The 43400-nt window shown below is 65.4% G+C and carries 45 protein-coding genes; 33 read left to right on the forward strand and 12 right to left on the reverse strand.

Annotated features, from left to right (window positions below):
- The 6 genes from nadE to VMV82_09760 all read left to right on the forward strand — a co-directional run.
- On the forward strand, positions 1-588 hold a 588-nt coding region (nadE, locus tag VMV82_09735; protein ID HUY41833.1), incomplete at its 5' end, for an NAD(+) synthase.
- Positions 585-1181 (forward strand): NAD(P)-dependent oxidoreductase, encoded by a 597-nt coding sequence (locus VMV82_09740; protein ID HUY41834.1) that lies wholly within the window; start codon positions 585-587, stop codon positions 1179-1181. The genes nadE and VMV82_09740, both read left to right, overlap by 4 nt.
- A gap of 9 nt (positions 1182-1190) precedes the next feature.
- A complete protein-coding gene (locus VMV82_09745; GenBank protein HUY41835.1) occupies positions 1191-1577 on the forward strand; it encodes an antitoxin Xre/MbcA/ParS toxin-binding domain-containing protein in 387 nt (128 codons plus the stop codon).
- Positions 1574-2140 (forward strand): RES family NAD+ phosphorylase, encoded by a 567-nt coding sequence (locus VMV82_09750; GenBank protein ID HUY41836.1) that lies wholly within the window; start codon positions 1574-1576, stop codon positions 2138-2140. Before VMV82_09745 ends, VMV82_09750 begins: the two co-directional genes overlap by 4 nt.
- 14 nt (positions 2141-2154) lie before the next feature.
- Positions 2155-3423: a competence/damage-inducible protein A gene (locus tag VMV82_09755; GenBank protein ID HUY41837.1), complete on the forward strand. Its 1269-nt coding sequence runs from the start codon at positions 2155-2157 to the stop codon at positions 3421-3423.
- A 210-nt stretch (positions 3424-3633) separates the two neighbouring features.
- On the forward strand, positions 3634-5226 hold the full coding sequence (locus VMV82_09760; protein ID HUY41838.1) for a S8 family serine peptidase: 1593 nt from the start codon (positions 3634-3636) through the stop codon (positions 5224-5226).
- Here the strand turns inward: VMV82_09760 and VMV82_09765 are convergent.
- From VMV82_09765 to VMV82_09800, 8 genes are all read right to left on the reverse strand, one after another.
- On the reverse strand, positions 5204-6262 hold the full coding sequence (locus VMV82_09765) for a Gfo/Idh/MocA family oxidoreductase (GenBank protein ID HUY41839.1): 1059 nt from the start codon (positions 6260-6262) through the stop codon (positions 5204-5206). The genes VMV82_09760 and VMV82_09765 overlap by 23 nt on opposite strands.
- Positions 6263-6350: 88 nt before the next feature.
- Positions 6351-7619, reverse strand: a complete 1269-nt coding sequence (locus VMV82_09770; protein HUY41840.1) for an aspartate aminotransferase family protein — start codon at positions 7617-7619, stop codon at positions 6351-6353.
- Positions 7616-8776 (reverse strand): acyl-CoA reductase, encoded by a 1161-nt coding sequence (locus VMV82_09775; GenBank protein ID HUY41841.1) that lies wholly within the window; start codon positions 8774-8776, stop codon positions 7616-7618. Before VMV82_09775 ends, VMV82_09770 begins: the two co-directional genes overlap by 4 nt.
- Positions 8751-9857 (reverse strand): hypothetical protein, encoded by a 1107-nt coding sequence (locus tag VMV82_09780; GenBank protein ID HUY41842.1) that lies wholly within the window; start codon positions 9855-9857, stop codon positions 8751-8753. Before VMV82_09780 ends, VMV82_09775 begins: the two co-directional genes overlap by 26 nt.
- Entirely contained in the window at positions 9854-10342 is a 489-nt protein-coding gene (locus VMV82_09785) for a CoA-binding protein (GenBank protein ID HUY41843.1), read from the reverse strand. Before VMV82_09785 ends, VMV82_09780 begins: the two co-directional genes overlap by 4 nt.
- Entirely contained in the window at positions 10339-11586 is a 1248-nt protein-coding gene (locus VMV82_09790) for an O-acetylhomoserine aminocarboxypropyltransferase/cysteine synthase family protein (GenBank protein HUY41844.1), read from the reverse strand. The genes VMV82_09785 and VMV82_09790 overlap by 4 nt, the downstream gene beginning before the upstream one ends.
- Before the next feature lie 65 nt (positions 11587-11651).
- The gene (locus VMV82_09795) at positions 11652-12260 is read right to left on the reverse strand and encodes a hypothetical protein (GenBank protein ID HUY41845.1); all 609 of its coding nucleotides are present in this window, start codon (positions 12258-12260) and stop codon (positions 11652-11654) included.
- 63 nt (positions 12261-12323) lie between these two features.
- A complete protein-coding gene (locus tag VMV82_09800) occupies positions 12324-12857 on the reverse strand; it encodes a hypothetical protein (protein HUY41846.1) in 534 nt (177 codons plus the stop codon).
- Positions 12858-12965: 108 nt separating this feature from the next.
- On the opposite strand from VMV82_09800, the gene VMV82_09805 reads away from it, so the two are divergent.
- Both VMV82_09805 and VMV82_09810 read left to right on the forward strand, forming a co-directional pair.
- Positions 12966-14303 carry a hypothetical protein gene (locus tag VMV82_09805; GenBank protein HUY41847.1) on the forward strand — a complete coding sequence of 446 codons (1338 nt, stop codon included), beginning with the start codon at positions 12966-12968 and terminating at the stop codon, positions 14301-14303.
- On the forward strand, positions 14300-16387 hold the full coding sequence (locus tag VMV82_09810; protein ID HUY41848.1) for a protease pro-enzyme activation domain-containing protein: 2088 nt from the start codon (positions 14300-14302) through the stop codon (positions 16385-16387). The genes VMV82_09805 and VMV82_09810 overlap by 4 nt, the downstream gene beginning before the upstream one ends.
- Before the next feature lie 84 nt (positions 16388-16471).
- On the opposite strand, the gene VMV82_09815 is transcribed toward VMV82_09810, so the two are convergent.
- Positions 16472-17710: a stalk domain-containing protein gene (locus tag VMV82_09815; GenBank protein ID HUY41849.1), complete on the reverse strand. Its 1239-nt coding sequence runs from the start codon at positions 17708-17710 to the stop codon at positions 16472-16474.
- Between the two features lie 177 nt (positions 17711-17887).
- On the opposite strand from VMV82_09815, the gene rpmE reads away from it, so the two are divergent.
- The 24 genes from rpmE (at position 17888) to VMV82_09935 (ending at position 37107) form a co-directional block, all read left to right on the forward strand.
- Positions 17888-18160: a 50S ribosomal protein L31 gene (gene rpmE / locus VMV82_09820; protein HUY41850.1), complete on the forward strand. Its 273-nt coding sequence runs from the start codon at positions 17888-17890 to the stop codon at positions 18158-18160.
- A 9-nt stretch (positions 18161-18169) separates the two neighbouring features.
- Complete coding sequence (prfA, locus tag VMV82_09825) at positions 18170-19246, forward strand: peptide chain release factor 1 (GenBank protein HUY41851.1); 1077 nt, start codon at positions 18170-18172, stop codon at positions 19244-19246.
- A 46-nt stretch (positions 19247-19292) separates the two neighbouring features.
- The gene (prmC, locus tag VMV82_09830) at positions 19293-20204 is read left to right on the forward strand and encodes a peptide chain release factor N(5)-glutamine methyltransferase (protein ID HUY41852.1); all 912 of its coding nucleotides are present in this window, start codon (positions 19293-19295) and stop codon (positions 20202-20204) included.
- A 28-nt stretch (positions 20205-20232) separates the two neighbouring features.
- Positions 20233-21906, forward strand: a complete 1674-nt coding sequence (locus VMV82_09835; GenBank protein ID HUY41853.1) for a CTP synthase — start codon at positions 20233-20235, stop codon at positions 21904-21906.
- A 23-nt stretch (positions 21907-21929) separates the two neighbouring features.
- Positions 21930-22640: a glycosyltransferase family 2 protein gene (locus VMV82_09840; protein ID HUY41854.1), complete on the forward strand. Its 711-nt coding sequence runs from the start codon at positions 21930-21932 to the stop codon at positions 22638-22640.
- Complete coding sequence (locus VMV82_09845; GenBank protein HUY41855.1) at positions 22637-23653, forward strand: glycosyltransferase family 1 protein; 1017 nt, start codon at positions 22637-22639, stop codon at positions 23651-23653. Before VMV82_09840 ends, VMV82_09845 begins: the two co-directional genes overlap by 4 nt.
- Entirely contained in the window at positions 23650-25149 is a 1500-nt protein-coding gene (locus VMV82_09850) for a copper amine oxidase N-terminal domain-containing protein (GenBank protein HUY41856.1), read from the forward strand. Before VMV82_09845 ends, VMV82_09850 begins: the two co-directional genes overlap by 4 nt.
- Before the next feature lie 52 nt (positions 25150-25201).
- Positions 25202-25540 (forward strand): histidine triad nucleotide-binding protein, encoded by a 339-nt coding sequence (locus VMV82_09855; protein HUY41857.1) that lies wholly within the window; start codon positions 25202-25204, stop codon positions 25538-25540.
- A 69-nt stretch (positions 25541-25609) separates the two neighbouring features.
- On the forward strand, positions 25610-25783 hold the full coding sequence (gene rpsU / locus VMV82_09860; GenBank protein HUY41858.1) for a 30S ribosomal protein S21: 174 nt from the start codon (positions 25610-25612) through the stop codon (positions 25781-25783).
- 10 nt (positions 25784-25793) lie between these two features.
- Positions 25794-26252, forward strand: a complete 459-nt coding sequence (locus VMV82_09865) for a GatB/YqeY domain-containing protein (GenBank protein ID HUY41859.1) — start codon at positions 25794-25796, stop codon at positions 26250-26252.
- Between the two features lie 12 nt (positions 26253-26264).
- The gene (locus VMV82_09870; GenBank protein ID HUY41860.1) at positions 26265-27584 is read left to right on the forward strand and encodes an NfeD family protein; all 1320 of its coding nucleotides are present in this window, start codon (positions 26265-26267) and stop codon (positions 27582-27584) included.
- A gap of 12 nt (positions 27585-27596) precedes the next feature.
- The gene (gene floA, locus VMV82_09875; protein ID HUY41861.1) at positions 27597-28601 is read left to right on the forward strand and encodes a flotillin-like protein FloA; all 1005 of its coding nucleotides are present in this window, start codon (positions 27597-27599) and stop codon (positions 28599-28601) included.
- Position 28602: 1 nt separating this feature from the next.
- On the forward strand, positions 28603-29001 hold the full coding sequence (locus VMV82_09880) for a hypothetical protein (protein HUY41862.1): 399 nt from the start codon (positions 28603-28605) through the stop codon (positions 28999-29001).
- Positions 28998-29933: a PhoH family protein gene (locus tag VMV82_09885; GenBank protein ID HUY41863.1), complete on the forward strand. Its 936-nt coding sequence runs from the start codon at positions 28998-29000 to the stop codon at positions 29931-29933. Before VMV82_09880 ends, VMV82_09885 begins: the two co-directional genes overlap by 4 nt.
- A complete protein-coding gene (ybeY, locus tag VMV82_09890) occupies positions 29930-30403 on the forward strand; it encodes an rRNA maturation RNase YbeY (GenBank protein HUY41864.1) in 474 nt (157 codons plus the stop codon). Before VMV82_09885 ends, ybeY begins: the two co-directional genes overlap by 4 nt.
- A complete protein-coding gene (locus tag VMV82_09895) occupies positions 30400-31074 on the forward strand; it encodes a diacylglycerol kinase family protein (protein HUY41865.1) in 675 nt (224 codons plus the stop codon). The genes ybeY and VMV82_09895 overlap by 4 nt, the downstream gene beginning before the upstream one ends.
- A gap of 30 nt (positions 31075-31104) precedes the next feature.
- Positions 31105-32430, forward strand: coding sequence for a hemolysin family protein (locus VMV82_09900; GenBank protein ID HUY41866.1), 1326 nt, complete (start codon positions 31105-31107; stop codon positions 32428-32430).
- Complete coding sequence (locus VMV82_09905) at positions 32417-32815, forward strand: cytidine deaminase (GenBank protein ID HUY41867.1); 399 nt, start codon at positions 32417-32419, stop codon at positions 32813-32815. Before VMV82_09900 ends, VMV82_09905 begins: the two co-directional genes overlap by 14 nt.
- Positions 32816-32817: 2 nt before the next feature.
- A complete protein-coding gene (recO, locus tag VMV82_09910) occupies positions 32818-33558 on the forward strand; it encodes a DNA repair protein RecO (GenBank protein HUY41868.1) in 741 nt (246 codons plus the stop codon).
- Positions 33555-33977, forward strand: coding sequence for a Holliday junction resolvase RuvX (gene ruvX, locus VMV82_09915; protein ID HUY41869.1), 423 nt, complete (start codon positions 33555-33557; stop codon positions 33975-33977). Before recO ends, ruvX begins: the two co-directional genes overlap by 4 nt.
- Positions 33974-34960, forward strand: coding sequence for an endolytic transglycosylase MltG (mltG, locus tag VMV82_09920; protein ID HUY41870.1), 987 nt, complete (start codon positions 33974-33976; stop codon positions 34958-34960). The genes ruvX and mltG overlap by 4 nt, the downstream gene beginning before the upstream one ends.
- 8 nt (positions 34961-34968) lie before the next feature.
- A complete protein-coding gene (locus VMV82_09925) occupies positions 34969-35247 on the forward strand; it encodes a hypothetical protein (GenBank protein HUY41871.1) in 279 nt (92 codons plus the stop codon).
- Entirely contained in the window at positions 35244-36398 is a 1155-nt protein-coding gene (locus VMV82_09930; protein ID HUY41872.1) for a glycosyltransferase, read from the forward strand. The genes VMV82_09925 and VMV82_09930 overlap by 4 nt, the downstream gene beginning before the upstream one ends.
- A gap of 16 nt (positions 36399-36414) precedes the next feature.
- Positions 36415-37107: a TQO small subunit DoxD gene (locus tag VMV82_09935; GenBank protein ID HUY41873.1), complete on the forward strand. Its 693-nt coding sequence runs from the start codon at positions 36415-36417 to the stop codon at positions 37105-37107.
- Between the two features lie 4 nt (positions 37108-37111).
- Here the strand turns inward: VMV82_09935 and VMV82_09940 are convergent, their stop codons facing one another.
- Together VMV82_09940 and VMV82_09945 are read right to left on the reverse strand one after the other, a co-directional pair.
- Positions 37112-38290: an efflux RND transporter periplasmic adaptor subunit gene (locus VMV82_09940; protein HUY41874.1), complete on the reverse strand. Its 1179-nt coding sequence runs from the start codon at positions 38288-38290 to the stop codon at positions 37112-37114.
- Positions 38291-38397: 107 nt separating this feature from the next.
- Positions 38398-41577, reverse strand: coding sequence for an efflux RND transporter permease subunit (locus VMV82_09945; protein HUY41875.1), 3180 nt, complete (start codon positions 41575-41577; stop codon positions 38398-38400).
- Positions 41578-42160: 583 nt separating this feature from the next.
- Here VMV82_09945 and VMV82_09950 point away from each other — a divergent pair.
- Entirely contained in the window at positions 42161-42490 is a 330-nt protein-coding gene (locus tag VMV82_09950) for a hypothetical protein (protein HUY41876.1), read from the forward strand.
- 677 nt (positions 42491-43167) lie between these two features.
- Here VMV82_09950 and VMV82_09955 read toward each other — a convergent pair.
- The coding region (locus VMV82_09955; protein ID HUY41877.1) for a hypothetical protein at positions 43168-43400 on the reverse strand (233 nt) is incomplete at its 5' end.

Below are 43400 nucleotides of genomic sequence, written 5' to 3' on the forward strand. Positions count from 1 at the left end.
CAGCTCGTCATCGGCGATCTCGGCATCGAGTCGCGAACGATCGACATCAGCGACGCCGTCGACGGCTATTTGCGTCACGAGCCCGACGCGGACGCGCGCCGGCGCGGTAACGTGATGGCGCGGCTGCGCATGGTCGTGCTCTTCGATCAATCCGCGAAGCTCGACGCGCTGCCGGTCGGCACCGGGAACAAGACGGAGCGTCTCCTCGGGTATTTCACGTGGCACGCCGACGACGCGCCGCCGGTGAACCCCATCGGCGATCTGTTCAAGACGCAAGTGTGGGAGTTGGCAAAGTATCTCGGCGTCCCGAAGCGCCTGATCGAGAAAGCGCCGAGCGCGGATTTGGAGGCGAACCAGACGGACGAAGCCGATCTCGGCATCACGTATGTGCGCGCCGACGCAATCCTTTCGCGCTTGCTGCTCGGGTACTCCGACGAACAGCTTGTCGAGCGTGGCTTTTCTCCCCGGGAGGTTGCAATCGTGCGCAAGCGCGTCGACGGCACGCACTGGAAACGCCATCTGCCGACGACGGCCATGCTCTCGAACACGGCCATCAACGAATTCTACCTGCGCCCGGTGGACTATTGAGAATCTTCTTTCCCGTTAGCCTGAATCTCGTCAGCCGGCCGTGTCTCGTCATCGGTGCTGCGGACGATCGCGAAGCCATCGAGAAGTCCGCGGCGCTCGAAGAGGCGGGTGCGAACGTGCGCCGGATCTACGACGGCGCGGACGTGAAAGAAGAAGACGTCGCGCAGGCCTTCTTCGTCATCTCGACGCCGCAAGACGCGGCGCTCTCGCAGCGGCTTCGCGCGCTCGCGGACAAGCATCGCACGCTGCTCTGCTGCATCGATCAGCCGGCGTACGGCTTCGTCGCGATGGCAGCGATTGCGAAGGCCGGTCCGGTGCGCGTCGCAATCTCGACGGCGGGCCTCGCTCCGCGCGTAGGCAAGGTATTGAAACAGGCAGTGCAACGCGCGATGGACGCGACCTTTGAGCGCTTCATCGGGGTCTTGGCCGAGCGACGCGAGCAGATGCGTGCCGAGCATCCGCTTCCCGAGGAATCCGAGCTGCGCCGTAAGGCGGCAATCGACAACGCAGCGGGCTTCACTGCGGACGTTTGCTTTACGTACCCGAGCTGGCTGTCAACGGATGTGGTTGACAGAAATCGAGACCCGGAGTAGGCTGAGGGCATGGCGACCTGGGTGCCGACGATTCACCGGCTCGAGCCGGCCCGCGATGCTACGCCCCTGACCGACGTAATGCCCTTGCTCGAGCGAATGGTGGAGAGCTACGGACAAGTAACCGTGGCAGGGCTCTTGGGCGTCGATCGGTCGACCGTGAGCCTTTGGGTTCGCGGCAAGCGACGCATCGGCAACGACCTCGGCGCGCGCATCCTCGACGTTCACGCGGTTCTCAGTCGCGCGCATCGGGTCTACAATCCCGCACTTGCCGCGCGTTGGCTCATGGGGCACGATCCGCGCTTGGGCGGCGCACGGCCGATCGACGTCGTCGCGACTGGCGGCGCCAGCGCGGTGATCGATGCGCTCGATGAAATCGAAGCAGGCGCGTACGCGTGACGGTGTTTCGCGTTTTTCCGTTCGACCCGTCGGCCGCAGACCGCGCTCCGGGCGGGGCGCTCTTCGTGCCGCCGGGCGGTAGAGGGCGCATCGACTCGGTCGCCCCTCGGGCGTACACGGTGCTCTACGTTGGCAGTACGCCGGAGTGCGCGGTCGCGGAGTGCTTTGGCGCCTTCGACGTGTGGGACCGTATCGTCGTGGAGGCAAAGCCGGCAACGCCGCTGCTGCCGAAGAGCCGATTCGCGCTCGCGTCGTATGCGTTGCCAAGCGCGCTCGACGTTCGCAATCTCGACGACGCCGCGGCATTGCTCGCGGAAGGGTTGATCCCCTCGCGGGTCGTCACGCGAGACCGTTCGGTGACGCAGGCCTGGGCGAGCCGCATTCACGCGCGCGGATCGTATGCCGGCCTCGCTTGGTGGTCGTACTACGAACCATCGTGGCAGTCGGTCGGCATTTGGGGCCACGAGCGACTTCGACTGGCATCCTCTCCGCGCGTACTGCACGTCGCGGACGAGGCGGTGCGGTCCTCGGCAAAGATCATTCGGCGCAGGATCGCGGCTTAAGGCACGAGCACGGCATGCCCAGCGTGGAGATCGTCGCAGTGGGAACCGAACTGCTCTTGGGTCAGCTCGTCGACACGAACACGCCGTGGATCGCGCAGCGCTTGGCGGACGCAGGCATCGACGTCTACGCGACGCACGCGGTCGGCGACAATCGCGCGCGTATCGCCGCGACGATATCCGCCGCGCTCGCGCGCGCCGACGGTGTGGTGACGACCGGCGGCCTCGGCCCGACCGTCGACGATCTTACGAAGGAGGCCGTCTGCGATGCGCTCGGGATCGCGTGCGTGCCTCACGCGCCGACGATCGCTCGGATGGAGGCGTTCTTCGCTTCGATCTCCCGTCCGATGCGTGAAAACAATCGCAAGCAAGCCGATCTTCCCCGCGGCAGCACCGTGCTCGAGAACGCACGCGGAACGGCACCTGGCTTCATCGTCTGGACGAACGACGGAACGTTCATCGCATCGCTTCCGGGCGTACCGCACGAGATGAAGCCGATGCTCGCCGAACAGCTCGTACCGCGGTTGCGCGAGCGCTTCGGCGTGCTCGAACGCATCGTGACGCGCGTGCTGCACGTCGCCGGCCTTGGCGAATCGGAGATCGACCATCGCATCGACGATCTGTTTCGGGCCGGCGAGAACCCGAAGGTCGCGGTGCTCGCGCACGTGGGCGCGTGTGACGTGAAAATCATGGCCAAAGCGCGCACCGAGGAAGCTGCGCGCGCGATGGTTGCTCCGCTCGAAGAGGAAATCCGCTCGCGCTTGCGCGGCCATGTCTACGGTACCGACGACGAAACGCTCGCCCGGGCGATTCTCACGCAGCTACGCGAACGCGGCTGGTGGCTTGCAGCGGCCGAGTCGTGCACCGGAGGTCGCGTCGCTGCTGCGCTCACGGCGGTGGCGGGTGCCTCGCAAAGCTTTGCCGGCGGCGTGGTCGCGTACGACGACGACGTCAAACGCGCGCTGCTCGGGGTCGAGGCGGAGACGCTCGCGCGCAACGGCGCGGTGAGCGAAGAGACCGCGCGTGCGATGGCACGGGGTGCGCGGCGCGCCTTCTCGACGGACGTTGGCGTTGCGACGACCGGCATCGCGGGCCCGGCGGGAGGTTCGCCGGAGAAGCCCGTAGGGTTGGTCTGGCTCGCGTTGGAATGGCCAGGCGGCGCCCGGGCGGTCTCGGTGAGGCTCCCCGGCGACCGCGAAGAGATCCAAATCCGAGCGACCCAGGCCTTGCTCAGCCTGATATGGGGAATACTGGCTGGCGGGGAAGATCTGGCGCGGTCGTCGTAGCTGCCGCAAACTTTGATTCCGGAAGGGGCCGTTATCGCAATGCACCAGCGCTTCGCTGCCAGGACGCTCGCCGTGGCAACAGCCGTCTCTCTCCTCTCGGCTTGCGGCGGCAGCGGGGGAAGCGGCGGGATGCCCCCCGGCGGCGGAGGTGGGCACGTGCCGCCTCCAAACACGGCATTCGCTTGCCCGACTGCCGATAGCCCGACGTCGGTGAGCATCGGCGCGGGCGCGCAAGAGTCTCTGGTTAGGCGTCCGGTGTCGCGGGCACCGCTGCCGGCAACGGTGGCGCCGTCGGGAGCGATCGCCGTGACGTACCGGCGCAGCATCGTCCTCTCCGCCCCGGCGTCGGTAGCCGCTCGCGAGCAGGCCGCAGGTGCGACGCTCGTGCGCGCTCTGGACTTCTCGCACGTCGGCCTCGTGACGCGGATGATCTCCGTTCCGGTCGCGCGGGTCGACTCCGTGATCACGCAGATGCGCTCGGCACCGGGCGTCGTCAGCGTCAACGACGCAAGCGCGCGCCGCTACCCGCTGACCGTCAACAAGGGCTATTTTCCGAGCGACCCGTACTTCGACGGCTTCGCGGTGACCGCCGTGCCGACGCCGCCGGCAACGCCGCCCCCCGCGACGAACACCGATCCTCCGTACTACGAGAGCAACGACGTTCCCGGGCAATGGGATATGCACGCGATCCAGTTGGAGCATGCGTTCGAATACAGTCAGTCGAGCAACGGCAGCACGGTGCAGAACGCCAACGCTCTCGGGTCGTCGTCCGTCTCGATCGCCGTCATCGACACCGGTCAAGACACCGGCCACGCGGAACTGAATACGAAGGTCGTCTACCAGAAGTGCTTCATCACGAACTCTTCCAACGTGCAGTCGACGTCAAACTTCACGACGGATCCCCAAGGGCACGGCACCGACACGGCGGGAATCGCCGCCGCAGACACGGGGAACGGCCTGGGATTCACGGGAGCGGGCGGCAACGTCGTCCTCTACGCGTATCGCGTCTTTCCCGTACCGGATAACAACTGCAGCAGCCCGACTACGAGCGACCCGCAGTGCAGCGCTACTCTGCAAGACATCGCATCGGCGATCGACGATGCGGTGAGCCATCACGTCAACGTCATCAGCATGAGCCTCGGCGGTAACTGTCCGGACTCGCCGCCCGAGAGCACGGCGGTTGCGAACGCGATTGCGGCGGGCGTCATCGTCGTGGCTGCGAGCGGCAACGCGGGTGGCTCGGGCATCGACGCACCCGCTTGCGATCCCGGCGTCATCGCGGTGGGAGCGACGTCGCTCGACGACGGTTCACCCAACGGCACGAGCCCTACCGGCGGCAACGCCGGGGGCACGCCGTCGAGCCCGAAAGAGTATGTGGCGTCGTACTCGCAGTACGGCTCGCCAGGCGCGAATCCGAAGAATGCGACCGCCTGGGGGATCGTCGCACCCGGTGGTGACGCTACGAGCTCGGCCGACGCTGACAACCTGCATTGGATCGAGAACATCTGGACGTCGACGCCTTGGGCTACGAGCGACGCGGGCAACTGCAACGGCGATTACCCGACGGACGCGGGCAGCGGGGACTGCCGGATTCTGGTCGACGGGACGTCGATGTCGACACCGCACGTCGCAGGCGCCGCTGCGCTCGTCTTGTCGGTAAACTCGAGCTACCAGTCGGCGTCGGCGATGAAACAGCTGCTCTGCACGACGGCCGACGACATTGCGGATCCGCACCAAGGGTGCGGTCGCCTCAACGTCTATCGCGCGATGGCAAAAGCGCTCAACGATCCGACCCTGCCATAGTTCGTACGCTGAAGCCGACGGCTGCGAGCACCTTCTGGGTTTCGACCGCCTCGGCAAAGGTCGGAAGCCCCGTGGTGCTTTTGCCGTCGATTGCAGCCGCGAACGCGTCGTAGAGTTCCATCAGATACGGGACGTTCGCCTGTACGCTCGCCAAGTGCGCGTATGGCGATGCCTTGCACTGCAACTCCGCCGTTTCGTGCTCGTCGACCGTGTAGAGCGTCGTTTCGGCGATGCTCTCGCCACTCGCCACCGCCGTGCGATTCTCTGCGTGCAGCGCGGACGTGAACGATGCGTGCGCCGTCGTTGCGTCGACGGTGAGCCGGGCGACGAGACCCTCGCCATAGTCGAGCAACGCGAAGGCTCCGTCGTCGACGTCGGACGTGAACGCGCCTTTGGCGTCGTGCCGATGCGGGTTTGCGGTACGAATCAATCCGGTGGCGCGCGTCGGCGGGCGTCCTGCCAGCCAGTTCGCCATGTCGATGAGGTGCGAGAGCAGCGCGCCGGCGATGCCACCGCCGCGCCTGCGCTCGAACCACCAACCGCGCTCGCGCGTTCCGTCGAGGCGAAGAAAGGTAGAGAGCTGCGTGATCTCAATCTCGCGCAGCGGATCGAGATGACGATTCTCGACGAGCTCCTTGAGCGCTTGTTGTGGCGGAACCCAGCGGAACTCGTGCGACAGCCCTGCTATCGTGCCGGCACGCCGTGCCATTGCGAGCATCTCTTCGGCTTGCACGACGTTGAGTCCAAAGGGCTTTTCGCAAATGACGTGCTTGCCCGCGCCGAACGCCGCCTCGGCATCCTCTCGGTGCGCGAACGGTGGCGATGCGATCGTGACCGCATCGAGTTCGCAGCCGCGAACCATGTCCGCGCATGATGCGAAGACATGGGCGATGCCGCGCTCTTTTGCGATGCCGGCAGCGGAAGAAGGCGACGCGAGAGCGACAACCTCGAAGCGCGGGTGCGCGAGAAGCGCCGGCAGATGCGCCTTCGCGCCGAACCCGGCTCCGACGATGCCTATGCGAATGTGCTCGCTCATACCTTGCCTATTACCCGCCGCCCGCTCATGTCATCCTGATCCTTCGCTCTTCGACCAGACTCAGGATAGCGTGCGTTTGCCTATCGGTTCAAAAGCTTTGCGAGATCGCATCCCGCAGCGCCGAAAATGCGCGCTCGAGTTCGCTCTCGCCGATGACGAGGGGCGGTGTCACGGAGAGAACCTCACCGCGCGTGCCCGCCTGCAGCACGATCACGCCGCGCGCGAGCGCCGCTCGTACGGCGCGGTCTGCGTGCGCGCTGTCGTGCAGCTCGATGCCCCACATCAACCCGCGCCCACGAACCGCGGCTACGCCACGCGTCTGCGCGATCGCTTCGAGCCGCGGCGCGAGCTCGGTTCCGAGCCGCTTCGCGCGTGCCGGAAGACCGAGCCGTTCGAGCTGATCGATCGTCGCGAGCGCGGCAGCGCACCCCATCGGATTCCCGAGGTACGTCGACGTGTGCAGCGCCTCGCCGCTCGACGCCGGCCACGCATCCATGACTGCAGACGTTCCCACGAGCGCACTAATCGGAAAGCCGCCACCCATCGCCTTGCCGAGGCAGAGCAAATCCGGCGTCACGCCCTCGTGCGCACAAGCGAACCATTCGCCGGTCCGTCCGAAGCCGGTGTAGATTTCGTCGAAGACGAGCAGCACGCCGAGCTCGTCGCAGACTGCACGCAGGCCGCGAAGATAGCCGTGCGGCGGAACGATGCATCCGCCGCGCGCCTGAATCGGCTCGACGAAGAGTGCGGCGAGGTCGTCGTGCGCCCTCAGCGTCGCGCGCGCGGCATCGAGTGCATCGCCGAGCGGCATCGCTGCGTGCGGGAACCCGAGAAGGAGCGGCCGCAGCGGCAACGCCGCCGCGAAAGGCTGGCGAAACTTTTCGATGCCGCAGACCGCGAGCGCTCCGAGCGAGAGCCCATGATAGGCACCGGCGAACGCGGCGAACGCGGATTTGCCGGTCGCAAGGATCGCGGTCTTCATCGCGGCTTCCACCACTTCGGATCCGGTCGTTGCCAGGAACGCGCGCTCGAGTCCGCGCGGCGCGACCTGCAGCAATCGTTCGAGCAGCTGCACGCGCACTTCCGTGGGATGGACGTCGCCCATGCCGTGCATCATTCGTTGCGCTTGCTCGGCGATCGCCGCCGCTACCGCCGGGTTTGCATGGCCGACCGCGGCCACGCCGAACGCCGCCGTGAGATCGATGTAACGATTCCCGTCCACGTCGGTGACGGTCGCGCGGCTTGCCGATTCCCAAAAGACGGGGAAGTCGTCGGCGAGATAGGTCACGTTGCGCGATTCCCGCGCGGCCAGACGCGCGCGTAACGCGCGCGAACGCGAGCCAGGTATCTCGCTCACGGCGTGCCCTCGGTGACGATGCGTACGAACTCGCTGACGCGCGGCCTCCCGCCATGCGCGTACGAGAGCGGCGGCGCCTGCAGCTCGCCGAAGCGCGCGATGCGGTTCGCTCCCGCCGCGATGGCAGCGGCGCGGACGTCGTAGCGCTCGCCGGCAACGGCGCATGCTTCGAGTGGAAGACGGTGCCGCCCGACGTATGCACGCATCTCGACGGGGTCGCGAACGCCGTGCACAGCCAAGACGCGCGGCAAAAACGCGGGCGCGCGCTCCGGGTGTCCGATCTCGAGCACGAAGGTCGCTTCGGCATCGCTGTGCACCGGCCCGCCGCGAAAACGCCCGAGGTCGCGCGCGCTCGCAACGCGCGCTATCGTGCCTGCAGCGCGTGCGCCGAGTGGAAAATCGATCGAAGCACCCTGGACGGCGCCCGCGAGCAGTTCGAGAAACCGTTCGGGTGAGAGGCGACCGTCGCGCTCGACAAAGAGCGCGTGCAGCGAGAGACAGCCTTCGCCGTCGTAGAGCACGAAGTCACGTGCGGCGCCGCGCGCGGCGCTCGACGCAACGTCCTCGCTTGCGAGCGCTTCGCGGGCGACGTATCCGATCGATGCCTTCGGGCCGTACGCGATGAAGCGCGCATCGGGGCGAAGCCGCGCGCGAATCGCACGCAGTGCGTCGTCGCTGCCGAACGCGACCACGGCATCGTACGCTGCGAGATCGTGCTCTTCGCGCTCGCCGTTCCATGCGGCTGCCTGCGCCGCTGAGGCGAGGATTTCCGACTCGCCGGCGAGCGTTTCGAAGAAGGCCCCAACGAGGGAATCCTCGCGATCCTTGACCCTGACGTCGCAGCCGGCGCACAGGGCGAAGATTGCGGGAATGATCGCGACGCCGATCGTCGTTCGGCTCGAGATGACGCAGACCCGGCCGATCGGCTCGAAGTGGGCGTCTCCCAGCTCGCGTGCGATGGTCTCGTCGAGCGCGTCGGCAGCGATCGATTCGAAGAGCCGGTCGAAGGCGTACGCGACGACGGGGACGCTGTAGCGCGTGCGCTCTACGACGCGTGCGAGCGCGCGCTCGCGCGGCGAAAAGGCCGGGTTGCACCAGCGCGCGGCGGCAACCGCCACCGCGCGAACGATGCTAGCGCGCGTCGAGCGTCTCTGCATCGAGCGAGCACCCTCGCAACTGCGCACCTGATTCGCGCCCGAGCAGCACGATCTCGCGCCCGAAGCACGCGCCGAGATCCTCTGTCTGCACAGCGACGCAGGAAGAACGGTTCGCGAGATCCACGTGCACGAGCGCGCCGACGACGCCGTCGGGAAGCGTCTCTCCATCCGGGCCCACAACGCGCGCGCGTAACCACGCAGGAGCGGCCTTCAATTGCGCTCCGCCGTCGCGAACACTTGCGGTGTTGTCGTACCATTGCGACGTCAGCTCCGTCATGCCGTACTCGGCGATGATGTGCGCCTCGTCGACGCGCAGACGCTCTCGCGCTCTCGCATAGAGCTCTTCGCGCGAGACAACGCGCGTGCGGCCTTTGAAGCCTCCGGTCTCCATGATGCGCGACCCGCGCGGCAATGCAAAGCGCAGACCGCCCTCCTGCGCCGCGTCGAGCGCAGCAACGAGCGCAAAGGCCGTCGTCGCTATGCAGACCGCCTGACCCTCCTCGACGGCCCGGTGCAGATCGCTGAAAAGCTCGTTTGCGAGCAACGCGTCGCCGCGGAGGTACCAGCCCGTTCGGCCATCGCCGCGTTCGCGCGCGACGCGCGCCATCATATACCCGAGTGAGGAACCCGGCCGTTCGCTCGGATTCGGCACGAGGTTCAAATACCGCAGACGCGCCCGATCGGTGAGGACGAAGCGATCGAAGCCCGCGAGGAGCGCGGCGTCATAGAGTGCCGCGTTCTCCATGTAGTGGCGACCGCCGCTCCCGCGCGTCGTGCCGCTCGTCTCGAAGGCGAGCGCCGCCGTAGACGGATCGAACGTCGCGAGCGTCGCTTCCTTATATGCGGCGGCGGGCACGGGCGGTATGGCCTGCCAGGAGCGCGGCAGAGCGTCGAGCGTGATCGCGAGCGAGGCCGCGTACCGAGCGTAGCGCACGTTGTGACGCATCTGATGAGAGAAGATGCGTAACGCGAGATCGTCGAACTCCGCATCGGAGAGCGCGATACCGTTGCGCCAGGCCGAGATGACGGAGAGGATCTCGCGATCGAGCCCGCGCGCCTCGTCGTCGTACGCCGCGCTCACTGCGCGGCCGGCTTCTCCCAGCGGCTCGTGATAACGCCGCTGTTGAGCCCGCTCGTTGCAAGCCCGCCGTGAAAACGCGCGTATTCGACCTTGATGCAGCGATCGACGACGACGTCGAGTCCGGCTTCGTCGGCGAGGCGAATCGCATCGTCGTTGACGACGCCGTACTGAAACCAAATCGCCTTGGCTCCGGCTGCGATCGCTTCGCGCACCACCTCGACGATCTCACTCGGCTTGCGAAAGACGTCGACGACGTCGGGTGCACCGTGCTCCTGCGCGTAGACGGCGAGCGACGGGTACGCAGCAACGCCGTCGATCTCGGAAATCGTCGGATTGATCGGCGTTACCGCGAACGGCGTCTGCGTGCGCAGATAGGAGAAGACGGTATAGCTCGGGCGCAGGGGGTTGCTCGACGCCCCTACCATCGCGACGCTCTTGATGCGCTCGAGCAGCGCGCGCCGCTCCGACGGCGTTTCCAGAATCATACGCGCTCTCGTGCGGCAACCGCGACGTGCAGCGCACGATCCAAATCCCAGATGAGGTCGTCGACGTCCTCCAGCCCAACGGAGAGGCGAATTGACTCCGGCGCGACACCCGCTTTGCGCATCTCTTCGTCGTTCAGCTGCGAGTGCGTCGTGGAGGCGGGATGGATCACGAGGCTCTTCGCGTCACCGACGTTGGCGAGATGGCTCCACAGCTCGAGCGCGTCGATGAAACGCCGCCCGGCCTCTCGTCCGCCGGCGATGCCGAACGTGAAGACGGCGCCTTGCGTGTATGTGACCCACGCCACCTCCGGCCGCGAACGCAGAAACTCCGCGATCGCCTGGGCATTGCGCACGTGTGCGTCCATGCGCAGCGCGAGCGTCTCCAAGCCGAGCAGGAGAAGCCACGCGTCCATCGGCGCGAGCTGTGCGCCGACGTCGCGCAGAACCTCGGCGCGCGCGCGCATTAGAAATGCGTACTCGCCGAAGGTTTCGGTGAAGACCTTCTGGTGGTAACCGGGGCTCGGCTCGGAGAGCATTGGAAACTTCCCGTTGCCCCACGGAAACGTTCCCGCCTCGACGAGTACGCCGCCGATGGTCGTGCCGTGACCGCTGATAAACTTCGTTGCGGAGTGGAGGACGACGTCGGCTCCGTGCTCGATCGGCCGGCACAGATAGGGCGTCGCAAACGTGTTGTCGACGACGAACGGAATGCCGTGCTCGTGCGCGAGCGTTGCCAGCGCGGGAAGATCGGCAAGCGTTCCTGCCGGATTGCCGATCGTCTCGACGAAAAGTAGCTTCGTATTCGGGCGGATCGCCGCCGCGAGCGCGTGCAGATCGTCGACGGGCGCAAACGTCGTCTCGATCCCCATGCGCTTGACCGTGACCGAGAGCTGCGTGATGGTTCCGCCGTAGACGTTCTGCGAACACAGGAGATGATCGCCGGACTGTGCGAGCGAGAGCACGGTGCAGAGTTGCGCTGCGAGGCCGCTCGAGCACGCGACGGCCCCGAGTCCTCCCTCGAGGCTCGCCATGCGCTCTTCGAATGCCGCGACCGTCGGATTGCTGATGCGGCTGTAAATGTGGCCGTAGCTACGCAGCGCAAAGAGCTCGGCCGCCTCTTGCGTCGAGCCGAAGACGTACGCCGCGGTCTGGTAGATCGGCATAACGCGCGAGCCGGTCGCAGGGTCGGGCGGCGTGCCGGCATGGATTGCGCGCGTCGCGAACCCAAAGGCCCTATCGTGCATGCGGCACGTTTCGGCAGCACGACCCTGTCATCCTGAGCCGTCCGCATGGCGGACGAGTCGAACGGTTACTTGGGGGGAGGCGACGGGAACGGGTTGGCGAGGCCGCCCGGCTGCTCGTTGATGTTGTCGAAGAAGTTCTCTTTCGGGCGATAATCGGCCGAGAACGGCAGCTGTTCGGTCGGCGTCGTCATCATGCCGATCATGTCGGTCGTGCCGTCGAGCGTTCCTTGAAAGACGATCGTCGAGCCGTTGGGGAGCGTGACGACGACGCGCACGCTGTTTCCGTTGACGATGCCGACGGCAGGTGCGCGCTTATTGCTCGAGTCGATGTAGATGCCGGTGAGGGCGTTCTGCTGCTGGTGAAGCTTGAGATGCGTGTACGTCGTGTTGCCGCCGCGCTGAATCGCGAGCTCCCACACGCCTTCGATGCCGACGCGTTGCGGTGGCGGCGGCGAGGGCGACGCGTGCGGCCCGTGTCCGCTCGAGGGAAAGAGGCTTTGGACGCCGGGAATCTCGGTCGGCGTCGCACTCGGCGACGGCGCGGGGGACGTGTCGACCAGTGGTGGAGGGGAAGGGGGAGCCGTGGCTCCGACCGACGGAACCGGAAAACCGCCTCCGGCGAGCATCGCGACGAGCAGAGCCGCCGCGCCGAATGGAATAATCGCGCGCTTCACGCCGCTGACTTGGGCGCACGCGCCCGCGCTCCCTCGCGCCCGCGCCGCAAAAGGAGCTCCTTTTTACTGCGAGCGGAGATTGAGGACGCTTGCTCCGCTCCAAGCGAAGCGTGGCCCCTTAGGCGGTGACGTGGGAGCGCGGCGCGGCGCGATCGGCAGGCGGATCCGGCGCATGCCGCCGGAAGGATTTGCGGCGTCTACGATGCGGGAGACGTCGCTGCTCAGGGCGGTTAATGGTGCAAACGCAACGGGGCACGAGAGATCCGGCGAGGTCCAGCCATGCCAAAGCACGTTCAGCCGCGTCCCGAAGGACGCGCTTTTCATGCACGGCCTTCCCGCCGCATGCGCGTCGCGGGCAGCCTGAGCGTCGTTCAAAAACTTGAGCGCGAGCCCGGATGGCACCGAGAACCTCCGTGGCCCGGCGGCGCCGCTCACCGTCCCGAAACCGTTGGAGTGCATAGCGATTCGCCAGCCGACGGTGTTTGTCGATCCGCTGTTGACGATCGCCGCGCCGTCGAGTCGGAGATTGGCCGGCGCCGCGGTCGCGAAAGCCAAAGTGCAGAGCAGAGCAAGGGTCGTCGCTCGCGTTATGTGCATGCTTTGCGGGCTTCGTGAAAAGAGGAGGAACCCCGGCAATCGCTAAGGCCGGGGCGAGCGTTTCCCCGCTACGGGGAGCGGTTTTCTGTGCAGAAGGAGCTTTGAACTGTGAAGCAGTTGTACGTGGGCTTCGGTGCGCTCGTAGTAGCGGCCGGGCTCGCGGCATGCGGCGGCGGGGGCAGTGGAGGCGGAGGCGGATCGTTGCCGCCGCCCGGGCCCCACACCACGCCGCAGGCCGCCACTTATAGCGGAACGGAAACGATCGCCAACGTCTACAATGGCTATCCATGCGGTGCAGCGTGCGGCGGCGATCCGAACGCGACGCCCTATCCCAACACGAGCGTCAGCTACTCGCTCAGCGACAGCGTAACGAGCGTCACCGGCAGCGGTGCCGTCGTCGCCGATGAAACGCTGACCGAGCCCAATCAAAACCTGACGGCGACGCTGACGACCTTCGTCACGCCGTCACCGAACGGCGCCGTCACGAACGTCGCCGAGACGCACACGGTCTACGCGGACAGCGACGGCTACTCGCAAAACGTTACGTATCCGACGCCGCTCGTCGTCGATCAGGAGCCGGAGAACAACGGCGCCAACTGGACGAACGGTGCGACGGCGAATCTGACCGAAACCTACAACGACGGCACCAACGACACGCGTACGACGAACAGCGACGGCTCGTACAGCGAGAACGAGGTCAACAACGGGACCTTCATCAACGATACGGCGACCGTCAACGCCGATGCGTCGGCGACGTGGATCGCCGCTCCGGGTTCCTACGGGCTGACCTTCGGGTACATCTGCGAGTACACGATCTCCGCGCCGTCGGGCGGCTTCGTTACCTGGAATGCGTACAACTACAATTCATGTCCGCCGGCCTCGCCGGCCCAGACCATCAATATCGCGCAGTGGTTCTCGACGACCCCGTTGACGCTCGCGTCGAACGAGTCCACGATTACGACGGGCGTGAGCTTCCCGGGAGGCTGCAGCGTTCCGGCAACGTATGGGACGACCGGCAACAAGATCCACACGGTCGTCTCGGATCTCGATCCGCTCTTCGGTTTCACCGAGCAGACGACGACGGACGCGTATACGTCGACGACGTACGGCCTCGTCTGCGTGCAGAGTACCGACGTGCTCGACACGTACTACGAGTGGAACTTGTCTAACCGCTACTATCCCTTCGTGAGCAGCACCCCGTTGATCGTGACCACGACGACGAGCACGCTGACGTTGCAGAGCGGCAAGGGCGTCGGCGTCCTCTCGCACGGAAGCTCGAACTCCGTGTCGACGCAGAGCGTTGGAAACTCGGTGAGCGCGTCGGTAAACGCCGCGGTACTCGCGCGAGCGCTCGTGCGTGTCCAAACGACAAGGCTACGCGCGCAGGCGAAGGAGCGCGTGCTGCACACCATCATGAGCCATCGGGCAGGGGGGGCCGTACGATGACCAAGCGCACGATTCTGCGCAGCATCACCATCGCGGCAGCGGCCGCATTGCTCTCGGCCTGCCACGGCGGTGGCGCCGGCGGCGCTCTGCCCATGGCGCAGGGCGCCGGGGGAGGCATGCAGACGTATCACGGTCCGGCGACGCTCGCCGTCGCGTGGAATCAGCAGATCCTTCAGAGCAAGGCAACATATCTCGGGCCGGCCACGGTTGCCGGCAACATCACGCTCAACGTGCAGCCGCAGCTGCGCAACGCGCCGGGGCTGCTTGCCTACGCCAGGTCCACGGGCGATCCGCACTCGGGGAACTATCGCCATTGGCTGACGCCGCAGCAAATCGGCATGATGTATGGCGCGTCGGGCGCCGCGATCGCGACCGCCGGCAAGTACTTTGCCGGCTACCACTTGAGCACGGGGACGTGGCCCCAGCACTTGACGATGGTCGTGAGCGGAACGCAGGCGAACGTCGAGGCTGCGTTCGGTACGAAGTTCGGCTATTGGCAACTGCAAACGTCGGTCGGTCCGATCAAGGTTCTCGGCCCTGCGCCGGATGCTCCGCCGCACTTCGCGTCGGCTCTTCCGGTCGTCTCGGTGATGAACATGGTCGGTTTCCACCCGGCCCATACCTACATCGAGCGTCCCGCCGGCGTCGCCGGAGCGGGTTACTCGGCACCGTTGTTGCGCAATGCTTTTGACTACGCGCACTTGATCAACAACGGGTACCGCGGGCAAGGCATCAACGTCGGCATCATCGGGACGGGGCCGATCTCGCCTGACGACGTTCCGGCCTATGCGTTGGCGTCCGGCACGAATCTCTACGCGAGCGTCGTGCAGAAGAACGTCATCGCGCAGCCCGCGAACGCGCAGAACAACGGAACGGGAACGGGAACGTTCGACCCGTATCCGGGCGGTCTGCAAACGCCGCCGCCGGTAACCGGACCGTGCGGCAACCAGTACGTCGCGGATCCAAGCGCGACGTGCAATCCGGAAGACGGCGAAGCGCAACTCGACACCGAGCAACAGGCGGGATTGGCGCCGGGAGCGACCGTCGACTTCTACCTCGCCTACAACACGCAAGACTGCGTCTACTACGGTTGCGCCGCGGGCTCGACCGGCGTCGAGGGCATCTACCTCACCGACGACGAGATCCAGCAAGTGATCGCCGACGACGTCGTCGACACGCTCTCGCTCAGCTTCGGCTTGGGTGAGCCGTACGCCGAATGCAACGCCGGATGCTATTTCGATGCATCGGGCAACGGGCCGGGACCGGACGAGATGGCTGCGCTCGCGGCCGAAGGCGTCACCGTCTTCGTTTCGTCCGGCGACAACGGGGCGTACCAATGCGACAACGGCGGTTACCCGGCGACGTCGCAGTGCGCGTCGTATCCGGCGACGGATCCGTCCGCGATCGCAGTCGGTGGCGTGAACGCTCCGTTCACGAACTCCGGCCAGCTCCAACCTGGCGAGCAGATCACGGCGTGGGGCGAGAATACCACCTGGGGTGGTGACGGCTACTTCGACAACTCACCGGGCTCGGGCGGCGGCCCCTCGCTCTTCTTTCCGGCACCGTCGTGGCAATCGGCAGCGCCGATCGGCGCGACGATGCGGGAGACGCCTGACATCTCCCTGCTCGCGGACCCGAACACGGGCCCGATGATGCTCATGTACGCAGATTACATCCCGGGGTACTTCTTCGCATCGGGCGGAACGTCGGCGGCAGCGCCGGAGATGGCGGCGATGTTCGCGGACTTCCTCTCGGCGTGCAAGGCGAACTCGACCTGCGCGCACGCGCACGGTTCGGGGACGTACGGCTACCGTTGGGGAATCGCCGCGGCTCCTGCACTCTACGCGATCGCGCAGGGTGAGTCGGGTTACGGCACGCAGGCGGCATGCGCCGGCGGAACCTCCGGCAGCATCTACGACGTCTGCGCCGGATCGAACGGCACGAACAGCAACGGCACCGTCTACACCGGCTTCCAGACGGGACCGGGATATGACATGGTTACCGGCGTCGGCGTGCCCTTCGGCGCGAGAATGGCTCAGGCACTCTTCACGTACTGCAGCTGCGGAACGCTGAATCTTCCGTAGCGTACGCGCGTAAAGAGACAAAAAGGAGAGGGGCGCCGCGGCGCCCCTCTTTATTTGTTGTCGAAGGATGACGAGAGACGATGTTCAGAGTTTCCAGTTGACGCCGAGCCGCACGACGTTTCCGTGGAAGTAGAAGTCCTTGCCACCGGAGTAGCCCGACGTGCTTCCCGTCCTAAAGAAGGCCGTTGAGTAGGGCTGCAGCGTGTAGAGCAACCCCTCGAGCTTCATGGACATACGCGGACTGATGGCCCATTCGCCGCCCAGTCCCTCGGTCCAGCCGCTGCGCTCGACGCTGATCGTCCCGGGGTATTGAAGGTGCGAAAACGCGTAGTTCGTCGAGAGCGTGACGTTGGCTTGCGCCCAGCCACCCGTGAGATAGATGAGCGTGTTCGGCGATGCGAGCCCGATGCGCAGGCGTTCCGTTTGAAACGACGTCATTGATTCAGACGCGGAGAAGTGCACGTTGCAGCAGCCGCTGCTGCCGTACTCCGGCAGGATTCCGTAGAAGTTCGACGAGCCTTGCAGCGTCGTTCCCTGATAGTCGAACTCAGGGCCGATAACGAAGTGGCCTGCCTGCAGGTTCGCTCCGAGCTGAACGCCGCCGAGGAAGCCCGCCGCGTTCATCTTGCCGATGCCGGCATCGATCGAGCATCCGGGTCCGTAGACGACGCCGCCCGGCGTCGTGCACGTGTCGCCGCCGGTATCGTGATTGACGATCCCACCGATGTTAGCGCCGACATAGATGCCGGCCCATCTGTTGGGCGCTGGTGTCGGAGGCGGCGGTGCCATGGTGGGCGGCGGCGGTGCCATGGTGGGGGGCGGCGGCATCGGCGTCGGTACGATGTAGCGCACGACGACGATGTGCCGGTCCGGAACCCACTCTACGTACGCGCCCATGCCTTCGGAGATCACGCGCACGGGAACGAGAACCTGACCGTGCCACATGATCGGCGGGACGTCGAGCGGTCGGGTCTCGCCATTGATGACGACTTCGGGTTTACCGACCGTAACGGAGACGGACGCGCCCGCCTTGGAAGCGGTGACGGTCTGCGTCGAGGGATCGTAGGATACCGTGGCGCCCATCTGCTCGAACATCGAGCGAAGCGGAATAAGAATGGTGCCGTTGCGCACCAAGGCGGCCAGCACCCGATCTTGCTTGAGAACGTCGGGGTTTGCATAGACGTGATGGTCGTTGTAGAGGATCGGGATCGTGCCCGAAGGTGGCACACCAAAGTCAGGCGTGCCCTGCGCGTGGGAGATCGCCGGTGCCCAGAGGGCCATCGCTGCGAAGATTGCAGCGCATGGCCAAGAGAGTAGTCGCATTGTTTGATTCTTTCTATCCGGGTTTCCAATGTTGCCCCGGAGGATGGGGGTTGGGCCGAGGTCCTACCTGGCGGCCACTAGGGAAGAAGGTACCGCCTTCTTTCCCCGGCACCCTCTATAATCAGGTATTAATCTTTGGGTGAGCCCCCTTGCCGCCGCTGCTATAATCGAGGGACTGTGAAAGAGAAGATCCACCCTACGTGGTATCCGGAGGCCCGCGTACACTGCGCCTGCGGGAGCACCTTCACCACCGGCTCGACCCGAAAAGAGATCGCGGTCGAGATCTGTTCGGCGTGCCATCCGCTCTTCACGGGCCAGCAGAAGCTGATCGACACGGCCGGACGCGTGGACAAGTTCAACCAGCGTGCCGCAATCGCACGGCGCAAGCAAGAGGAGGCGGCGGCTCGCTCCAAGGAACGCGCAGCGAAGAAGGCCGCGGCGGAAGCGTAAGCGGCGGTCGTGGACGAGCGCGCGTTCGAGCGCCTCGAGGCGACCAGCCGGCGGTTCGACGAGATCGAGGCCGAGCTGGCGGCAGCCGGCGGCGCGTTCGATCAGGCTACGTTTACCGGTCTGGTCAAGGAACGCGCTCGTCTGGTTGAGACGGTCGAGGCGTATCGTGCCTATCGCGCGGCCCTCGAAGCCCTCGAGGCGAATGCCGTATTGCTTGCCGACCCGGAGATGCGCGAGCTCGCGGAGGAAGAGGAGCGCTCGCTGCATGCCCGTCGCGAGGCGCTCGAGGCACGGCTGGCGGAGCTGCTAATACCCAAGGACCCTGACGACGACAAAGACGTGTTCGTTGAAATTCGCGCCGGCGCCGGCGGTGACGAAGCCGCGATCTTCGCCGGCGACCTGGCGCGCATGTACGCGCGCTTCGCCGAATCGCTCCACATGAAGGTCGCCGTCGTTTCGGAGAGCCCGAGCGAAGCCGGCGGCTATAAAGAGATCGTCTTCTCCATAAGGGGAGAGCAGCCGTATCGCTGGTTCAAGCACGAATCGGGCGTCCACCGCGTGCAGCGCGTCCCCGCAACGGAGGCGCAGGGACGCATCCACACCTCGACGGCTACCGTCGCGGTGCTCCCCGAAGTGGACGAGACCGTTCAGATCGAGATCAAGCCGGTGGACCTGCAGGTCGATACGTATAAGTCGAGCGGAGCCGGGGGGCAGTATGTCAACAAGACCGAATCGGCGATTCGCATCACGCATGTGCCGACGGGTATCGTCGTCGCCTCGCAACAAGAGCGCTCGCAGCAGCAGAACCGCGAGCGTGCGATGCAGATGCTGCGCGCGATGCTCCACGAGCGCAAGCGGCGCGAGCGAGAAGAGGCCACGGGCTCACTGCGCCGTAGCCAAGTCGGCACCGGCGATCGCTCCGAGAAGATCCGCACGTACAATGTGCCGCAGGATCGCGTTACCGATCACCGCACGAATCGCAACTACGGGAACCTCCGCGCGATTCTCGACGGCGACATCGGCGAGATCGTCGAGGATCTGCTGCGTGACGAGCGTGCCCGGCTGCTCGCAGGCTCTGCAGCATAGCCGGTACTGCGACGCCAGCTCAGGCTTCTAAGGCGCCATCCTGAGCGTGTCGAAGGATGTCGCCCAAGCTTTGCGCTCGGCGAGTTCGCGGCTCTCCGGAGCGTCGCCGTCCTCCGGCGCCGACGCAGCGCTGCTGCTCGCGTATACGCTGGAGCACGACCGCGCCTGGCTCATCGCTCATGGCGACGAGCCGCTTTCGGCCGCCGATTTGCAGCGTTTCGAAGCGCTCGTCGAGCGTCGCGCGCTCGGAGAGCCTGTCGCATATCTCATCGGTACGGCATGGTTCTGCGGGCGGCCCTTCAAGGTGAGCCCGGCGGTGCTCGTCCCGCGACCGGAGACGGAGCACGTCGTCGAAGCGGCCCTCGAGCACCTGCGCAGCTATGCGAAGCCGGTCATCCTCGACGTGGGCACGGGAAGCGGCGCGATCGCGTGCACGCTCGCCGCGGAGCTGCGTGGAGCGGTTGTCTACGCGACCGAGCGCAGCACGGACGCGCTTGCCGTTGCCGAACGCAACGCTCGTGCCCTGCGCCATCCCGACCCTGTCGCGTGTCATCCTGAGCTTGTCGAAGGACGCCTCCGGTTCGAGCTCGCGGATCTTCTGCCGCGGGACGAAAAGCTGCGCTTCGATTGCGTCGTCGCGAACCTGCCGTACGTTCCCACCGCGCAACTCCCTCGGAGACCCGAGCCTGCGGCTTTCGAGCCGCGAGAGGCGCTCGATGGCGGGTCCGACGGATTGCGCGAATACCGCCGTCTCCTGGCGCGCCTACCGGGGCGCCTCAACGACGGCGCAGTTGTGCTTCTGGAGGCCGCGCCGCCATCGATCGCGGCGCTGCGCGATCTCGCCGCGGCGGCGTTTCCGAGCGCACGCGTCGGCGTCGGTCCCGATTATGCTGGGCTCGAGCGCTACATTCGGCTTGTCATTCCCTTCGATTTGCCAAAGAAGACAAAGGTTCGATAACCGCCCGCGCTGAACACAGCAATCCCGAGTGGCCAAGTACATTTTCTTTACCGGGGGCGTGGCCAGTTCGCTCGGAAAGGGCATCACGGCCGCATCGCTCGGGCGCCTGTTGAAGGCCCGCGGCATCAGCGTCTCGATTCAAAAACTCGATCCCTACATCAACGTCGACGCCGGCACGATGAACCCGTATCAACACGGGGAGGTCTTCGTTACCGAGGACGGCGCAGAGACCGATCTCGATCTGGGTCACTACGAGCGTTTCATCGACGAGAACCTCACGCGTGCCAACAACGTGACGACCGGGCAAATCTACAAGGCCGTCATCGAGAAGGAACGCCGCGGCGAATATCTCGGCGCGACGGTACAAGTCATTCCCCATATCACGAACGAAATCAAGGCGCACGTGAAGCGCGTCGCCGAGGCAAGCCGCGCCGAGGTCTGCATCGTCGAGGTCGGCGGGACGGTCGGTGACATCGAGTCGCTACCGTTCTTGGAAGCGATCCGTCAAATGCGCTACGATGTCGGCGACGAGAACGTCATGTACGCGCACCTGACCCTCGTTCCCCACCTCGGTGCCCCCGACGAGCTCAAGACGAAGCCGACCCAGCACTCCGTGCGCGAGCTGCGCGGCATCGGCATCCTCCCCGACGCGATCGTCTGCCGAACGCAGACCTCCGGTCCGATGCCGATCGAGCTGAAGGAAAAGATCGCGCTCTTCTGCGATGTCGCTCGCTCCGCGGTCGTGCAGAACAACGACGCGCCGACGATCTATGCCGTACCGTTGAACTTGGAGAAAGAAGGCCTCGCCGATGCGGCGGTGCGCAAGCTTCATCTCGATACGCGGGCGCCGCACTTGGAGGAATGGGAGGCGATCGTCGAGCGTATCTTGCATCCGGAGCGCCGCGTCACGATTGCCATCGTCGGGAAGTACGTCGAGCTCAAGGACGCCTACATGTCCATCAACGAAGCGCTCTACCATTCCGGCGCCGCGCACGATGCGGGGGTCGACATTAAGCGCATCGATTCAGAGGACATAGAAAGCGACGGCGTGGAGCTTTTGCGCGGCGTCGACGGCATTCTCGTCGCGCCGGGCTTCGGCTCGCGCGGGGTCAAGGGCAAGCTGCTCGCGATCCGGCATGCGCGCGAACGCAAGATCCCATTTCTCGGAATCTGCTACGGCATGCAGCTGGCCTGCATCGAGTTCGCGCGCAGCGTCTGCGGGCTTCCCGACGCGATGACGACCGAGGTCGACGAGACTTCGGCGGACCCGGTAATCGATTTCATGCCCGATCAGCGTAATCTCGAAATGTACGGCGGAACCATGCGTCTGGGAAACTACGCGTGCACGCTCGTCCCGAATTCGCATGCGGCGCGCGCTTACGGCGAGCTCGAGATCGGCGAGCGCCACCGCCACCGGTACGAGTTCAACAACCGCTACGCGCCGATCTTCGAAGAGCACGGCATGCTCTTCACCGGTTTTCACACCGTCGGCAAAACGCAGCTGGTCGAAGTCATCGAGCTTCCCGAGGCGATGCACCCGTGGTTCGTCGGCACGCAGGCGCACCCGGAGTTCAAATCGCGCCCCAATCGCCCCTCGCCGCTCTACCGCGACTTTGTGGGCGCCGCGCTCGGGCGCACGCATCATGGGCGTAGCGATAGCGGTGTCACCGTGAGCACCTCGACAGCTACGCAGCGCCCCTGAACCCGTACGACATCACCGCCGTTATCCTCGCTCGTGACGAAGAGCGCAATCTTCCCCGCGCGTTGACGAGCCTGCCGCGCGGTATGCAGGTGCTCGTGATCGACGCGCGCTCGCGCGATCGAACGGTCGAGTTTGCCCGTGCCGCGGGCGCGCAGGTCATCGAACGAGATTGGACGGGCTTTCTCGACACGCGTCGTATTGCGGCGTCGAACGTTGCGACGCCGTGGACCTTCATGATCGACGCCGACGAAGCGCTCGACGACGCGCTGCGCGACGCAATCCTCTGCGCAGACGGCGACGTCGACGGCTACATCGTGCGCCGCTCGACGTATTATTGTGGAAAGGCCCTGCGCATGTGGAAAAACGAGCCTCTCGTGCGCCTCTTTCGTACCGGGCGCGCGCTTTTGAAAGGGAGCTGCGCCGCGGGCGGCAGCGCTCAGGTGCACGAACGCTGGGTCTGTGAAGGCCCGGTCGCTGAGCTGCGTGGAACCTTGCTGCACTATTCTTATGCAGATGCCGCTTCGTACCGCGCGAAGTTCGAGCGCTATACGGATCTCGAAGCCGCCGCACTGCATGCTTCGCCCCTGCGCACCGCGCAAGAATGGTTACTCGTGTGGCCGCGCTGGCTACGCCTGTTGCTCCTGAAAGGCGCGCTTCTCGACGGCGGCCGCGGCATCGCCGCCGCGTATTGGTCGGCGCGCTACCGGTACGTGGCGTGCCGCAAAGCGCGATGAAGCGTGTCGGGCTCGACGCTCGGCTCTCGCGGCAGATGTCCGTCGGCATGAAACTCTACGCGCGCGAGATGTGTGCGAAGCTTCCCCTGGTGGCACCCGAGTTTGCGTACGCGACGTTCTCGCAGGGAGGAAACTTCGACTGGAGCGAACAGGTCGCGCTGCCGCTCGCCATCGCGAAGGCAGGCGTCGACCTCGTTCATTTTCTTTCACAATACACGCCGCTCGTCGTGCCAGTACGCTCCATCGTCACTCTGCACGACGTCATCCACCTCTGCTTTCCGCAGCATTTCAAGCGTAAAGCGGCGTGGTATTATCGCTTCGTCGTGCGGCGAGCCTGTGCGCGCGCGGCACGCGTCATAACGGCGGACGAGCGCACCGTGGACGACATCGAGCGTTTTCTCGGCGTCGACCACGCGAAGATTCGCGTCGTTGCCCTCGGTGTCGATCCGCAGCTCTTTGCGCCGGCTCCAGGCGCCGACGCGCACGCAGGAGAACGCCCGTACTTTCTGTACGTCGGGAATCATCGCAGGCACAAAGACTTGGCGACGCTGCTCGAGGCCTGGTGCTCTCTTCCGGAGCGTTACGAGGTGGATCTCTACATGAGCGGCCCGGATGACTTTGGCGGCGCTCTAGAGCGTGCGTCGACGAAGCGGCGACACGCGCGCGTTCTCGGAGAGCTCTCCGTGCCCGAGCTCGCGGCGTACTATCGCGGAGCGAGCGCCCTCGTGCACCCCGCTCTGCGCGAAGGCTTTGGCCTGACGTTGCTCGAGGCGATGGCCGCGGGAACGCCGGTCGTCGTCTGCGCGGATGCCGTGCCCGCCGTGCTGGAAGACGCGGTGCTGACCTTTCGGGCCAGAGACGTGCGCATGCTTGCGGAATGCCTTGCCGCCGTTCTGGACGACCAGGGGCTGCGCGCCCGGCTCGTCAATCATGGGCAGATGCTCGCACGGAAGTTCACGTGGGATCGGTGCGCGCGCGCAACCGCCGATGTCTATCGCGAGGTGCTCGCATGATTTGGCGCGCCGCGCTCCTCGTCGCAGCCGTGCTCGCTCTGACCGCCGTGCACCGCGCCGCCCCGGCACCGGAGATCGGCATCGTCATCAATGGAGAGACGCTGCCGCTCGAGCCGCCGCCGCTTTTGATCCGTGGGATCCTGCTCGTTCCGGTGCAACGCACGGTACACGCTCTAGGACTCGATTTCAGCACCCTCGGCTCGAGCATGATCACGCACGTGGGCGAGAAGACGGTCGTGTTGCGCGACGGCAGCCGCATTGCCACGGTCGACGGCGCGCGCGTGTTGTTAGATGCGCCGGCGACGCGCCGTAACGGCGTCTTTTACGCGCCGTTGCGTTTCTTCACGTCGGTGCTCGGTGCCGAGGCGACCTTCAATCGCCGCGAGCACGTCGTCTCGATCGTCTCGCAGCTCGTCGGCCGGTCCGGACTCGGCGACTTCACCGTCGGCAACCGCACGGTCAACGTCGGAACCGTAACGGCGGTCGACGTCGACTCCGCGCCGCCGACCGTGACCCTTTCCTTCAATGGGTCCGTTCGCACGATTCCGATTTCGAACAACGCGCTGATCACGATGCATGACGTAGGCGTCGACATCGACATCCCCGGCGAGCTCACCGACATCCGGCCCGGAGACTATGCCGAGATCGCCATGCGCTCGGACGGCACCGTGACGTCGGTCGTCGACGAATACGGTTCTCGGTACGGCGTGGTCGCGGTCGTGAACCCAAACGAGCTCTTGATGCAAGATGGCCACGTTATCGCGCCCGATCGCGATACCGAGGTATCGTTGAACGGAAAGCCGGCGTCGTTCGGCGATCTCGTCGCCGGCGATCGCGTGACGGTGCGGTACAACGTCGAGACGGGCGAGGTCCGCGAGATCGTCGCCGAGCGCGCGGCAGAGCCGACGAGCGGACAAAGCGGGAGCGCGAACATCAGTGACGTCACGATCGATGCAACGCACCCGCTGCGTGCCGGCGACACGCTGAACGTGACCATGCACGGCGCTCCCGGCGGCGCCGCCACGTTCGACATCGGTGCGTACGTCGCTGGCATCGCGATGACGGAACGCGCACCGGGAACGTACGTTGGAAGCTACGCTATTGCCGCAAACGCGAACTTCGCGGATACGCCGATCGTAGCGCACCTCCAGATGCACGACGGCAGCTCGGTGGAAGCGCGCGCGGCGCAGACGCTCTCCGCGTCGGGTCGGGCACCGGGCATCTCAACGGTCGGACCGAGCGACGGTGCTACCGTGACGCTGAACGCCCCCGCGATCTATGCGACCTTCGTCACCGATGCCGTGCCGGTCAATCCATCGAGCATTCGCTTGGAGGTGAACGGCCGGGACGTAACGCCGGAATGCGTTCGCACGGCGAACTTCATTCAGTACCTGCCCGAGACGGCGTATCGGCGCGGCGCCGTTCGCGTTCGCGTTCGCGTCGCCGACGAAGCGGGAAACACGGCAACCAAGTCCTGGAGCTTCATCATACGATAGGCATGCGATTCGCCCAGCAAGCGTCATCCGAAGTTTGTCGAAGGATGCATCGATGGAGTGCCTTTTCTGTAAGATCGTTGCCGGAGAGATTCCAGCGGACGAGATCTACCGCGACGATGACGCGATTGCCATCGCCGACGTCAACCCGCAGGCCCCGAAGCACGTCTTGGTGCTGCCGCGCAAGCACTACGCGACCGTGGCCGACATTCTCGACGGCGGTGATGAAGCATTGCTCGGGCACGTCGTGGCGGTTGCGACAAAGCTCGCGCGTGACTTCGGTTCCCGCGGGTTCCGGCTCGTGGTGAACACTGGAGTCGAGGGCGGGCAGACCGTCGACCACGTGCACGTGCACGTCCTCGCAGGTCGCCACATGAGCTGGCCGCCCGGATAGCGCACAATTGACGCTCCCCCGGCCCTGTGATAAGGTACGCAGGGCTCATATGCCGGGAAAGGGGGTTGAATAATGGAAGTCCGCATCGCGCCGGGTGAATCGATTGAGAGCGCCCTGCGGCGCTTCAAGAAGGCCACCCAGAAAGCCGGCATCCTCGCCGAGGCTCGCAAACACGAGCATTACGAGAAGCCGAGTGTGCGCCGAAAAAAGAAGTCAGCCGCCGCTCGCAAGCGTCGCGTCTGAGTTATCTCCGATGGGCTTGCTGAAGGATCGCTTCGCCTCTGACTTGCGTGAGGCGATGAAAGCGCGCGACCAGCTCCGAGCCGATACGCTGCGCTCTGCGATCTCCGGCTTCACGTACAAGCGTGGCGAGACGGGCAGGGAGCCGACCGATGCGGAGGAGCTCGACGTCGTCCGCAGGCTCGTGAAGCAGCGCGCCGACTCGATCGAGGAGTTCGAGAAGGCGGGCCGGACCGAGCTCGCGCAGAAGGAGCGCGCCGAACGCGAGGTGCTTCTGGCGTACTTGCCGCAGCAGAAATCTGCGGATGAGGTGCGCGCGATCGTCGCGACGGCGATGGCAACCTTGCCTGCCGGCGAGCGCAATCAAGGTGCCGTCATGAAGGCGGTGATGCCGCAGCTGCGCGGCCTCGCAGATGGAAAGCTCGTCGCCGAGATCGTCCAGGAGGCGCTGAAGGCCCGCGAAAGCAAGTAGTCCCTCACGAAGATGAAGGCGGTTCGCCTGCGAGCCGGGATATGGCTCGGACTCCTCTTGTGTGGGATTGCGTCGCTTTGCGCGCAAGCCGTTTCGGCCCCGGCGTCGGCCCCGATCGTCGTTATTCCCATCCACGGAACGGTGGACGATGGGATGGCACATCTCGTGCAGCGCTCCGTCGCGGAGGCGAACGGCGAGCACGCGGCGGCGATCGTGCTCGACGTCGACAGCCCAGGCGGCCTCGTCTCGTCGGTCTTCGATATCGAGGACGCACTGCGCTCCGCACAGGTTCCGGTGATCGCGTATGTCAGCGAGCGCGCGTACTCGGCGGCGGCGCTCATCACGCTCTCGGCGCAGCGGATCATCATGGCGCCGGGCGCCTCGATCGGCGCAGCGGAGCCGATTCCGAACACGCCCAAGGAAGTTTCGGCACTGACCGCCGAGTTCGAGTCGACGGCACAGCGCAATCATCACAACCCGACGATCGCGGGCGCGATGGTCAATCGCAGCATCGCGATCCCTGGGCTTAAAGCAGCCGGAACGATCCTGACGCTGAACACGGTGCAGGCGTTGCGCTATCACGTTGCCATCGCCGTCGAGCCGTCGCTCGACGCCGCGCTTGCGGCCGTGCATTTGAACGCGAACTCGCGTCTGCACGAGCACTTGACGTGGGCGGAGCGCCTCGCACGTTTTGCGACCGACCCGACCGTAAGTGGCCTGCTGCTCTCCATCGGCATGCTCGGCATCATGGTGGAACTCTACACGCTGCACGGCATAGCCGGGCTCATCGCGATCATCGCGTTCGGACTCTTCTTCGGAACGCACGTCTACGCAGGATTTTCGAACTGGGGCGTTGTCGCGCTCGCCGTGCTTGGGTTCATCGGCATCCTTTGGGAGCTACACGTCGTGCCGGGGCACACGTTTCCCGGTGTCTTGGGGGGCATCGCGCTCGTCGCGGCGGTCGTATTGGCCTTCGGCATTCCAAACATCGCGGTGGCCTTCGAGACGTTGGCGGCCGCCATCGCGCTGACGATCGTCGTCTTTCTGCTCCTGCTGCGCGTGCTGCCGGAGAACGCATGGATGCATCGTCTCGCGCTCACGTACGCGCAGGGGAGCGATTACGTTTCAAGTCGCGATTTCGGCGACCTCAAAGGTCGCACTGGAATCGCCGCCTCACAGCTTCGCCCCGCGGGCGTCGCCTCCATCGACGGCCGCCGTATCGACGTTCTCACCGAGGGTGAATACGTCGCGCAGGGTACGCCGATTCGCGTCACGCGCGTCGAAGGCGCGCGCATCTTCGTCGAGCCCGGCTCCGGGCTCGGCCCCACATAAGGAGTTCTTCTCGTGGCACTCGTGACCGGCATCATTGTCCTCTTCGCGATCATCCTCTTCATCATGTTCCTCTACTACTTTCCGCTCGGCTTGTGGATCCGTACGATCGCTGCCGGCGTGCCGATCGGCATCATCACGCTCGTGCGCATGCGCTTGATCGGCATTCCTCCGGGAATCATCGTTACGAACTACGTGCGCGCGCGCAAAGCGGGCTTGAACGTGACGATCGATCCGATGCAGTCGCATTATCTCGCCGGCGGCAACGTGGAGGCGGTCACGCTCGCGATGATCGCAGCGCAGCGCGCCCAGCTCCCGCTGGAGTGGCAGCGCGCAGCCGCCATCAACCTCGCCGGACGCAACGTGCTCGAGGCGGTCCAGACATCGGTCAATCCTAAGGTCATCGAGACGCCGACCTTCCAGGGCGTCGCGCAAAACGGCATTCAGCTTAACGTCAAGGCGCGGGTCACGGTGCGCAGCAACCTCGACCGCTACGTCGGCGGCGCCGGCGAGCTGACCGTCATCGCGCGCGTGGGCGAGGGCGTCGTCGCCGCGGTCGGCGCGGCCGTCGACCACAAAGAGGTGCTCGAGTACCCCGACCGGATCAGCAAGGCCGTGCTCGCGAAGGGGCTCGACGCCGGAACCGCCTTCGAGATCGTCTCGATCGACATCGCGGACGTCGATGTGGGAAAGAACATCGGAGCCGAGCTGCAGACGAGCCAAGCGGAGGCCGACCGGCGCATTGCACAGGCCAAGGCTGCGGAACGGCAGTACGCCGCGCTCGCCGGCGAGCAAGAGCAGAAGGCGCTCACGCAAGCGATGCGCGCCAAGGTTGTCGAGGCGGAAGCATCGATACCGCTCGCGATCGCGGAAGCGTTTCGCAGCGGCAACCTCGGGGTGATGGACTACTATCGTTTGAGGAATATTCAGGCAGACACGGAAATGCGTAGCTCGATCGGCGCGTCGGAGACGCCGCCGCAGTCGGAGGCGACTCAACAGCCGCCTCCGATGACGCCGTAGCGTGAACGTTCAGGATTTCGGCGGTCTGATCTGGGCCGTCTTCATCCTTATCGCTGTGATCTCGTCGGTCGTCCGGAGCGTGAAGCGCACGGCCGGACGCATGGAGCAGAGCTCGCCCGCGCAACCGCCTGCGCCGCCTTTAGCACCTCCGCCGCCTTCGTTGAGGACCGGCGTGTCGAGGGGCGGCTCCAGGCAACGCGTCGTGGTTCCTCTTCCGGTACCGCCGGCAGCGCCCGCACGGGCGCCTGCGCTCGCAACGCTTCTCGTCAGTGCGCCGAGACGGCGCTTGCTTTCGGCGGGAAGCGTCTTCGAACGAGGCTCGCCCGTGGCGCGCGGTATCATCGCACTCGAAGTGCTCGGTCCACCTCGCGCACTGCGCGAGTGGACCTCGATCGTTTGACGTCCCGCAGCATCAGCCTCGAACGCTTGGCGGATCGCGTTCGGCTCTTCGGCGAATACGACGGCAACTTGTCTGCCTTAGAAGAAGGACTCGACGTCCGGCTGCGCACGGAGGACGACCGCCTCGTGCTCAGCGGCGAGCAGCGTAACGTCGAGCGCGCCGCGGATGCGCTCACGAGCATGCTCGAGGCGGCGATGGAGGGAACGCAGATCACGCCGCATGACGTGGCGCTTGCGGTCGCGGACACCGAGCGCGGCGGAGGCCGCGCATTGGCGGCGACGCTGCTGCGCGGGCAGCGGGGCCGCGAGATTCGCCCCCGGACCGCGGGCCAGCGCAGCTTCGTCGAGGCGATCGATGCCAACACGCTGACGGTCGGCATCGGGCCGGCGGGCACCGGGAAGACATTTCTCTCGGTCGTGATGGCCGTGCGTGCGCTCAAAGCGCACGAGGTCGCGCGCGTCGTGCTTTCGCGTCCCGCAATCGAAGCCGGCGAGAAGCTCGGTTTTCTTCCTGGCGATTTCCGCGAAAAGGTCGACCCCTACATGCGCCCGCTCTACGACGCTCTGGGCGAGCTGCTCGACGAGAGCGTCGTCGCGCGTTACATGGAACGCGGCACGATCGAGGTCGCGCCGCTTGCATACATGCGTGGCCGCACGCTCTCGGACGCGTTCGTCATCCTCGACGAGGCACAGAACGCGACGGGCGGCCAGTTGAAGATGTTTCTCACGCGCCTTGGCTCCGGATCGAAGATGGTCGTCGTCGGGGACGTGACGCAGATCGATCTTATCGGCGCCACGAGCGGCCTGCTCGATGCGGCGCAGCGCCTGGCACGCGTCGAAGACGTCGCCGTGATCGAGTTCGGCGAGGGCGACGTGGTACGTCACCCGCTCGTGACGCGCATCGTGCGCGCCTACGGCAACACGTCGCAGTGATCCATTTTCGCAACGACGTGCGGCGCGGCGGTGCCGACGGCCGCTCGCTGAAGGCCGCGGCGCGCCGCCTCATGGAGGCGCTCGGCGAAGAGGGGTCTTCGGTGTCGCTCTCGCTCGTGAACGATGAAACGATGCGCCAGCTCAACCATCGTCACCGCGGCAAAGACGTGCCAACGGATGTCTTGTCCTTCCCCATGAGGGAGAAACATACGCCTGCGCAAGAGTCTTCGGGATATGGCCCTCCCGAAGACATCCTCGGCGACGTCGTCATCAGCGTGGACATGGCGAAGCGTCAAGCCGCCGATTACGGCGCGCCGCTCCAACGCGAGCTCGAGCGGCTGCTGATTCACGGTCTCTTGCATTTGATCGGGCACGACCATCACGCGTCCCGCGAGCGCAACGTCATGGAGGCGGAAGAGCGTCGCTTGGCGCAGTGCATCGGCATGCCGTGGCCCTATCGCGCGAGATGAGGCGCTTCGCCCTATCGTTCACGCACGCGTTCGACGGCATCGTCGCCGCCGCACGCGTTCAACCGAACCTCGTCGTGCACCTGATCGTTGCTGCGACCGCGTTCGTGGTGGCGCTCGCGCTTCACGTCAGCCTGTGGGCCTTCGTCGTCGTCGTCCTGCTCGTCGCGCTCGTGCTCGGTCTGGAGTTGATGAATACCGCGATCGAGGCGCAGGTCGATCTCGCGACGCTCGAGCTGCATCCGGTTGCAAAGCGCGCGAAGGACGCCGCTGCGGGCGCGGTGCTCGTCGCGTCGGTCGGAGCCGTGCTCGCGGGGCTTGCGATCTTCATCTCTGCATGGGTCTCAGGGTACCGGGCGCCGGCAGTTCCCGCGCTCGACGCGCAAACAGTCGTTGCTGCGCTCGGCCTCAGCGCGCTGTTCGCGGTGCTGCTGAAGGCACGATACGGTGCCGCGTTCAGCGGGCGAGCGACCGTTCCGTGGACGATCGCAGCGCTCGTCGCCTTTACGGCGCCGGCGAGCCTGGGCTACTGGCCTGCGTCCGCGGCGATACTCTTCGCTCTCGCGGTGAGCGTGACGCGCCGCCCGCTCGCCGTAGCGATCCTCTCGGGGCCGCTGCTGGGCGCCGGCGCGGCGTGTCTCTGCCTCCTAGCGCACGACCCGCGTATGCTATAATGGCGCAGATTTGAACGGCGAGCCCCCGCTATGACCCACGGCACCGACGCACTCGACGTCGTCGCCCTCGTGGTGCTGATCGTCATGTCCGGGTTCTTCTCGGCGTCCGAGGCTGCGCTGATCTCCGTCTCGCGCTTGCGTGCGCGCACGATGGCCGAACGGCGTCTGCGCGGCGCGAACGACATCGTGCGCCTGAGCGACGATCGCAATCGCTTTCTCACCTGCGTACTCATCGGAAACACGGTTGCGTTGCTTGGCGCGAGCTCCATCGCGACCGCTCTCGCGCTGTCGCTCGATCTACCGTACCCTACAGTCTTCGCGACGCTTGCGATGTCGCTCGTCGTGCTGCTCTTCGCCGAGATCATTCCGAAGACGGTCACCACGAGCGATGCCGAGCGCTGGTCGCTGCGCCTCGCTCCGCTCATGCGCGCGGTCGCGTGGGTGCTCACGCCGGTCGCCAATGCATTCCTCTTCGTCACCGCTCTGCTCTTGCGCCCCTTCGGGATCCGCAACGTGCAGCATATCTTCGTCACCGAGGAAGATATTCGCGCGCTCGTCAACGTCGGCGCGGAGCAGCGCGTCATCGAAGAGCAGGAGCGCGAGATGATTCATTCGGTGATCGAGTTCGGCGATACGATCGCGCGCGAAGTGATGACCCCGCGTCCGGAGATGGTCGCGGTGTCCGTGGACGCGTCGCCGCGGCGAGCACTGGACATCATCATCTCCGAGGGACATTCACGGCTGCCCGTGTATCAGGAATCCAAGGACGACATCATCGGCGTGATCCACGACCGCGAACTGATGATCGCGCTTGCGACCGGAACGCTGGCGACGACGACCACTCGTGCGCTCATGCGCCCGGCCGTGCACGTGCCGGAGTCGAAGCGAATCGCCGAGTTGCTGCGCGAGATGCAGCGCGACAAGTTCTCGCTGGCGATCGTCGTCGACGAGTACGGCGGAACCGCGGGCCTCGTGACGATGGAAGATATCCTCGAGGAGATCGTCGGGGAGATCCGCGACGAGCACGACACCGACGAGCAGGAGCCGATCGCGGAGGTCTCGTCGGAGGAGGCGATCGTCGACGCGCGCACCAACGTCGAAGACGTGAACGCTGCCCTGGGGACGCAGTTGCCCACGGAGGACTTCGAAACTATCGGCGGCTACACCGTCGGGCGTTTCGGGCGCCTTCCGTCGGAGGGCGAAGAGATCGAGGCCGACGACAACACGCGCCTGCGCGTGGAACGGGCGCACGGACGCCGCATCATCTCGGTACGGGTATTTCATGCCAAGAGCGCCGACGGACAGGCAACGGGCGGCGAGCGCGCCGAGGCGAACGCGCACGATGCCGTCCGCTAGGAGTCTGATCGCGGCGGCGCGCGCCGCTCGCGCGAACGCCTACGCCCCGTACTCGCACTTCGCCGTCGGCGCAGCCGTCGAAACGCTGGACGGAACGGTGATCACGGGTGCAAACGTCGAGAACGCGAGCTACGGCCTCTCTATTTGCGCGGAGCGCGCGGCGCTGGTGCGTGCGGTCGCGGAAGGCCATCGTGGTTTTCGCGCCGTGGCCGTCGCCGGACCCGAGGATGCGACGATTGCGCCCTGCGGCGCGTGCCGCCAGTTCATCGCGGAGTTCGATTCCGCCATGCCGGTGGCGTTCACATCGCCAAGCGGCGTGGTCGAGACGACGCTCGCCGAGCTGCTTCCGTATCCGTTCACACCCGAAGCGCTCTCGCGCAGCTAATCATGGCGGCGGCGGCGCGGACCTATAAAGCGCGCGGCATCGTCCTGCGCGCGCGTAATCTCGGCGAAGCGGACCGCATCGTCATCCTCTTCACCCTGGAGCACGGCAAGGTCGAAGCGGTCGCCAAAGGTATCCGGCGCGGCCGCAGTCGCGTCGGCGGACGCCTCGAGTTCGGAAACGAGGTCACGCTGACGATCCATCGCGGACGCTCGCTCGACGTCATCGCCGGCGCGGAGATCCTACGCGAACACTGGCGCGAGCTCGTCGATCCGCGGCGATTCTCCGTCGCTGCCGAGGCCTGCGAGATGATAGATGCGTTCTCAGAACCGGAGCTTGCGCTGCCGGAGGTCTACGTGCTGCTCGTCGGAATGCTTGCAGCCATCGCGCGATCGGATGCTCCATCCACGCTCGTCCCGCGTTTTTCGATGCGATTGCTCGATGCGCTCGGCGTCGCTCCTCCGCTCGACGCGTGCGTTCGCTGCGGCAACGCGCTCCGCGCGAGCGCGTGGGTGGACGTCGAAGCGGGCGGCCTCATCGACGCGTCGTGCCGCGAGCGCTGGCGCGACCTGCCCGAACTCGACGCGGCCGCGCTCGAGAACCTCCGCGCGCTCGCCGCGCCTCGAGAGCGCCGCCGGGCAGCGGTGCAGGCATTGCCGCGCGTCGCCGAGGCCGTAGAACTGCTCGTGGCACACCATCTGGGTCGCCGGCCGCGATCGGCGGCTGCGGTTGCGGAGATGCGATGAGCACGATCATGGCGCTCGACGTGGGCGAAAAGCGCATCGGCGTGGCGATTGCGGATCCTAGCGAGACCTACGCGCTGCCGATCGGAACGATCGCGCGCACGAGGCTGACCGACGATCTCGAGCGCATCGCGCAATACCTGGAGAGTTATGGCGTGCGCGACCTCGTGGTGGGCGACCCGGTGACGCTCTCCGGGGAACGCGGCATCGCGGCGCGCAAGATGGACGACTTCGTGGAGCGCATCCGCCGCGTCTTCACGGGAACGATACATCGCGTTGACGAACGGATGACGACCGCGCAGGCGACGAAGGCGATGATCGCTGCCGACGCCTCGCGAGATCGTCGTCGCCGGGCCGTCGATATGATGGCCGCTGCTTTGATTTTGGAGACGTTCTTGGCTCGTCGTCGTTCAGAGAAATGAAACTGGTACGCGCGCTTCTCGTGCTCGTCCTTGCGGTCGCAATCGTCGCGGCGCTGCTCCTGCTCTATGGCGCGTTCCTCGATCGTTCGCGCCCGGTGGCGCAGACGCGCGTGGTGATTCCGGCGGGAGCGTCGTTCGACGACATCCTCGCACGGCTGCGCAGCGCCGGCGTCATCGCGCATACGCTGCCCCTCCACGTGCTCGCGCGCGTTCGAGGCGAGGAGACGAAGGTTCGTGCCGGCGAGTACCGGTTCGCTCCGCATGAAACCGAGGCCACCGTCTTGCATGCGCTCGTCACGCAAGGCGCAGCGGTTGCGCAATGGGTGACGATTCCCGAGGGCTTCACCGACGAACAGATCGCGCGGCGACTACAAGAGGCGGGCGTCGGTGACGCGCCGACGTTCGCGCACTCCTTTGCGACGTCGTCGATCGAGGTTGGCGGCGTTCGCACGCACGGATTGGAAGGCTTTCTTTTTCCGGATACGTATCTCGTTCCGGTCGGTGCGACGCCGCAACAGATCGAGGCGCAACTCGAGCGCGGTTTCCTTGCGGCGCTTCCGGCCGACGCGGTGCGACGTGCCCGCGCGCTCCACGTCTCGGTGCCGCAGGCCGTGACTGTCGCGTCACTCGTCGAGCGAGAGGCGAAGCTCGACAAGGATCGGCCGATGATTGCCGGCGTCATCTACAATCGCCTGCGTCTGGGAATGCCGCTCGAGATCGATGCGACGATCGAATACGCGCTGCCGCATCACAAGTCGGAGCTCTCGCGTGCCGACTTGACTGTGCGGTCGCCGTACAATACCTACCTTCACACGGGTTTGCCGCCCACGCCGATCGCGAATCCCGGGCGCGCCTCGCTGGAGGCGGCTTTCCACCCCGCTTCCACGAAGGCGCTCTACTACGTGTATTGCGGGGGCGGCGGACACGTCTTCGCAGAGACCCTCGCGCAGCATCAAGCTAACGTCGCGCGATGTTTGAGGTAGGTGGCGATATGAGTTCCGGAGCGGGCGACAAGCGCCTCGACGTCAACGACACGTTGGTCGTGAAGACGCCGAGCGGCGGAGAACTGCCGTTTGTGGTCATGGCGCTTCTCGAAGACGAGGAAGAAGGAAGCGGCTACGCCGTGCTGCTGCACGAGCCGGAGGACGGCGAGGAGAGCTTCATCGTCACCGATCCATACGGGAAGCTGCTCGAAGATGACGCCCTCGCCCAAGACGTGCTCGACGACTATCTCGATTTCGCCGGCGAGTCCGAGGACGGCGACGCGTGATCCGCGCGCTCTTCCTGTCGGCGAACGTGGGCGTCGGACACTCGTCGGCGGCAAATGCCGTCTGTGCGGCACTTGAGGACGTCGCGCCGGAGAATCGCGGGCTCGTCGTCGACTCCTACCGGTACGCGGCGTTCGTCGTCTCGCGCGTGGTCTCGAGCGGCTACCTGCAGATGGTCAAGACCATACCGCAGATGTATCGCTATCTCTACCATAGAGCCGAGCGCGCAACCGAGATCGGTCCGTTTCGTACCTGGGCGCATCAGTTTACCGCTGCAAACCTGCGTACGCTGATCGAGCGCGAGCGGCCAGACATCGTCGTCTGCACGCATGCATTCCCGTTTGGAGCGATGGCGCAATACAAGGCCGCCTATGCGGATTCGCCGCCGATTCTGGGTATCGTGACCGATTTCGCCGTGCACGGCTTCTGGGTGCAGGAGGGCGTCGACGGCTACGTCGTCGCCACGGAGGCGTTGCGCGCCGAGCTCGTCGCGCGAGGCGTTCCGGCCGAACGGGTCGTCGCTGCAGGCATTCCGGTACATCCGCGCTTTTCCGCGAGCGAAGAGACGCGTGCAGCGCTGCGCATGCGGCTCGGACTGCCGCAAGATCGTCCGATCGCGCTGCTGATGGGCGGCGGTCTGGGCATCGGTCCGCTCGAGCGCATGATCGCGGCCGTAGAAGGGACGAGGACGCCGGTCGCCGCCGTCGCCATCGCCGGCCGGAACGGCCGGATCGAGCGCCGTGCGCTCGCTGCCGCGCGCAAGCTCGGCCGGCCCGTTCGCGTGCTAGGCTTCGTGGAGAACGTCTACGACTACATGCACGCCTGCGACGTGCTGGTGACCAAACCCGGCGGACTGACGGCCGCAGAGGCCCTGGCCGCCCGGATACCCCTCGTACTCTGTAGCCCGCTTCCCGGGCAAGAAGAGCGGAATTCGCGCGTGCTGGTCGAAGCGGGATGTGCAGTACGAGTGCGTTCGTTACCGGATCTTTCGGACGCGCTCGATACGGTACTTTCCGACCCGGAACGCAGAGCGGGCATGGTGGCCGCGGCTGCGAAGCTGGGCCGGCCGCAGGCGGCGCGAGAGGTTGCGGCACTGATTGCCCGGCTAGCCCGCGTGAGCCGGGCGATCGTGGAGAAGGCAGGCGCGGCGTAGCGCAGGGAGGGTTAACGTGAGAATCCCGTCGGCGAAGACCTACGCGTGGGTCATTGCAGCGTTGCGCATCTACGCGGGTGTCTTCTGGATCTCACACGCCATTCCGAAGTTTACGAACGGCAGTGCATTTCTGCCGCCCAACGGCTCGATGGGCGCTGCGATCGCGAAGGCGATCGCGCTAACGAGCGGACCGTACCACGCATTCCTCATCGGCACCGTTCAACCGCACATCGAGCTTTTCGCGCAGCTCGTTCGTATCGGCGAGCTCGCTGCCGGGATTCTGTTGTTGCTCGGTCTCTTCACGCGTCTCGGCGGACTGATCGGCGTCGCTCTCGCAGCAGCCTTCGTCTTGGATCAAGGGCATGCGGGACTCGGCGGCTGGTCCTCCTTCGGCGCGGCAGCCCTCGCCCTCTCGGCAGTCAGCGTGCTCCTTCCCGCCGGGCGGGTCTTGGGGGTCGACGCGTTCCTGCGACGCTCGAGCTCGTCGTACGACGAGGTTCCCGAGATGCCGGTGCCGCCGAACAGGCCCGAACCGACGCCGCAGCCGAGCGGCAACACCGCGGAGCCGGCGATCGGGGAGGCCCCTTCCGCGAATGCCTCGGTGGTTGCCCCGCGCGAACCAGGCCCCAATGGAGCGAATGGCGGCCCCGCGTTCGCCGCACCGGCGTCCGCCGGTCCGGTCGTGGATCAGAGCCGCCAGAACGTCTAGCAGCCTACGGCGTTCTGACTGCTGTACCGGGAGCCAAGCCGAGCGCTCCGTCCACGACGACTCGCGCGCCTTGGGGCAGCCCCGCAACGATCGATAGCCCGGGATCCGATGCCACTTCCCGTACGTGCGCTTCCTCGACGCGCCCGTGTCGCACGACCATGATGCTGTCATGCCGATCGCTCAAGAATGCCGTCGTGGGAATAGTGATGCCGCGCCTCGGCGGCAAAGCGATGGTCGCGATGACCGGCATTCCGGCTTGCCACGCGCCCGTCGGATTGGCGAGGTCCACTTTGATGGCGAAATTCGTCGAGCCCGGTTCGACCTGTGGCAGGACCGCAGTCACCACGCCGCTCACCGCGTGGGAACGCGAACCGCCGCTGCGCATTACCGTTGCGGTCAGGCCGGCGTGAACCCGAAATGCTTCGTCGCTCGATGCGCTGAGCACGGCATACACATGCGAAATCTCTTGCAGCGTGAATATTTGCCGCCCTGAAGGGTACTCGCCCGGATTCAGATTGCGATTGACTACGATACCGTCTATCGGAGAAACGATAACCGCGCGAGCAATCTCACGTTCGATCTCGCGCGCTTGCGCTGCGGCGACGCGCGCTTGGGCACGCGCCTCCGCGATGTTCGAGGCGAGCAGCCCTTGATTCGAGCTCCCGACCGGATTGCCGTTCAGGCTCACATCCGCGGTCGCCGCGCTCAGCTGCGCTTGCGCGGCGCGCAACGCTTGTTCGTCCGATGCGACGCGCGTGCGCTGCGCATCGAGGGCTTGTAGCGAGAGGTATCCCTTTTGCTCCAACGCCTCGTAGCGACGCTCGTTGAGGACATCTTCTTGCAGGGTCGTACGGTCTTGCGCGACTTGGGACTGAGCCGACTGCATGGTACTCGAGCCGTGCGCGAGCGCCTCCCTGGACTGGTACGTCACCTCTGCCGCCTTCGCGCGGTCGACCGATACCATCTGTAGCGCCGCTGCGAGAGTCGCCTGGAGATCGTCCGTTGCAAGCGTTGCGAGCACCTCGCCCTTGCGGACCCACGTGCCTTCGTGCACGTACACGGCCGTCGCGGGCTCCAGCAACGACGAAGAGAGTGCGACGCTGCGACGCGGTGCGATGAGGCCGGCGAGCGTCTCGGAAACCCGCAATACCGCGGGTGCGGCAACGCTGGTACGAACCGACATCCTATGGTGAACCGGCGTTGCGGGTTTTTCGGCGCAGGCGCCAAGCGAGAGGGCCACCACCGCCATCCCGAGATATGCGCGTGCGCGTCGTGCGTCGCCCGAGCCCCTCACGAAACCTCTCCGGCGCCGCGCTGCACGGATCGCACCGCCCGCGCGTCCGGCCGCACGGCGTGGCGTATTTCCTTTGGCGCAAAACGCATGTACATCACCGGGACGAGAACGAGGGTCAGCAACAGCGAGCTCGACATCCCGCCGATGACGACGATGCCCAGGCTCTGCCGCACCTGCGAGCCGGGCTCCAGGGCGAGTGCGAGCGGCGTCATCGCCGCGATCATGGAAACGGTCGTCATCACGATCGGGCGAAAACGGGCTCGCGCGCTCTCCTTGATGGCGCGCAGCCTGCCGGCACCATGATGGCGCAGCGTGTTTGCGTAATCGACCAGCAGAATGCCGTTTTTTGTCACGATGCCGATCAGCATGAGACAACCGATCAGAGAGAAGAGATTGAGCGTCTGATGCGTCAGCGCCAACGCTCCGAGTGCACCGAAAACGGCGACCGGAACGGCGAACATGATGATGAACGGCGAGAGGTAGCTATCGTACAGTGCGACCATCAGCAAGAAGACGAGAATCAGGGAGAGGATCAAGGAGCCGCCGAGATCCGTGAGCACCTCCTTCATACGCGCCTGCTGGCCGTTCGGGGTCGCATGCACGCTCACGAACGGCGGCAGGTGCAGAGCGGCGATCCTGGCGTTCAGCTGGTGCTGCACGCTCGAGAGGGAATAGCCGGACGCGACATCTGCATTGACGTGCACGACGTCCGAGCGGTCCTGGCGAACGATCAGCGGCGGCGCGGGCGTCCAGCGAAGACGTGCGATGTCGCCGACGTGGACGATCGAGCCGTTGAGCGCGCGTATGGGGATTTCCAGGATCGCGCGCGGATCGTGCAGATGTGCGAGCGGATAGATCACCTGTATGTAGACCAGTCCGTTGGTGGTACTGAACTGCGACGCGATTGCGCCGCCGAAGGCCGCCTCGACGGCCGTAGCGGCATCGCCGATGCTCACGTCGAGCATCCGCGCCATGGCGCGGTTGAAGACGACCGAGAGTTGCGGCGTGAGCCGGCGAGCGGAGCTGCTGACATTTATCGTGCCGGGCGTAGAGACAAGCGCATCGAAAACGCGGCGAGCGTATGGCGTGGGATCGTGTCCGCTCCGTAGCGAGACGAGCTCGTCGATCGGCTGCACGCTACCGCCTCCGGTCCCCGATGCGGCAATGACGACTGCATGGGCCGCCGGCGCCTGTTGTGCGACCAGCGTTCGCAGGTCGTGCACCCAGAAATCCGTCGAATGATGGCGCCCGTAGTGGAGAAAGAGGTGAATCTGACCGACGTTCGATTCCGAAACCGTGTGCCCGAAAGGCGCCGAGTAGCGTCCTGCAACCGTCGTCTCCGAGCGCAGATCGGGAATGCGATCCACTGCACGCTCGAGTCTCAGGAGCGCGGCCTTGGTCGTTTGCAACGGCGTTCCAACCGGATAGGCGAGCTGTACGTAGATTTCCCCGCGATCTTGCGGCGGAATGAACTCTTCGCCCACGACACCGGTCGGTACCAGGAGCATTGCAAAACCGAACGACGCGGCAGCAATGGCCATCACGATCTGCGGATGGCGCAATCCCCAGTTCAGCAGGTGCGATGAATACCATCGCCGGACGCGCTCGAAGCCCGTTCCAAAGGCCCGCACGGGGGCGGGCGGCCGCCACTGCGAGTGCAGCGACCAGAGTCCCGCCAGGCCCGGCGTAATGGTAAAGGAAACGAAGAGCGAGGTCAGCGTGGAGACCGTCACCACGATGCCGAACTCTGCGAGCTCGCGTCCGATCGGCCCATGCAAGAACGCAATCGGTAAAAAGACGACGACGTCGACCAGCGTGAGCACGATCGTTGCGGCTCCAATTTCTGCTCGCGCTTGTACGGCCGCGTCGTGCGGCGTTTGCCCGAGTTCTCGGTAGTGCCGCTCGGCATTCTCTAGAACCACCGTCGAGCCGTCGATGAGTATCCCGAAGACCAACGTCATCGCGAGCAGCGAGATCGTGTCGATGGTCAAACCCAACAAACGCATCACGAATAACGCGACCGCCAACGAGACCGGGATTGCGATCATGACGACGATGGCATTTCGCCAGGACTGGAGGAAGAGCAGCATGACCAGTGCCGTCAATCCGACGCCTTCCAGCAAGGTGCGGATGACGTCGCCGAGCTGTTGCTCGGTCACTTTCGCCTGCACCTCGATGATTTTGAAATGGATCTGAGGAAATTGGGATTTGAGCGCCGGCAATGCAGCGAGGACGTTGTTCGCGACCGTCACCTCGGATTGCGACGTAGCCTTGCGGACCTCCAAGAGAATGCTCCGCTGCCCCTCTACCGACGCGTAGTCGAGTTGCGGTTCGTGAGAATCGCGTACGCTCGCGATTTGCCCGATGCTCACGTCGTGAGCGACCTGGGTCCAGAGGTTGAGCGTTCCGACCGTATTCGCGGGTGCCGATTGAACGCTGCTCTGAATCAGGAGCGACGATACCGACTGAGGCGAGCTGATGTCTCCCCGCACGTCGACCGAGGTTTGCCGATTCGATTCGTATGCGAAGCCGCCGGGCGCGCGAACGTTATTCGCGGCAATGCTCGAGACGACGTCGTTCAGCGTGAGACCTTCGGCGGCCAGCGCACGCGGGTGAACGCGAACCTCGTATGCGGGCACGACGTCGCCCGTGACGTTGACTTTGGAGACGCCGGCGATCTGTTCGAGCGTTGGGACGAGATGGTTGATGACGACTCGCGCGAGAGCGCTGGGGCTGAGTGCGCGCGAACTTACGGCGATCGTCACGACGTGCGGTTGGCTGGGATTGCTCGCGCGCACGACCGGCGGTGCGACGCTGCTCGGCAAGTTCGATTGCGCGGCCTGCACGGCTTTCTGCACGTTCGTCAAATCGGCCGGGACGTTGGACGATAGCGCGAAGGTAGCCGTAATCGACGCGCGGCCGGCTTCGATGATTGCACTCAGATGCTGGAGGTTCGGGGATCCGCTCACCTGCTCTTCGATCGGGATGACCACAGCGTCGCGCATCACGCTGGTCGGTGCGCCTGCATAGGTCGCTGAAATGCTGATGGTAGGGTGTGCGACGTTGGGATACTCTTGCTGGACCAAAGAGTGCCATGCAAAAGCACCGGCCAGGAGGGCGAGCGTAATGACGACGACAGCCAGGGTTGGCCGTTGAACGAAGAGCCGTGTCAGCATCGGCCGCTTACGTTATGCCTCGGTCCTCGCGTTGCGCGTATCGGGCATCGGTGCCATCGGGGCAGTATAGCATCCGCCGATGAACGCAACATGAACCCTAGTATGCGCGGACGGCCACCCCCTTGCTACCGCCGTGACGAGGAGGTGGCCGACTCGCAGGCGCGTTACGCGGCCGGCGAGAAATGCCGTTCGGGAATGGCGCCCAGCGATCTCTAAGCGGCCATTCTCGCGGAGAGATGGCCGAGCGGCTGAAGGCGGCGGTTTGCTAATCTGACCTGTGCGAGTCGAAGCGAGTCGCAGCGAATGCCACGCCGAATAAAATCGGTTGTTGTAAGTTGCATCGAACCGCATTGAGCCGCTATCGACGGCAACCGTTTGGCAACCACTCTGCGAGTTGCTGACCGCGCACCCGCAATCGAGGGGGCGAATGGGCACCGCGGCCCACCGGACAAAGGAGCGCGCCATGCCCAACGAACACCCCCTTTTGGGGAGGACCAGCATGATGCTTCGAGCGGTTGTGGCCAGCGTTGCCTGGTTCGCATGCGCCTTGCCTGTAAGTGGCGCGCCCACGGTTCTGAGCAGCTTGCCGACCGCGTCCGCGATTCCCCCAATCATCTTGCAAGGATGCGCGCAAAAAGTAAGGGCTCGGCATGGATTCCTGAGCGCAACGGGCGGCGGAATCTTCGGTGCGGCGCGCGGGGATCAGGTCGTCGGGTTCGATGTCTCTTTCGTCAATACCACGCAGAAGGTGGCAACCGTCATCGTCGTCCGAATCGGCGACACAGAGTTCGCGAAAACCGGCACTTTCTCGCCCGGCGTCACGATAGCGTGGAGGCTTGCCGCCGCCCCAGGCGCATGCTCGATCCGCGCCGTCCGCTTTCAAGACGGCACGGAATGGACGGCGCCAAACTAGTTACGCTCGCTATCACAACGTGTCCCGCGGTAGCCGCGGCCAAGGGGTGGCAACCCCAACGCCACCGCTGGCAGCGACCGCGCGAAAACCGAACCTAGCTTGGGTCTGTGTAGCACTGAAGAAATTTTGAAAAAGGGTTTTGGCTTCCGCTATGGCGAGCGCCACGTTCCGCACGTAGGGGCACACGACCGTTGCGCCACATGGCAGCATTGGCTGCGCCTCACTTAGCGCACTCGTCTTGATAAGGCCTCTTGCTGGCGCCTGCGCTCCTGGGATTGTAGGTAGCTACGAAACACGAAGGGGCCCGCGGCCGTGGCAATGGCCACTCCAATCTCGGAAAACCCTTGGAGGGAATGCCCGTGCCGTAGAAGATCGGCACCTGCCCAGACCAGGTAGACTCCAATACCTCCGCCGATCAAAAGCCCGAGGTTGGCACGAGCCGCATCGGATATAATGATTATCCGTTCCATTGCGCGCCGATGCTTGCTCTGCGCCTGAAACTCCGCAAACAGAATCTCGCCCGACCCCGGCACGCTCCGGTTATACTCTTCGATTTGCTGGGCGCTCGGGAGGGGTCCCGAGATCATTGTTCCCTGGACTGTTAGCGTAGCGACGCCTGGAGGCTGGGTCGCCTGCTGCTGCCGTAACAGGCGCCTGCGCTGTTTAGAGGCCAAATGCTACGCTGGCAACGCGCGCTGCTGCATGGCCTTGGTAAGATCATGGCCAACCATGTACCAATCGGCATAGACCGATAGAGCATCCGATTCGCCAGGGCTGAAATACATGTTGTAATTCCAAACCTGGGGACTAAAAAGGTCGATGACGCTTCCCATGCCGCCAAGGAAACCGGGACGCGCGACCAAGTAGAACGGGCGGATATCCTCCGGACCGTAGGACGCTGGGAGCCAGC

The organism is Candidatus Dormiibacterota bacterium (genome assembly GCA_035532035.1).
GTDB lineage: Bacteria > Vulcanimicrobiota > Vulcanimicrobiia > Vulcanimicrobiales > Vulcanimicrobiaceae > Tyrphobacter.

Coding starts and splice junctions, on each gene's coding strand:
- VMV82_09745 (HUY41835.1), top strand. CDS start 1,191: ATGGCGACCTGGGTGCCGACGATTCACCGGCTCGAGCCGGCCCGCGAT.
- VMV82_09755 (HUY41837.1), top strand. CDS start 2,155: ATGCCCAGCGTGGAGATCGTCGCAGTGGGAACCGAACTGCTCTTGGGT.
- VMV82_09765 (HUY41839.1), bottom strand. CDS start 6,262: ATGAGCGAGCACATTCGCATAGGCATCGTCGGAGCCGGGTTCGGCGCG.
- VMV82_09775 (HUY41841.1), bottom strand. CDS start 8,776: ATGCAGAGACGCTCGACGCGCGCTAGCATCGTTCGCGCGGTGGCGGTT.
- VMV82_09785 (HUY41843.1), bottom strand. CDS start 10,342: ATGATTCTGGAAACGCCGTCGGAGCGGCGCGCGCTGCTCGAGCGCATC.
- VMV82_09790 (HUY41844.1), bottom strand. CDS start 11,586: ATGCACGATAGGGCCTTTGGGTTCGCGACGCGCGCAATCCATGCCGGC.
- VMV82_09800 (HUY41846.1), bottom strand. CDS start 12,857: ATGCACATAACGCGAGCGACGACCCTTGCTCTGCTCTGCACTTTGGCT.
- VMV82_09810 (HUY41848.1), top strand. CDS start 14,300: ATGACCAAGCGCACGATTCTGCGCAGCATCACCATCGCGGCAGCGGCC.
- VMV82_09815 (HUY41849.1), bottom strand. CDS start 17,710: ATGCGACTACTCTCTTGGCCATGCGCTGCAATCTTCGCAGCGATGGCC.
- VMV82_09845 (HUY41855.1), top strand. CDS start 22,637: ATGAAGCGTGTCGGGCTCGACGCTCGGCTCTCGCGGCAGATGTCCGTC.
- VMV82_09850 (HUY41856.1), top strand. CDS start 23,650: ATGATTTGGCGCGCCGCGCTCCTCGTCGCAGCCGTGCTCGCTCTGACC.
- VMV82_09855 (HUY41857.1), top strand. CDS start 25,202: ATGGAGTGCCTTTTCTGTAAGATCGTTGCCGGAGAGATTCCAGCGGAC.
- VMV82_09865 (HUY41859.1), top strand. CDS start 25,794: ATGGGCTTGCTGAAGGATCGCTTCGCCTCTGACTTGCGTGAGGCGATG.
- VMV82_09870 (HUY41860.1), top strand. CDS start 26,265: ATGAAGGCGGTTCGCCTGCGAGCCGGGATATGGCTCGGACTCCTCTTG.
- VMV82_09895 (HUY41865.1), top strand. CDS start 30,400: ATGAGGCGCTTCGCCCTATCGTTCACGCACGCGTTCGACGGCATCGTC.
- VMV82_09900 (HUY41866.1), top strand. CDS start 31,105: ATGACCCACGGCACCGACGCACTCGACGTCGTCGCCCTCGTGGTGCTG.
- VMV82_09905 (HUY41867.1), top strand. CDS start 32,417: ATGCCGTCCGCTAGGAGTCTGATCGCGGCGGCGCGCGCCGCTCGCGCG.
- recO (HUY41868.1), top strand. CDS start 32,818: ATGGCGGCGGCGGCGCGGACCTATAAAGCGCGCGGCATCGTCCTGCGC.
- ruvX (HUY41869.1), top strand. CDS start 33,555: ATGAGCACGATCATGGCGCTCGACGTGGGCGAAAAGCGCATCGGCGTG.
- mltG (HUY41870.1), top strand. CDS start 33,974: ATGAAACTGGTACGCGCGCTTCTCGTGCTCGTCCTTGCGGTCGCAATC.
- VMV82_09925 (HUY41871.1), top strand. CDS start 34,969: ATGAGTTCCGGAGCGGGCGACAAGCGCCTCGACGTCAACGACACGTTG.
- VMV82_09940 (HUY41874.1), bottom strand. CDS start 38,290: ATGTCGGTTCGTACCAGCGTTGCCGCACCCGCGGTATTGCGGGTTTCC.
- VMV82_09945 (HUY41875.1), bottom strand. CDS start 41,577: ATGCTGACACGGCTCTTCGTTCAACGGCCAACCCTGGCTGTCGTCGTC.